This window comes from Paraburkholderia ribeironis (assembly GCF_900019265.1).
GTDB lineage: Bacteria > Pseudomonadota > Gammaproteobacteria > Burkholderiales > Burkholderiaceae > Paraburkholderia > Paraburkholderia ribeironis.
The window spans coordinates 115,344-170,922 of sequence record NZ_CYGX02000009.1 but is presented as its reverse complement, the minus strand read 5'-3'; the positions used below and the strand labels follow the sequence as shown (position 1 = coordinate 170,922).

Here is a 55,579-nt window from a genome sequence, read left to right as displayed (position 1 = left end):
TGCCGATGCGTTGCGCGATCTCGTCCACGGTCCGGTGTTCGACTGCACGCTGGTGAGCGGCGAAGTCGATCTGCTCGACGGCGTGGGCTTCTCGCTTGCGGATATCGCGGACGTATTGGGCTGCACGGTGTTGCCGTTCGAATGCGCCGCGCTGGGCGGCCTCGTGCGACCGTTGAGCGATGCGTTGTTGCATGAGCCGGCCGGCGCGGTCGCATTCGGACTTGCGTTGCGTGGGGTGTTCGAATGATGCGCGACCTTTCGCTCTTGCACGCGGCCGGTTCACGGCCGTCGGATGCCGGGCGCGATGCGCGCTTCGTCTTGCCATGGCTCGGCGGCTTCAATCTGCTGCCCTACCGGCAGCGCAATGCACGGCTTGCACGCCGGCGCTGTGTGCGCCAATGGGTCGGCGCGGCGGTCGCTGGTGGTGTCGCTGTCCTGGTGTTGGCAGGATGGCAGGCATTCGGGAAGGCACGGCTCGACGCGCAGCGCGCGTCGATCGAACACACCCTCACGCAACTGACCGCGCCACTTGCAGAGCACGCGAAATTGCAGCGGGCGCAGGACGAGTCGCACAAACGCGCGGCGCGTGCGGCGAGCTTGTCCGAGCCACTCACGCATCTGCTCGATCTGCTCGAAGCGCTGAGCTTCGAACCTGGCGACGGCGTGGTGTTGCGGCAATTGCGCCAGCGTGAGCACGAGACGGAGTTGCTCGCGACGTCGCGTGGACATCTCGCGTCGGCCGAGTGGCTCAAACGATTGAGCGCGATTCGCGGCGTGAAGGGCGCGGAGATGAACGACCTGCATCGCTCGACGGCACGCGGCAGCGCGCCCGTGGACGAAAGCGTGATGGGCCCCGTCGAGTTCGGCGCGCGCCTGCGCTGGGACGACCCGGTGCCGAAAGCCGCCCACTCGGGCGTCGCCGCGGCGGCGCGTCCTGTGAAGTCCGAACCATCAAGGGGTGCGAAATGAGTACGATCTTTGTCGATGCAGGTGGCGCGACAGGCGCCCAACTTTTTCTTTCCGATTGCATGAAGCGGCTGCGCGTGCCGCTTCATGCATGGAGCCGGCGCCGCCGCTGGCTGGTCGCGTTGCTGATTGCAGCGCTGGTGTTTGGCCTTGGCGCGCATGGCTGGATCGTCGCCGATCTCGGCGGAGTCGAGGCGAGCCGTGCGGCCCTGGCGGCCAGCGCCCAACGTCTCGCGCAAGCGCGGCGCGCGCTCGCGCAATTGCCTGCGCTGCGCCGCGCAACTTCCGCGAGCCCGACCGTGCCTTCGGCGGCGCCGTGGAGTTCCGCGGACGATGTGCGCATCGTCTCCGAACTGGCCGCGCAGAATCGCGTCGCGTTGCTTGCGCTCGAACCGGGTGCGGCCAGCGGCGAGGGCGTCGAAAGCGTGCGTCCGTTGCAGCTCACCGCGCACACGGATTTCGTGCACCTGATGGCGTTTATGCGTGGGCTGTCGGATCTGCCGGTGCTGATCGTTCCCGTCGACGTGACGCTCAAGCATGACGCCGCGGCGCTGTCAGTGAGCGCCACGCTGCGCGTGTTTCGCGCTCTGCGGCCGGCTCCTTCGAATGACGCTGCGCACGCGTTCGACGACGCCAGCCTCGGCGCGGACGACGACGAAGACATCGTGTTCTTCGATCCGTTCTCGCTGCCGCAGATGCAGGCAGGCGACGACTCGCCCGACGTGTCGCTGCTGCGTCTGACCGGATTGCTGCGCGATCGCACGCGTGCGCTGGCGTTGCTCGATACGCCGGATGGCGCGACGACCGCCGTGCCCGGGCAGCAGTTGGGCGATGAGCGCGTGACGCGGCTCGACGCGCTCGGCATTACGCTAGCCAGAGGCGGCACGACGCGCACGCTGACGCTGACGGAGGCTTCCTGATGATGCGGGTGAAAACATTGATCCCGGCGGCCTCGCGCGGCGGCGCTCGCGCTTCGCGCGGGATCCGTGGGGTGTGGATGAGCCGCGCGTGCGCCGGTCTTTTTGTCAGCGCGGCGCTATGCGCAGGCATTGCTCGGGCTTCAACGCCACCGCTGCCAACGCTGCCGCCGCTGCCAGGCTCGATGCCGCTCGACGATCAGGTTGCGCCTGTCGACTCCCCGTACGATGCGGCGCCACTGCCGCGTGCGGTTGGCGCTGAAGGTGCCAGGGAAGTTGCCACTGAAGTGCCGAACCCGTTTCGCGATGATTCATCGGCAGATGCGGCCGTATTGCGAACGGCAGCGCCAGCAAACAACGTGTACCCGAACGACTTTGCGGCCGCGGCCGCGGGTTCCATGCCGCTGCCCAGGCAAGCGGCCGCGCCACCTGGCGACGATGCCGCCGGCGTCGCTGCGCTCGAAGGTCCACCGGTGCCGTTACCGCCGCGGCTGCGCCTCGGCGACGCGCCGAAAAGCGCCGCCGACGCCAGGCTGGCCGCCGACGACAAAGCGATCTCGCTGAACTTCCAGCGCGCCGAACTCGGTGCCGTGCTCAAAGCATTCGCCGAGTTCACGGGGCTGAACATCGTCGCGAGCGAAAGAGTGCGAGGCGCCGTTTCGCTGCGGCTCGACAAGGTGCCATGGCGCACCGCGTTCGATACCCTGCTCGACGTCAATAACCTGGCGATGGAGCGCCACGGCAACGTGATCTGGGTCGCGCCGGTGGCCGAGCTGGCTGCGCGCGAGCGGCAGCGCTTCGAAGCGCACGCGCGGGCCGCCGATCTGGAACCGCTCGCGAGCCGCACGTTCGAGCTGCACTACGCGCATGCCGAAGATGTGCGGCGCCTGCTGACCGGCTCGGGCACCCAGCGTGTGCTGTCCAAACGCGGCGCGGTCACCGCCGATCCGCGCACCAATCTGCTGTTCGTGACCGATCTCGCCGCGCGGCTCGAGCAGATTGCTGCGCTGCTCGCCGCTGTCGACCGGCCGACCCGCCAGGTGTTGATCGAAGCGCGTATCGTCGAGGGCGATCATGGGTTTTCGCGCAATCTCGGCGTGCGGCTCTCGCTCGCAGCCACGAGCACGGACGGGACCGCGAAAGGCCTGAGCGGCGGCGCGGACGGCACGGTCTACGATCTGTCGGCCCGGCCGATCGCCGGTTTCGACGCCGCCACCGCCGGGCTGACCTTGTTCGCGGCCGGCGCGACGCGGCTGCTGAACCTCGAGCTGAGCGCGCTCGAGGCCGAGGGGCACGGCAGAATCGTCTCGAGTCCGCGAGTCGTGACCGCGGACCGGATGAAGGCGGTGGTCGAGCAGGGCACCGAGCTGCCGTATCAGGCCAAGGTGGCGCAGGGTGTGTCGGGCGTGCAGTTTCGCCGGGCCACGCTCAAACTGGAGGTCGAGCCGCAGATCATGCCGGACGGCCGGGTGGTGCTGGACCTCGACGTCGCCAAGGACAGCGTCGGCGAACAGACCGACGCCGGGCCCGCGATCAACACCAAACACGTGCAAACACGCGTCGAAGTCGAGGATGGTGGTACGGTGTCGATCGGCGGGATCTACGCGACCGACGACCGGGACGATGTGACTCGGGTACCTGTCCTGGGCAAAATACCGGTTTTGGGCGCACTTTTCCGCAATCGGGCGCATCGCGACCAGCGCAGCGAACTGGCAGTTTTCATCACGCCGCGCGTGGTTCAGACGAACTAGAGGCATGCCGCCGCCGCTCGCCAGCGGCGGCGCGCAGACTCGACAAGGCAGCCGCTTTGCCAGTAAGCTGCGGCACGAAACATACCGGATTAGCCAGAGGACACCGTTGCAAGCGCGGGACGCACACGCCAACGTATTTTTTGTAGGGCTCATGGGGGCAGGGAAAACCACCGTGGGCCGGGCCATTGCGCGCCGTCTCGATCGCCCGTTCTTCGATTCCGACCATGAAATCGAGGCGCGCACGGGCGCGCGCATCCCGGTGATCTTCGAGCTGGAGGGCGAAGCAGGCTTCCGCGAGCGCGAGGCGAGCGTGATTGCCGAGCTCACCGGGCGCGACAATATCGTGCTGGCGACCGGCGGCGGCGCGGTGCTGCGGCCGGAAAATCGCGAAGCGCTGAAGAGTCGCGGAGTGGTGATCTATCTGCGCGCCAATCCTCACGATCTGTGGCTGCGAACCCGGCGCGATAAAAATCGCCCGCTGCTGCAGACAGAAGACCCCAAAGCGCGCCTCGAAGCGCTTTACGAAGTGCGTGACCCGCTTTATCGCGAGTGCGCGCATTTCGTGATTGAAACCGGCCGGCCTTCGGTCAACGGACTCGTCAACATGGTTCTGATGCAGCTCGAGATGGCCGGCGTCGCCACACATCCTGCGTCATAATGGACCGTATGATTACCGTCAACGTCGAATTGGGCGCGCGCGCCTACCCCATCCATATCGGTGCCGAGCTGATCGGCCAGACCGCGTTGTTTGCGCCGCACATCGCCGGCAGTTCGGTCACGATCGTCACGAATACCACGGTCGACCCGCTCTACGGCGACACGTTGCGCGCCGCGCTGGCGCCGCTCGGCAAACAGGTGTCGACAGTCGTTTTGCCGGACGGCGAAGCGCACAAGAACCTCGACACCCTCAACCTGATTTTCGACGCGCTGCTGCGCTCGCGCGCCGACCGCAAGACCACGCTGATCGCGCTCGGCGGCGGCGTGATCGGCGATATGACCGGTTTCGCCGCGGCCTGCTACATGCGTGGCGTGCCGTTCATTCAGGTGCCGACCACGTTGCTGTCGCAGGTGGATTCGTCGGTGGGCGGCAAGACGGGCATCAATCATCCGCTCGGCAAGAACATGATCGGCGCGTTCTACCAGCCGCAAGCGGTGATCGCCGACATCGGCGCGCTGCGCACGCTGCCCGCGCGTGAACTGGCGGCAGGCATTGCCGAGGTGATCAAGACCGGCGCGATCGCGGATGCGAACTTCTTCAGCTGGATCGAAGCCAATATCGACGCGTTGAATCGCTGCGAACCCGCGGCACTCGCCGAAGCGGTCAAACGTTCGTGCGAGATCAAGGCGTCCGTGGTGGCGCAGGACGAGCGCGAAGGCGGACTGCGTGCGATCCTCAACTTCGGCCACACCTTCGGCCATGCGATCGAAGCTGGTCTCGGCTACGGCGAGTGGCTGCACGGCGAGGCAGTCGGTTGCGGGATGGTGATGGCAGCGGACCTGTCCGTGCGCATGGGCTATCTCGACGAAGCGGCGCGCCGGCGTCTGGTCGAGGTGATCGTGGCAGCGCATTTGCCGACCCGCGCGCCTGCGCTCGGCGAAGCGCGTTACGTCGAGCTCATGCAAGTCGACAAGAAGGCGGAAGCCGGCGCGATCAAATTCATTCTGCTGAAGCGTTTCGGTGAGACGCTGATCACCCAGGCGCCCGACGCCGAGGTGCACGCCACGCTGGCCGCCGCCGTCTAGACACGACGGAGCATGCCAGCCGGGCATCACGCACCAGCGCCGCGAGGCGTCGCCCATGTTTCGGAGAACCCGGTGACTGACAGGTGCAGCGACGATGTAAAGCAAGACCCGGCGGCAGGCATCGCGGCGATCGCGGTGCCGACGCAAGAGGCACTCGAAGCGCATCTCGCGCCGTACGCGGCGCATTCCGCCCAGTCACGCGGGCGCCGCTACCCTGAAGCCGCGCCGAGCGCGCGTACCGAATTCCAGCGCGATCGCGACCGCATCGTCCATTCGACGGCGTTCCGCCGGCTCGAGTACAAGACCCAGGTGTTCGTGAATCACGAGGGCGACCTGTTTCGCACGCGCTTGACCCATAGTCTCGAGGTTGCGCAGATCGCGCGTTCAGTTTCGCGCAATCTGCGAGTCAACGAAGACCTTGTCGAAGCGATTTCGCTCGCGCACGATCTCGGCCATACGCCGTTCGGCCATGCCGGCCAGGACGCGTTGAACGAATGCATGCGCGAGCACGGCGGCTTCGAGCACAACCTGCAGAGCCTCGCGGTAGTCGACGATCTGGAGGAGCACTATGGCGCGTTCAATGGCCTGAACCTGTGCTTCGAAACGCGCGAGGGCATCCTCAAGCATTGCTCACGCGACAACGCACGGCGGCTCGGCGCGCTGGGCGAGCGCTTTCTCGAAGGATGGCAGCCGTCCATCGAAGCGCAGATCGCCAACGTCGCCGACGAGATCGCGTACAACAATCACGACGTTGACGACGGTTTGCGCTCGGGCTTGCTCACGGTCGAGCAGCTCGCCGAAGTGGAGTTATGGCAGACCCATTACGAAGCGGCGCGGCGCGACTTCCCGCAGATCGAAGGCCGCAGGCTGATCCACGAGACGGTGCGCCGCATCATCAATACGCTGATCGTCGATCTGATCGAGACGACCCAGCTGAATCTGCTCCAGTACGCGCCGACATCGCTGGACGCCGTGCGCACGGCGCCCCCGCTCGTCGCGCACAGCGCAGCGATCGCCGCGCAGGCCGCGACGCTCAAGCGCTTTCTGTTCAAGAACCTGTACCGGCACTACCGCGTGATGCGCATGGCCAACAAGGCACGCCGCGTTGTGGTCGGCCTGTTCGACGCGTTCACGGAAGATCCGCGGCTGCTGCCGCCTGGGTATCAAGCGGCGGACGAGACACAGCAGCCGCGCCTGATCGCCCATTACATCGCCGGCATGACCGATCGCTACGCGGTGAAGGAATACCAGCGGCTCTTCGTCATCGACGACAACTAGGCGGCGCGATGCGAGCGCGCGCCGGCGTCCGACGACGCGAGGCGCGTCCGGTCAGCGCAACCTCGTGCAACTCCGCGGCAACGCTTCAGCAACTCAGCGCAACCGAGACGCCAACAACGCCCCCGCGATCAATGCGACGCCGGCGACAATCGTGATCGTCTGCCATGGGTTTTCATGCACGTAGTCGTCAGCGTCTGTCATCGCGACTTCAGCGCGTTCGCGCATGGCTTCGCGGGTATCGTTCAGGCGGGCGCGCGCAGCGTCCAGTTGCTTGCGCAGTTTTCCGCGCAGCGCCACGGCATCCGCGTGGGTGCCGTCCGCCAGCGTCGATTCGAGTTCGGACATCAGCGTGCGCAATTCGCCTGCGATGTCTTCGGCCGCATGGCGGCTATGGCGAGCGATGCGCCGCGCACGGCGGCTCGTGCTGGTCCACGATTCGCCGAGGGCGTCTCTCGTGTTCGGAAGTGTTGTCATGGTCGCTCCGTCGATGACGTGAAAGGATCCCACGCGCGCTCACGCGCGGTCACGATGAACAGCATCGCGCCATGACGCAACGCGGGAAACACCCTGCAAACGCAACTTCGGTGCCAAACTCTCGCACCGTTCACCACGTGGCGCGAGCGCGGACATGTCAGCACATATTGCACGAGAGCGCCCGATTGCGGGTCAAATTTACAAATGCCGATGGCCGGCCGCCGCGTTGCCTGCTGTGTGCGTTGCGAATCCGCACCGGACCGCCAGGCGCGAAAAAAAACGCCGCCATCTGCTCGATGCCGGCGTTGTCCAAGCCCCGAAAATTCGACTACCCTAACTCAAGGGCCCCTAATTTTTTCGAGGCGTTAGAAACGGTAACCGATGTTGACGTAAGTCACGATCGGGTTCAGCTTGATCTTGGTTTGCGACTGCACGGTCAGCGTGCCGACCGGCGTGGTTGCAGCGGTGTTCAGCTTGGCCGTCGTGCTGAGCGGCAGGTACGAGATCGAGAGACCGGCGAACCAGTGCTGGTTGAACGCATACGTGAAACCGGCATTAAACACGGGCTCCCACGAACTATCCGTTGTGACGGTGGTCGGACCATGCAGAACGTTAGCCTGGAATGCGCTGTTGGTGATGTGCTCGTCCGTGAACCAGATACGGCTCACGCCGACGCCGAGATACGGACGGAAGGTGGCGGTCGGGGCATTGAAGTAATACTTGAACAGCAGAGTCGGGCTCCACTGTTTGGCCTGGCCGATCTTGCCGAATTGGTCGAGGCTGCCCGAGCCGTTCAGGTCGAAAGACGGCGGGTAGCCGATCACGAATTCGGCTGCGATGTGATCTGTGACGAAGTAGCCGGCGGTTATACCGATCGTGTCGGCCGAGCTGAGTGTTGCGCCGGTGTTCGCTTCTGTGATGTTGGTCGGACTGCCGCCAATGCTTGTTACTGTCAACGGGTCGCTACTCGATTGAGGCGCAAGATGGAACCAGCCCGTCGTGACGAAAAAGGTGCCGGCCGATTGCGCGTGTGCTGCCGTTGTCATGCAGACTAGCGCCGCGATCCCCGTTACGGCCTGTTTTAATTTCATATGTGCTCCTCCAAAAAAGGCCCGCTCATTATGACGAGAACGTTTGAAACAAACCATACGCGGTGGTTAGAGCTTTCTCCCTAAGCGCCGCGCGGTTTCTGGCTTGGCCGCGCCGCGCCGAACCTCCGGCGCATGCGGCTCTTCGGACCTTCGGGTATGTACCAACGCGACTATCGGATACTTCAGCATGGCACGGCTTGCACGTCTTTATGTCCCTGACCAGCCGCAGCACGTCATCCTTCGCGGGCTCGATCAGCAGCCCGCCTTCGTCGACGACCAGGACTACGAACTCTTCATTGACTGCCTGAAGGCGGCTTCGCGCGATCATCACCTGTCGATTCACGCGTATGCGTTGATGCCGGGCGCCGTGCAACTGCTCGTCACGCCAACCGAGGAGTCGAGCCTGCCGAAAGCGATGCAGGCGGTGGGGCGTCGCTATGTGGCGCATTTCAATCGGCGCTACGCGCGCCGCGGCACGCTGTGGGAAGGCCGCTACCGGGCCACGGTGATCGAAGGCGAGCGCTACTTCCTGCTGGCGAGCCGCGTCGTCGAGATGTGTCCGGTGCGCGCGCAGCTGGTCAGCGCGCCGGAAGACTATCGCTGGTCGAGCTACCGTCATCACATCGGCCTGACGCTCGACAGCCTGATCACCGACCATCCGTTGTACTGGTCGCTCGGCAATACGCCGTTCGAGCGACAGCGGGCGTACCGTGAACTGTGCGAGCAGCCGCTCGACGAACGCGAAGCCAGCCAGCTTCAGCAAGCGACGCTGAAAGGCTGGGTTCTGGGCAGCGACACGTACCGGGAATGGGCGGCGCGGGCGGCCAACCGGCGTGTTTCGCCGCTGCCGCGCGGGCGGCCGCGCAAGGTGCGTGAGACGCCGCATACCCAATAAAGCGTTTTGCATCAAAGGGCTGCAAGGAAACGGCATCGTGTATGCCGTTTTCTTTTGCCCCATTATGATATGGCACCAATATAAATAGATCGCAATGCACCAATTTGATAATTGGGGATCGATCATCACGTTTTATTTGCTATTCCTTTGATTCGTCGCGTATATTCCGAATTCCGGCGCTTTTAGGCACGCATGCCGCCCTGCGTAAAGCGCGCCGTCGTGGTTGCACTGCAAACCGCGGCACTAGAAAAACGGTTTAACGGCCTGTCCGGCCCCTCACAGACGGTGTCCCCATGAACGACCACCAGCAACCGACTCACCCGGTTCCCGCCGCGCAAGGTCTGTACGACCCGCAAAACGAACATGACGCCTGCGGCGTCGGCTTCGTCGCCCACATCAAGGGCCAGAAAAGCCACGAGATCATCGAGCAAGGCCTGAAGATTCTCGAAAATCTCGACCACCGGGGCGCCGTCGGCGCCGATCCGCTGATGGGTGACGGTGCGGGCATCCTGATCCAGATCCCGGACGGTTTCTATCGTGAGGAAATGGCCAAACAGGGCGTAACGCTGCCGCCGCACGGCGAGTACGGCGTCGGCATGGTGTTCCTGCCGAAGGAGCATGCGTCGCGCCTCGCTTGCGAACAGGAGCTCGAGCGTACGGTGAAGGCCGAAGGCCAGGTCGTGCTGGGCTGGCGCGACGTGCCAGTCGACCACACCATGCCGATTTCGCCCACCGTCAAGGCGAGCGAGCCGCTGATCCGCCAGATTTTCATCGGCCGCGGCAAGGACATCATGGTGACCGACGCGCTCGAGCGGAAGCTGTACGTGATCCGCAAGACCGCGAGCCACCGCATCCAGGCGCTCAAGCTCAAGCACGGCAAGGAATACTTCGTGCCGTCCATGTCGGCGCGCACGGTTGTCTACAAGGGCCTGCTGCTGGCCGGCCAGGTCGGCGTGTATTACCGCGACCTGCAGGACGAGCGCACCGTCTCGGCGCTGGCGCTGGTGCACCAGCGCTTCTCGACCAACACGTTCCCGGCGTGGGAACTGGCTCACCCGTACCGGATGATCGCCCACAACGGCGAAATCAACACGGTGAAGGGCAACGTCAACTGGCTGAACGCCCGTACCGGCGCGATCGCGAGCCACGTGCTCGGCGACGATCTGCCGAAACTGTGGCCGCTGATCTATCCGGGCCAATCGGACACCGCGTCGTTCGACAACTGCCTCGAACTGCTGGTGATGGCCGGCTACCCGCTCGTCCACGCGATGATGATGATGATCCCGGAAGCCTGGGAACAGCACACGCTGATGGACGACAACCGCCGCGCGTTCTACGAGTACCACGCCGCGATGATGGAGCCGTGGGACGGCCCCGCTGCGATCGCCTTCACCGACGGCCGCCAGATCGGCGCGACGCTCGACCGTAACGGTCTGCGTCCGGCGCGCTACATCGTCACCGACGACGACCTGGTCATCATGGCGTCGGAAGCCGGCACGCTGCCGATTCCCGAGTCGAAGATCGTCAAGAAGTGGCGCCTGCAGCCGGGCAAGATGTTCCTGATCGACATGGAGCATGGCCGCATCATCGACGACAAGGAACTGAAGGACAACCTGGCGAACGCCAAGCCGTACAAGAGCTGGATCGACGCCGTGCGCATCAAGCTCGACGAAATCGAGGCGAAGGCCGAGGACGTCGCGACGGAACGCCGCGAAGCCGCTGCCTTGCTGGATCGCCAGCAGGCGTTCGGCTACACGCAGGAAGACCTCAAGTTCCTGATGGCGCCGATGGCGCAAGCCGGCGAAGAAGCCGTCGGCTCGATGGGCAACGACTCGCCGCTGGCGGTCATGTCCAACAAGAACAAGACGCTGTACCACTACTTCAAGCAGCTGTTCGCGCAGGTGACGAACCCGCCGATCGACCCGATCCGCGAAAACATGGTGATGTCGCTGGTGTCGTTCATCGGCCCGAAGCCGAACCTGCTGGACACCAACAACATCAACCCGCCGATGCGTCTCGAAGTGTCGCAGCCGGTGCTCGACTTCAAGGACATCGCGAAGATCCGCGCGATCGATCAGTACACCGGCGGCAAGTTCAGCTCGTACGAGCTGAACATCTGCTACCCGGTGGCCTGGGGCAAGGAAGGCATTGAAGCGCGTCTCGCGTCGCTGTGCGCGGAAGCCGTCGATGCGGTCAAGTCCGGCTACAACATGCTGATCGTGTCGGACCGCAAGACCGACCGCGACAACGTCGCGATTCCGGCGCTGCTCGCCACCGCCGCGATCCACACGCACCTCGTGCAGCAGGGCCTGCGCACGAGCACGGGTCTGGTCGTCGAAACCGGCTCGGCGCGTGAAACGCACCACTTCGCGCTGCTCGCGGGCTATGGCGCGGAAGCCGTGCACCCGTACCTCGCGATGGAAACGCTCGGCCAGCTCGCGGCCGGCCTGAAGGGCGACCTGTCGGCGGAGAAGGCGGTCTACAACTTCACCAAGGCAGTCGGCAAGGGCCTGCAGAAGGTCATGTCGAAGATGGGCATTTCGACCTATATGTCGTACACCGGCGCGCAGATTTTCGAAGCGGTCGGTCTGGCTGAAAGTCTCGTGGCGAAGTACTTCCACGGCACCTCGTCGAAGGTCGGCGGCATTGGTCTGTTCGACGTCGCGGAAGAAGCGATCCGTCTGCATCGCGACGCGTTCGGCGAGAACCCGGTCCTCGCGAACATGCTCGACGCGGGCGGCGAGTACGCGTATCGCGTGCGCGGCGAAGAACACATGTGGACGCCGGATGCGATCGCCAAGCTGCAACACTCGGCGCGCAGCAACTCGTATCAGACGTACAAGGAATACGCGCATCTGATCAACGATCAGACCAAGCGTCACATGACGTTCCGCGGCCTGTTCGAATTCAAGTTCGATCCGACCAAGGCGATCCCGCTCGACGAAGTCGAATCGGCGAAGGAAATCGTCAAGCGTTTCGCCACCGGCGCGATGTCGTTGGGCTCGATCAGCACGGAAGCGCACGCCACACTGGCGGTCGCGATGAACCGCATCGGCGGCAAGTCGAACACCGGCGAAGGCGGCGAGGACGCAAACCGTTACCGCAACGAACTGCGCGGCATTCCGATCAGGAACGGCGACACGATGAAGAGCGTGATCGGCGACGAAGTGATCGTCGACATTCCGCTGAAGGACGGCGATTCGCTGCGTTCGCGCATCAAGCAGGTGGCGTCGGGCCGTTTCGGCGTGACGGCGGAATACCTCGCGTCCGCTGATCAGATCCAGATCAAGATGGCGCAGGGCGCGAAGCCGGGCGAAGGCGGTCAGTTGCCTGGGCACAAGGTGTCGGACTACATCGGCAAGCTGCGTTACTCGGTGCCGGGCGTCGGTCTGATCTCGCCGCCGCCGCACCATGACATCTACTCGATCGAAGATCTGGCGCAGCTGATTCACGACCTGAAGAACGTCAACGCGTCGTCGAGCATCTCGGTGAAGCTGGTGTCGGAGTCGGGCGTCGGCACGGTGGCCGCGGGCGTCGCGAAGGCGAAGGCCGATCACGTCGTGATCGCCGGCCATGACGGCGGCACGGGCGCGTCGCCGCTGTCGTCGATCAAGCATGCGGGCACGCCGTGGGAGTTGGGTCTCGCGGAAACGCAGCAAACCCTGGTGCTGAACCAGTTGCGCGGTCGCATCCGCGTGCAGGCCGACGGTCAGATGAAGACCGGCCGCGACGTCGTGATCGGCGCGCTGCTCGGCGCGGATGAGTTCGGCTTCGCGACGGCGCCGCTCGTCGTCGAAGGCTGCATCATGATGCGCAAGTGCCATCTGAACACCTGCCCGGTCGGCGTCGCGACGCAAGATCCGGTGCTGCGTGCGAAGTTCCAGGGGCAGCCGGAGCACGTCGTGAACTTCTTCTTCTTCGTTGCGGAAGAAGCGCGCGAGATCATGGCGCAACTGGGTATCCGCAAGTTCGACGAGCTGATCGGCCACGCCGAACTGCTCGACATGAAGAAGGGCATCGAGCACTGGAAGGCGAAGGGTCTGGACTTCTCGCGCGTGTTCTATCAGCCGCAAGTGCCGGCTGAAGTGGCGCGCAAGCACGTCGACGTGCAGGACCACGGTCTGGACCGCGCACTCGACCACACGTTGATCGAGAAGGCGAAGGCCGCGATCGAGAAGGGCGAGCACGTCTCGTTCATCCAGCCGGTGCGCAACGTGAACCGTACGGTCGGCGCCATGCTGTCCGGCACGATCGCGAAGAAGTACGGCCACGACGGCCTGGCCGACGACGCGGTGCACATCCAGTTGAAGGGCACCGCGGGTCAGAGCTTCGGCGCGTTCCTCGCGAAGGGTGTCACGCTGGATCTGGTCGGCGACGGCAACGACTACGTCGGCAAGGGCCTGTCGGGCGGGCGCATCATCATCCGTCCGACCAACGATTTCCGTGGCAAGTCGGAAGAGAACATCATCTGCGGCAACACGGTGATGTACGGCGCGATCGAAGGCGAAGCATTCTTCCGCGGCGTCGCGGGCGAGCGTTTCTGCGTGCGTAACTCGGGCGCGACGGCGGTCGTCGAAGGCACGGGCGATCACGGTTGCGAATATATGACGGGCGGCACGGTGGTCGTGCTCGGCGAAACGGGCCGCAACTTCGCGGCCGGCATGTCGGGGGGCGTCGCGTATTTGTTCGATCCGGACGGCACGTTCGCGAGCAAGTGCAACAAGTCGATGGTCGCGCTCGAACCGGTCTTGCAACAGGCCGAGCAGGAGCGCACGGTCGACAAGGGCCTGTGGCATACCGCAACGACTGACGAAGCGCTGCTCAAGGGACTCATCGAGCGTCACTTCCAGTTCACCGGTTCGCCGCGCGCCAAGGCGCTGCTCGAAAACTGGGATGCATCGCGCCGTCAATTCGTGAAGGTGTTCCCGACCGAATACAAGCGCGCGCTCGGCGAACTGGCCGCGAAGAAGGCGAACAAGGAAGTGCTCGCCGCCTGACGGACCGGGTCGCGCAACCTGCAGACGCCACATTTAGCCGTACCCGCCGCTCTTCGATGATTCGACCCGCGGCGGGTGTAGATCACCCCACCTGAAACAGATAGAGAAGAGAACCACATGGGCAAGGCAACCGGTTTTCTCGAGTTCGAGCGCCGCCACGAGGCGTATGAAGCTCCGCTCACGCGTGTGAAGCACTACAAGGAATTCGTCGCCGCGCTGACCGACGACGAAGCGAAGATTCAAGGCGCACGCTGCATGGACTGCGGCATTCCGTTTTGCAACAACGGCTGCCCGGTCAACAACATCATCCCGGACTTCAACGACCTGGTGTTCCATCAGGACTGGAAGAATGCGATCGAAGTGCTGCACTCGACCAACAACTTCCCCGAATTCACTGGCCGTATTTGTCCGGCACCGTGCGAAGCGGCGTGCACGCTCGGCATCAACGACGACCCGGTCGGCATCAAGTCGATCGAGCACGCGATCATCGACAAAGCCTGGGCCGAAGGCTGGGTTGCGCCGCAGCTGCCGAAGCACAAGACCGGCAAGAAGATTGCCGTGGTCGGCTCCGGCCCTGCCGGTCTGGCCGTCGCGCAGCAGCTCGCGCGTGCGGGGCACGACGTCACTGTGTTCGAGAAGAATGACCGCATCGGCGGCTTGTTGCGTTATGGCATCCCTGACTTCAAGCTGGAAAAGTGGCTGATCGATCGCCGCATGCGCCAGATGGAAGCCGAAGGCGTGACGTTCCGTGCCAACGTGTTCATCGGCAAGCCGGACTCGTTGCCGGAGCACATCGGCAACACGGCGAAGGAAACCATCACGCCGGCCGAACTGAAAGAACAGTTCGACGCGATCGTGATTGCCGGCGGTTCCGAAATGCCGCGCGATCTGCCGGTGCCGGGCCGTGAGCTGCAGGGCGTGCACTACGCGATGGAATTTCTGCCGCAACAGAACAAGGTCAACGCTGGCGACAAGGTCACGAACCAGTTGCTCGCCAAGGGCAAACACGTGGTCGTGATCGGCGGCGGCGATACGGGTTCGGACTGTGTCGGTACGTCGAATCGTCACGGCGCGAAGAGCGTCACGCAGTTCGAACTGTTGCCGCAACCGCCGGAAGAAGAGAACAAGCCGCTCGTGTGGCCGTACTGGCCGATCAAGCTGCGCACGTCGTCGTCGCATGACGAAGGCTGCGAGCGTGATTGGGCGGTCGCTACCAAGCGCCTCGAAGGCAAGAATGGCAAGGTCGAAAAGCTGATCGCTGCGCGCGTCGAATGGAAGGACGGCAAGATGCATGAAGTGCCGAACTCCGAATTTGAAATGAAGGCCGATCTGGTGCTGCTCGCGATGGGCTTCACGCAGCCGGTGTCGCCGGTGCTCGAAGCATTCGGCGTCGACAAGGATGCGCGCGGCAACGTGCGGGCGTCGACCGAAGGTGACAAGGCGTACTACACGTCGGTGGACAAGGTGTTCACCGCGGGCGACATGCGTCGCGGCCAGTCGCTGGTGGTGTGGGCGATTCGTGAAGGCCGTCAGTGCGCGCGTTCGGTCGATGCGTTCCTGATGGGGCATTCGGACCTGCCGCGCTAAACGTCTTTGGGTCGGTTTCGTCGCTGTGAAGCGGAGGCCGGCCACTGCTTGCAGGAAGAGGTGGAGACGACAATGTGCCGTTCAACGGCATATCAAGCGGTACATCAAAGCGGTAAAAAACGGAAGCCGGGCCACCTGAGAGGGTGGACCCGGCTTTTTAACGTCGGCGGCGTGATGAACGCGACGCGCCAAGCGCTGGCGACGCCGATGACGCCGCCATCAGGAACGATCGTTTTCATGTGGGTGGCGGCGAATCAGGCGACACAGCGGGCTGCGCCGAGCACCTTGCCTTTGGTTTCGGGCAGCCCCAACGCGGCGACGATCACGAGCAGATGGTCCGAGCCGGCGTAAATCGTCCGGTGCTTGCGCCCGGTCAGCCCGTTGAACCATTGGGGAGAAGACATGTTTTGTTGTGATCTCCAGGTCTTTCTGCCTGCCGGGGCTCGATGGAAGGTGTTTGTACTCTACAGGGATGCGGCGTTGTGTGGCCAGTTGTGGTTAAAAATGGCAGATGTCAGTAATAGTCGATAAGAGACGCCAGCCACTGGAAATCTGACCGGAAACAAGCCGGCGCGGCGGCGTTGAACGATAATCCCGCCGTCAGTACGCGAGCGCGGACCATGTGTTGCCTTACGAACTACTACTGCGTAATGCAAAAGTTATTTGTCACCGTTAAACTGCGCGCGCAGCCCCTTTGCTGCGAACAACCTTCTCACGCCCGCGCCAGCCACGCCGAATGCTTGCAACCGCGAAAAACTGCCCGCCATCCCGCCGCTTTGCGAGCACGACAGTGCGGGAAGGTCAGCGCGCGCTCAACCCATCGTCCGCGTCGCGGCGCAGCTTTCTGAAGGGCTCGGCGAGCGCCGTGCTGGTCTCCGGACTGGGCAGCGGGCTGCTCTCCGCATGCGGCGGCGGTCTCGACGGCACAGACCTGCCTGACACTCCGCGCCTCGCGTCGGTCAGCAATTTCCGCGATCTGGCGGGCGTCGGCGCCGGCTACCTGACCGTCGACGCGAAACGGGTCCGCCGCGGTGTCTTCTATCGCGCGAATGCGCTGACGCTCAGCACCGCTGACGAAGCAACGCTCGGTCAACTGGGCATTGCGTCGGTCTACGATCTGCGCACCCCCGGCGAGATTGAACGTAGCGCCGACGTACTGGCGGGCGGCGCGAGTGTGCAGACGCTCAACGTGCTTGGCACCAGCGATTTCGTCACGCCCGCGCTGGATACGGCCGCCGCCGCCGTCGCATTCATGGAATCGCAGGCGCGCGCTTATGTGAACGGCGGCGCGCAGCGTGCCGCGTACGGCGAGCTGCTGACGGATCTGGCCAATAGCACCGGTGTGCAACTGTTTCACTCGAACGCGGGCAAGGATCGCGCAGGCTGGGTCGCGGCACTGTTGCTCAGCATCGCCAACGTTCCGCTCGACGTGATCATGCAGGACTATCTGTTGAGTAACACCTACCTGATCCAGTCGATCAACGCGCAAATCGAAACGCTGCGCGCGCAGGACGGCGACGCGGTGGTCACCATCGAGACGCCGTTGCTGGAGGTTCAGGAAAGTTATCTGCAAGCCGGCTTCGACCAGGTGCAGGCGAGCTACGGCACGATGGAGCGGTATCTGACGCGCGGCCTCGGCATGTCGCAAACGACGATCGACACATTGCGCAGCCGGCTCGTGAGCTGAGCCGCGCCGAAGCATTGGGCAAAAAAAAGTCCGCCCCAGGTGACCGGGCGGACAGAGAAGGGCGGCATCGAGGTTGCCGGGTGTGACTATACGGCAGCTGCCAGCGCGGCAATCCATCCAGTAAGGGCGCGTAAGTGCGCACGCCGCCGGCCGATTCGCCCGCCGTTTTGCGCTCCGATTTGTGCTCTGTTATGTCGATGCCGCGACAACCGGCAATTCGATCAGCACTTCCAACCCGCCTTGCGCATGATTGCGCACATGACAGCGTCCGCCGCGATCGTGCGCGAGCCGCGCGACGATCGCGAGGCCGAGGCCGCAATGGCCTTCGCCGCCGCGGGCGGCATCGAGCCGGACGAACGGTTTCATCGCGGCGGCGATGCGGTCGTCGGGAATCCCGGGACCGCGGTCGCGCACGCTGATGACCCAGTGCCGGTCATTGCGCGCGGTGCGGATGTCCACCGGCGGCGCACCGTGTTCGAGCGCGTTGTCGACGAGGTTCGTCACGAGCCGGTCGAGCAGCGTGCGCGGCAGCGTGAACGACGGGCCGGCGCACAGATCGAGCGTGAACAGGGGCGCGTCGGCGCTGTCGCCGGCGGAAAACTGTTCCTGCAGAAATTCGTCGACTTCGACGGGCGGTCCAGCGTCGGCGGAGCGGCCCGCGAATTCGAGGAACTGCTGGACGATGTTGGTGAGCGAGTCGACGTCGCGGATCAGGCCGGCGCGCTCGCTCTCGGCCACCAGCACGCTGGCGCGCAGCTTGAGCCGCGTGAGCGGCGCTTTCAGATCGTGCGCGACGCCGGCGAGCATCACGGCCTGGTCGTCGCCCGCTTCGTTCAGGCGCCGCATCATGTCGTTGAACGAACCAATCAGATCGCGCAGCTCGCGCGGACCTTGCACGGTGACGGGTTCCGGCCGGCCGCCTGAACCAAACTCGCGGGCGGCGTCGGCGACGCGCGACAGGGGCCGCTGCATCTGCCAGACCGCGAATAGCGACAGGATCAGCGCAGCGAGCAGCATCGATACGGTTTCGACGAGAAAGCGCGGGCGCGGCGGTACGTCGACCGGCACGACCACCCAGTTCGATTTGCCGGGGAACAGTACCCACAGCTGCGGCGGCCGCACGTCGTCGACGGCGATCTGCGTGCCGGGCGGTAGATTTTGCTGCAATTGTCGGCTCAGGTCGGCCAGCGGACCACGCATGGGCGGACGCAGATGTACGCTTGCCGGCATGTTCCAGGTGGGCACCAGATGCACGCGCAGCGCGGGCGCAAGCGCGGCGCCCTTCATCGGCTCGCCGTTGATGGCCTGCAGCACCAGCAGAATGCCGCGTGCGAAGCCGTCGATTTCATGGCGCGGCGGTTGCATCACCACCAGCACGTACCAGCCGGCCTGTATCGCGAACAACACCGCCGCCGACAGCAACGCCATTCTGCCGAACAGCGTGTTCAGCGGATTTTTCATGCGCTTGGGGCGGCCTCGTCGTCGAAGGGCGCACCGTCGGCGTCGGGCACGAACACGTAGCCTTTGCCGCGCACCGTCTGCACGTAGCACGGATTGGACGGATCTTCTTCGATCACGCGGCGCAGTCGCCAGATCGGCACGTCGAGACTGCGGTCGCGGAAGGCGAGGTTGTCGCGATGCACGAGGTCGTGAATCAGCACGCGCGACAGCACCTTGTACGGATTGTTGACGAAGATTTTCAGGAGAGCGAATTCGCTGTCGCGCAACGGCAGCTTCGTATCGTCGCGCGATAGCGAACGGGTTGCGAAGTCGAGTTCGAACGGACCGAAGCGATACCGCTTGCGCGCTTCCGGCGCGCTGGTGGTGGGCGGCCCGCGACGGCGCAACACGGTATGGATGCGCGCGAGCAATTCGCGCGGATCGAACGGCTTGGTCAGATAGTCGTCTGCGCCGAGCGAGAGCCCGACGATGCGGTCGGCCACCGTGCCGCGTGCGGTCACGAAGATCACGGGAATGTCGTCGCCGGCGGCGCGCAGCGCGGTGAGCGCGCGCAGGCCGTCGGTGTTCGGCATCATGATGTCGAGCACGACGACCGACGGCCGTTCACGTTCGAGCCGGCGCTGGAGGTGGGTGCCGTCGTGCAGCACGGACGCGTCAAAGCCGTTCGATTGCAGAAACTTGCAAAGCAGATCGCGTACGACCGGATCGTCGTCGACGATAAGGACCTGTGGATTCATGGCGAAATTCTAGACTGGCGCGTGCAACGCGCGGCCGACTCTTTTCTTACCAATGCTTACGATGCGCCGCGCCGTCGTGGCCGACCTGCGTGGCAGGCCCGCCACCAAGGCTTGGCAGCATATCCCGGCACGGCGGCCTCGGGCAACGCGCGCCATCGCACCGGGTAAGTTTAGCCTTGCCGACATTGCGCCGGTGAAAGAATTCTCACGCAATCGCAACCGGACGCAACGCCTCGGAACGGCTCGTAAGAACCGCCGGAAAGCGCGCTTTTCTTCGTGCATCGCGAGGCCAGGCGCGGCGGGATGATTCGTCGTGCAGTACGTTGCGCCGGCTGCCGGGACCGCCTCGATGAATTGGCTCACGGCACGCGGCGTGAATTTGAAAACCTGGCACCCTGCGAGGCTCACGATGACCATCCACAGCAACCTCAGTTCGACCCGCTTTCCGCTGGCATCCGCGCCGGCGACGGAAAAACCCGCTGCCGCAAACAGCTCGGACGCGCTTGCACGGTTACAGCAGGCCACGACGCACACACAGCCGTCGCCGCCTGCCGGGCTCGTCGGGCATAACGTCAACACGACGGCTTGAGCCAACGAGGCGCGTGTGTCGATTCCGAGCATTCCTGATTGTTTCCTGCGTATCGTTGCGCGTTTGACGCTGGGCGCGGCGCTGCTGCCGCTCGGCGGCTGTGCCGTCGCTCGGCGGCTGTGCCGTCGCTCGGCGGCTGTGCCGTCGCCGCGCTGCCGTGCCGGCTGACTTCGGCCACGCTGAAAATCATCCCGGTCGTCGGCCATGCCGCGGCCACGCCGTTCGATATGTGCGCCTCTGCCATCGACTGAACCATGACTCTCAAACGGATTGTCTGTGCATTGGCGCTGCTGGGCAGCATCTTTTCGCTGGCTGCCGGGGCGCAGCCCGTCGCACGCGAAGCGAAGCCGGCCAGCGCCGCGTCGAACAACACATCGGCCGATGCGCGGCGGCGCTCGCCGGACGCGCCATTCGCGTTTCGCGGCGTGGCACTCGGCATCACGCTCGACGAATTCCGCTCGGGCTCGGCCGTGCGGGCGACGCCAATCGGCAGCGTACCCGTCTGCGAAACCGACGTGCAGGCGGGCGCGCTCGGCATGCGGCTGAAATCGCACCAGAGCCTGACCGTGGCATGCCGCTGGGCGCACCGCGAGGATGACCGCTGGGCGGTTTCGCAAGCGGTCGTCGACGGCACGCCCGCGCTGGAGCACGTGCTGCGCTTCGCGCGGACCGACGCGCAAAGCGCGTTGTGTCTGTACGAGATGTCTTTCGTGATCGACGAGGTCACCGCCGAGGACTTGCGCGACGCGCTCGAAGAGCGCTACGGCGCGCCGCGTCTCGCGACGAAAAACGTCTCGTCGTCGGGTGCGATGCCGATGTATGTGTGGGAAAACGCGGTGAGCTCGATCACGTTGTGCTTTCTGCCCGGCACCCGCAATGGCACGCTCACGTACCTGCTGAAGGGCTCGGACGCCTGGGTGAAGTCGGTCGTGCGGCAATGGCAGGCGAGTGAAGCCGAGGCGGGATGATGAGTACTCCTGACATCAAATCATCCCGCGAGGGACTACCGATGAGCGCGCTACGTTTCACCACTGCGCTCGGTACCGCGGCGTGTCTCGCGGCTTGCGCGAGTCATCAGCAGCCGCCGCTCGCGTCGGCGCCGCTGAACGTCAATACGCAGGGCGCCATCTATCAGGCGGGCACGCTGTTGCTGCTTTATGAAACGCCGCGTGCCCAACATATCGGCGACGTTTTGACCATCCGCCTCGCGGAATCGTATAGCGGCAACAATAGCTCGACCGCGTCGGCGAGCCGCGCGAGCAGCATCACCGCCGACGCCGCCGACAAGTCGACCAACGCCGCCGCGCGGCTCGCGCGACTGTTCAATATCGGCTCGGCGAGTACCGACTACAAAGGCCAGGGCAATCTTACCGACGTCAGCGGCATGACGGGCACGCTCGCCGTCACCGTGATCGGCACCATGTCGACCGGCAACCTCGTAGTGTCGGGCGAGAAGGTGATCGCGATGAGCGGCAACCGCGACCGCTTGCGCCTGTCGGGCATCGTCAATCCTAAGGATATCGAAGCAGGCAATTATGTGGCGTCCAGCAAGGTCGCGAACGCGCGTATCGAACAGGCCGGTGTGGGCATGGTGTCCGACGCCACCACGATGGGCTGGCTGCAGCGAATGTTCCTGAGCGTGCTGACCTTCTGAAGCCGGCGTGCAAGTTGGGCGATGCTTGTCGCCGGTTGCGCTGCCAGTTGCGCTGCCAGTTGCGCTGCCAGTTGCGCTGCCAGTTGCGCCGCCAGTTGCGCCGCCGGTTGCGCCGTGCGATTGTGCGTCGTCCGCTGTGTTACGCGAGCGGCGGCACACTCCGTTCAGCGGCGCCGATCTCGCCGTCCGGCACGAACACATAGCCGCGGCCCCACACAGTTTGCACATAACGCGGCTCGGACGGATCGACTTCGATCAACCGGCGCAAGCGCCAGATCGATACGTCGAGGCTGCGATTGCGATGCGCCTCGCTATTGCCGTGCAGTTTCTCCAGCAACTGCGTGCGTGTGAGCACGGTCATCGCGTGGGTGACGAACACCTTGAGCATGGCGAATTCGCTCGAACGCAGCGTGATGCGCTCGCCATCGCGACGTAACTCGCGTGCCGGGAAATTCACTTCGAAACGACCGAAGTGGTACGGCGCACGTTGCTCCGGCGCACTCGGCGCAATCGCGCCGCGACGGCGCAGCACAGTGCGAACCCGCGCGACCAGTTCGCTCGGTTCGAATGGCTTGCCGAGGTAGTCGTCGGCGCCGAGTTCGAGGCCGATCACGCGATCGATCGGATCGGCACGCGCGGTCAGCAGGATCACGGGAATGTCGTCGCCGGCGACGCGCAACGCGCGTAGCGCACTGATGCCGTCGAGCTCGGGCATCATGATGTCGAGCACGACCAGCGCAGGACGTTCTTCCTGCAACTTGCGCTGCAGCGCCATGCCGTGTTCGAGCGTGGCGACCTTGAAGCCGCGCCCCTGCAGATATTCGCTGACGAGCTGACGTACGACGGGGTCGTCGTCGACGACCAGAATGGTTTGGTTCATTCAGATCATCTTAGTGATCCGCACGTGCGGAGCAAAGCGCGCCACACTTTCGAATCCTTTCCCGGGTAAGACTAAGCAAGCAGCGCGCGTACTCAGTTCGCCTGCGACGTTTGAATGGTCTGCATCGGTTGCCGTGCGAAGTCGGTCTGATCGACCACCATCCGGTCGATCAAACCGCTGAGCTTGGTCGACGCCGACGAGAAGCGGTCGGTGTTGAGTCCGCCGGTTTGATAGCGGGCCGTGACGAGAATGCGGCCGTTCTGGATCAGCGTCAGATCGATGATCGACAGGTACTGGATCGATTCCTCGCTGAACGAGCGGCGCCCGTAATCGATCGCCGCGTTGTAGACGAGACGCGCCTCGCATCCGGCGGGCGAGGTGCCCGGATTGTAGACATCCGAACGAATACCGCGCCGGTTGAGCGCGATTTGCAGGGCCGGCACGAAATCGCCGACCGACACCGTCTGGTTCACTTCGATGCAGACGTGGTGCAGGTCGGCTGGCTGGCCGTTGACGAAGGTCGGCGACGAGTAGTTCGCCGCGATCGCATAGCCCGCCTGAATCACCGAGCCGGTGGCGTCGGCCGCCTGGATCAGTGTCCATGCGCAGCCGTTCAGCCCGAGCGCGAGCGTAGCGGCGACGGCCAGCCACGCGCAAGGGCGCCGCAATCTTGCCCGTGCGGCGCGTGGGGCGCGCATCAAAGCGTCGGCGCGCATGCTCCGCGTGAGGCTCATGAGGCGGTGCCGGGTGGCGGTCAGGGAAGGCAGCGGATCACTGCGGACAAGGCGACCGGACCCACGCTCAGCGCGTCACGCGCAGGCGCAATTCGTTTTGCCCTTGCACGCTCGCCGTGATGCTGACGCGCCGGTCGGCAGTGGTCACGACGAAATGCTGACGGGTCGGCGTGTTGACGTCGTGCACGACGTTCGGGAAGCACGCAGCAATGTCCGCGCCGAATTCTTCGAGCGGATCGTTGATCACGCCGTCTGCTTGCCAGTGCGCCCGCCAGTGGCAATCGTACGCGTGCTGGTTGGCGCGACAGTCTTGCGCGCCCGACATGCCCGGCAGTTGCGCGGTGGGTTGATCGTGCAGCTGCTTGAAATCGGTTGCTTCGACGATGTGCCTGAGCGCGGGACACGCGTCCGCGGGCTCGTTCGGTGCGGTGGCTTGCGCTGCGTGCGCCGCGCTCGCGAGCAGCAGGGCTGCGCCGAGTGCGAGCGCGACGCGCTGGGTCAAAGGATGGGAGCGGCGATCGAATGACATGGGCGGAGAGTCCGGTAGCAGTGAATGACGTGGGGGGCAGCACGACGTACGGCCCGCACGACTATCGTCGCTGCCCGCAGGCATTTTCAAAGGGCGGAACAGCTTGCCCGCTTCGCAAATGCTTTCGAACTCTTCTCGGGTGTTTCTGGATGTTGCATCGGGTGATGCCCTTCGGGCGCAGGGTGGTGGTGCGTCTTGCCGTGGGGTGAGGGCAGTGGGGGGTGGCCGAAGTGCCGAAGTTTCTCTAGTGCCGAATCGCCGCTCAGCCGAGCGTCAGACCGACGTCGACGTGGATCACCTGGCCGGTAACGCGGCGCGCTTCGTCGGAGGGCAGGAATGCGATCAGCACGGCGACAGCCGCGGGCTCGGCGGCACGACCTAGCAGTGTCGCTTCGGCGGCGTGAGTCCACATCGATGCATGGTCGGCATCAGGGCCGCGATCTTTAGGGATGCAAAACGGGCCCCACGCAGTCGACAGTCACGCAGTGCGGCACGAGTTCCGCGGCCGCGGCATTAGCCAGCGATTCGAGCGCCGCTGTCGCCGCCGCCGTCACGGCAAACGGCGCGTCTGCGCGAAAGCGGTGCGCGTCGAAAGAACTCAGCGCGATCACGCGGCCGCGCCGCGACGTTTCCAATGCAGGCGTCGCGCGTTTGACGCGCCACGTCGCTTACGCTGCGACGGCTTCGGGCGTGCGCTCGACGTCGAGCGTTTCGTCGTGGAACGCCGCCAGCGATTCGCGATGCGCGACGCTGACGATCGCCGCCTTCGGCAGCCGCTCCGTGAACAGGCGATATAGACGTGCTTCGTTTTCCGCGTCGAGCGCGCTGGTCGCTTCATCGAGGAACAGGTAGTCAGGCTTGTGCAGCAGCACGCGGGCGGCGGCGAAGCGCTGCTGTTCGCCCGGCGACAGCGTACGAGTCCAGTGCGCCGATTCCTGCAGGCGGTCTGCATACTCCGACAGATGGCAGGTCACGAGCGCGTCGCGGCATTCGTCGTCGGTGTAGGTGTCGGCCGCAGACGGATAGGCGAGCGCCGCCTTGAGCGTGCCGATCGGCATGTAGCTGATCTGCGGGATGAACATCATGCGCGCGTTGACGGGCGCGTCGATCGAGCCGTCGCCGAACGGCCACAAGCCGGCGAGCGCGCGCATCAGCGTGCTCTTGCCCGAACCGGACGGGCCACGCACCAGCCAGCGCGAGCCGGGGTGAATGGCGACATCGCGGATGCGCGACAGCGGGTTGCCGTTCGGCAAGGCGAGCGTGAGGTTGTCGGTGGAAAGCTGGTTCGCATCGATGAAGTGCAGGTTGATGCCGCCATGCTCGGTGGCCGGCGAGACCGATTCCTTCAGGTGCGGCGCGTGCACGACGCGCTTGAATTCGCGCAACCGGTTCACGGTGGCGCGCCATTCGACCAGGCTCGCGTAACTATTGATGAACCACGAGAACGAATCGCTGACGGTGCCGAACGCGCTCGAAATCTGCATCAGCACACCGAAGGTAAAAGCGCCTGCGAAGTAGCGGGGTGCGGCGACCACCAGCGGAAAGATGATCGCGATCTGGCCGTAGAAGCTCAGCACGAAGGTGAGCCGCTTGGTGTACTTCATCACCTGCCACCAGTTGCCGCGGATACGACCGAACAGCGTGTGCGCGTTCGTCTTCTCGGTTTCCATGCCGTTGTAGAAGGCGATCTGCTCGGCGTTCTCACGCAGACGGATCAGGCCGAAACGGAAATCCGCCTCGACTTTCTGCGCCTGATAGTTGATCGACACGAGCGGATGGCCGACCTTCTGGATGACCAGCGAACCGACCACGGCATAGAGCGCCGCGGCCCACACCATGTAGCCGGGAATGTGCAGCGGCATGCCGCCGAGCGAGATGGTCAGCGCGCCGGCCAGCGACCACAGGATCGTGATGAACGACACCAGCGTGACGACCGTCGATAGCAGGTCGAGCGTCAGCGACAGCGTCGTGGTGGCGAACGATTGCAGGTCGTCACTGATCCGCTGGTCGGGGTTGTCGGCGAGCCGGTCGCGTTCGATCCGGTAGAAGGCGCTGTCTTTCAGCCATTCGTCCAGATAGCGCGTGGTTAGCCACTGGCGCCAGCGAAAGCCGAGCATCTGGCGCAGATAGCGCCCGTACACCGCAAGAATGATGAAGCCGAACGCGAGCCCCGAGAAAATCATCAGCAGGTGCGGGAAATCGCGCACGTTCTTGGTCTGCAGCGCGTTGTAGAAGTCGGCGCTCCAGCGGTTCAGGCGCACGTTGATCCACACGACGAGCAGGTTCATCGCGATGATCGCGATGAGCAGGCCCCACGCCGTCTTGCGTTCTCCGGAGATCCAGTAGGGCTTGATCAGGCTCCATGCGGAGACCCTTTCGTCGGGCGGCAGTGCGGGACTGGCAGAAGTAGTAGGTGTCATGTGCGTCCTGATGAAGTGCTGGCCCGAAGTGCCGATCCGAAGTGTTGCCCCATACCGGGGTGACCCATCTCGGGTTGATCCACTCCGGGTCGACCTGCGTCGGGCTATCCGCCGGGCGGCCCACCGTCTGGGCCGCCCGGCGGCGGGCGTGCCGTACGTCCCCGGGCGTCGTGCTCGACGAACGCGCGTCCGGGCGAGCGTCAGATTCTGGCGCGAAGCCCTTAAGCGAAAATTAATAATCGCGGCCGGATCCGGCCGCGATGTTGCCGGCGCGGGCGCTAATGCGTGCCGTCCGCGCCGCGTTTTTTCGGCATCCGGTGCTGGCATTGTGCCAGAGCGCCGCCCCCGAACCTATCGGCGCGGTAAACATGCCGCCGGATCAAACTCCTGCCGAACGCGCCGGCCGCTGGTTTGCGGGCGTCGCGCCTTTTATGGTCTAATGACCTTCGACGAAACAGGGGTGCTTCGCCCACAGGCGGCGTGATTTTCACACCGCGGCGGCGAGGCTGAGAGAGACCCTTTGCACCCGATCCGGGTAATACCGGCGCGGGAAGTTTCCGGAAGCAGCCAGTCTTCCACTCCCCGCCGGGCGGCGTCCGTACATCGGTACGCGCGGATTGCCCGGCCGGCTTCACCCGCCGGTTTCGTCCTGGGTACGTGCGTTTTTGGGCCGTACGGAAAGGACTCGATGACCGCCTATTCTTCACCTATGTGTTTTGCTCTTCGTCGCGTCGCGGTTGGCGCGCCGTGCCGCCTGGGTCTTGCGCGCCGCCGCGCAACGGAGCGCGCACGATGAACCGTTCAGCGCAACCTGATTTCGCCGTGCTCGGCGGCGGCCTGTGCGGTCGGTTGGTCGCGTGGCGACTCGCCGGGCAAGGGCATCGCGTGGCGCTTTACGAGCGCGGCGACGCGGCCGGTACGCAGGCCGCCGCGTGGGTCGCCGCAGCGATGCTGGCGCCGCTCGCCGAAGCCGCCAGCGCCGAGTTGCTGATTACACGACTGGGCGCGAGTTCGCTCGACAGCTGGCCGCAACTGCTGGCCGAACTGCCGGAGCCGGTGTTCTTTCAGCGCAACGGCACGCTGGTCGTCTGGCATCACGCCGATCGCACCGAAGCGCCGTTGTTCGAGCGCCGCGTGCGCTCGAACGCGCCGGCCGACTTGCTCGACGGCGGTTTCGTGACGCTGGCGGGCGCACAGCTCGGCGCCGCCGAGCCCGCGTTGGCGGGGCGCTTCAACCAGGGCTGGCTGCTGCCGCGCGAAGGCCAGCTGGATAACCGCCAGGTGCTGGCCGCGCTGGCCGCGGGTCTCGCACAGCGCGGCGTCGAAACCCACTGGAATACCCCGGTCGACGATCACGCGCTACCTCGCGCGCGCGTCACGATCGATTGCCGGGGGCTCGGTGCGAAGGCGGTGTTGCCCACGTTGCGCGGCATTCGCGGCGAAGTCGCGCGTGTGCATGCGCCCGGTATCAACCTGACGCGCCCGGTGCGGCTGCTGCATCCCCGTTATCCGCTCTATATCGCGCCGAAGCAGAAAGACCTCTATGTGATCGGCGCCACCGAAGTGGAGGGCGAGGACATGTCGCCGGTCAGCGTGCGCTCTGCGCTCGAACTGCTGAGCGCGGCGTTTTCCGTGCATCCCGGCTTCGGCGAGGCGCGCATTCTCGAACTGAATTCGCAGTGCCGCCCGACGCTGCCGGACCACCGTCCCGCGCTGCTGTGGGACGGTGCGCGCACGCTGCGCGTGAACGGCCTGTACCGGCACGGCTACATGATCGCGCCCGAGGTCGCCGACGAAGCCGTGCGCTTCGCCGCGGCGCTGCTCGACGGCCGTATCGGCGATGCCGACGCGTTTGCCGACTGGCGGCGCGACGCCCGCTGGAGTGAGCTTTTCCAACCAGACTGCGCACGGGAGCCGGCTTGAGCGTCGCGCGTGTCGACGCCGCGTGCCATGTCGCTATCGTCCTCGATTGAACCGTATTCGAACACCATGGACATTCATATCAATCAGAAGCCGTTGTCGCTGCCCGAAGGCGCGACTGTCGCGGATGCGCTCGCCGTGTACGGTGCGCGTCCGCCGTTCGCGGTAGCGCTGAACGGCGATTTCGTGGCGCGCACCCAGCATGCGGCGCGCGCGCTGCAGCCGGGCGACCGGCTCGATGTCGTGCAACCGGTGGCTGGCGGTTAAGCGCCTCGCCACGATTTGCCGCCAACCAGGATGATGCAGATGACTTCCCCCCAGACCGCCGACGCGCTGACGCTGTACGGCGAGACTTTCGCGAGCCGCGTGCTGCTCGGCACGTCGCGCTATCCGTCGTTGCAGTCGCTGTCCGATTCGATCGACGCGGCGCGCCCCGGCATGGTGACCGTCGCACTGCGCCGGCAGATGAACGAAGCCGGCGCCGAAGCCGGCTTCTTCGATCTGCTCAAGCGCCATGGCGTGCCGCTGCTGCCCAATACGGCGGGTTGCCTGACCGTCGGCGAGGCGGTCACGACTGCGCAGATGGCACGCGAAATTTTCGAAACCGACTGGATCAAGCTCGAACTGATCGGCGACGACTACACGCTGCAACCCGACCCGGTCGGCTTGATCGAAGCGGCCGCGCAGCTGATCAAGGACGGCTTCAAGGTGTTGCCGTACTGCACCGAAGATCTGGTGATCGGCCGCCGTCTGCTTGATGCCGGCTGCGAAGCGCTGATGCCGTGGGGCGCGCCGATCGGCACCGGCAAGGGCGTGATCAATCCCTACGCGCTGCGGGTGCTGCGCGAGCGGCTGCCGGACGTGCCGCTGATCGTCGACGCCGGGCTCGGCGTGCCGTCGCATGCGGCGCAGGTGATGGAGTGGGGTTTCGACGGCGTGCTGCTGAACACGGCGGTGTCGCAGGCGACGCACCCCGAGGCGATGGCGCGCGCATTCGCGCTGGGCGTCGAAGCGGGGCGCGAGGCGTTTCTGGCGGGGCCGATGGCCGAGCGCGAAAGCGCGCACGCGAGCACGCCGGTGATCGGCATGCCGTTCTGGCACCAGGACGGGAGCGCCGCATGACGCAGAGACTGGCATTGAAGGATCGCGACCTGTTCTGGCCGCCCGCCGACGAACTCACCGAAGCCACCGAGCGCATCCGCGCCCGCCTTGGCGACTGGCCGCCGACGCATGCGCCGTGGCGCATCTGCCTGACCGCGCCGGACGCGCCGAACGGCGGCGACCTGATCGTGATCGCGGACGCGCAGCAGCATCGCGAGCAGGTGGCGCGCTGGCTGGTGCAAGGCGCCGGCGTGATCGAAGCCGCGCAGAACACGGCCACGTTGCATCTGGGCGGCGAAACGTATCGTCTCGAGGGCCATCTGGCCGACGACTGGATTGCGGCGCTGGCGGCTTTCCTCGACTGCGGGTTCGACCCGCATGACGCGCTGGTGCTGGCGCTCGCCTGGCGTGACGGCGACGAAACCCGCGCGGACGACGCCTTCCCGGCCGATCTCGCCCGTTTTCCGCGCCTCGCCGGCTTACCGGCCGCGCCGGCGCAAGCGTTCGCGCGCTGCCCGGATCGGCTGGGCCTGTATCCGGTGCTGCCGACCGCCGAGTGGGTCGAACGGGTGTTGAGCTTTGGCGTGAAGACGGTGCAGTTGCGCCGCAAATCGGCCGAACCCGCCGCCGAGCTGAAACGCGAAATCGCCCGCTGCGTGGCGGTCGGCCGCGCGCACGACGCCCAGGTGTTCATCAACGACCACTGGCAGGCCGCGCTCGATGCGGGCGCGTACGGCGTCCATCTCGGTCAGGAAGACGTGCACACCGCCGACCTGTCCGCGTTGGCGGCTGCCGGCATGCGGCTGGGACTGTCGACGCATGGATACTACGAGATTCTGAGGGCGCTGCATTTCCGGCCCAGCTATATTGCGTTGGGCGCGGTGTTTCCGACCACCACCAAGGTCATGCCGACCGCGCCGCAGGGTCTGAGGCGTCTCGCGCGCTACGTGCGGCTGCTCGATGGCGTCGTGCCGCTGGTGGCGATCGGCGGCATCGACCTGCAGGTGCTGCCCGACGTGCTGGCGACGGGTGTCGGCTGCGCGGCCGTAGTGCGCGCGGTCACGCAAGCGGCGGATCCGGCTGCCGCCGTTTCTGCATTGCAGCTAGGGTTTACGCGATAATCGTCAGGCTTCGTTAGCGGAGAGGGCACCTCAAGGCAGCTTTTGCATGATGGCCCTATAATTCGGCCTTCCGTTTAAAGGACTGTCAGTTTGGTGTCTTCCTCTACCGAGACCTTACTCGAGCTGCGCGACGTCGACTTCGGTTACGGCGACCGGCTCGTCCTGTCGAACCTGAACCTGCGTTTCAAGCGCGGCCAGGTCGTTGCAGTCATGGGCGGCTCGGGATGCGGCAAGACCACGGTGCTGCGCTTGATCGGCGGCCTGGTGCGAGCGCAGCGCGGCCAGATCCTGTTTCAGGGTCAGAACGTCGGCCAGCAGACACGCGAGGCCCTTTACGCGCTGCGCCGCAAGATGGGCATGCTGTTCCAGTTCGGCGCGCTGTTCACCGATATGTCGGTGTTCGAAAACGTCGCCTTCGCGCTGCGCGAGCACACCGATCTCCCCGAAGAATTGCTGCGCGACCTCGTGTTGATGAAGCTCAACGCGGTCGGCTTGCGCGGTGCGCGCGAGCTGATGCCGTCGGAAATTTCGGGCGGCATGGCGCGGCGCGTGGCGCTGGCGCGCGCAATCGCGCTCGACCCCGAGCTGATGATGTACGACGAGCCGTTCGCCGGTCTCGATCCAATCTCGCTCGGTATCACCGCGAACCTGATTCGCGCGCTGAATCAGGCACTTGGCGCGACGTCGATCCTGGTCACGCACGATGTGCCCGAATCGTTCGCGATCGCCGATTACGTCTATTTCCTCGCCAACGGCGGGGTTCACGCCGAGGGCACGCCGGCCGAGCTGCGCGCATCGACCGATCCGACGGTGCGGCAGTTCATCGATGGCGCGCCGGACGGCCCGTTCAAATTCCACTATCCGAGCAAGGCGCCGCTGGCGGCGGACTTCGGTTTCGGCGGAGGTCGCTCATGATCAGCACGATCGGTCGCTCGGTGCTCGACGGGCTGGGCACGGCGGGCTATGCCACGCGCTTTTTCTTCCGGCTGGTGTTCGAGTTTTTTCCGCTGTTGCGCCGCCCGCGCCTTGTCACGAAGCAGATCCACTTCGTGGGTAATTATTCGCTGGTGATCATCGCCGTGTCGGGGCTGTTCGTCGGCTTCGTGCTCGGCCTGCAGGGGTATTACACGCTCAATCGCTATGGCTCCGAACAGGCGCTGGGGCTGCTGGTCGCGCTGTCGCTCGTGCGCGAGCTCGGGCCGGTGGTGACGGCATTGCTGTTCGCCGGCCGCGCCGGCACGTCGCTGACGGCCGAGATCGGTTTGATGAAGGCGGGTGAGCAACTGACCGCGATGGAAATGATGGCCGTCGATCCGGTCAAGGTCGTGGTTGCGCCGCGCCTGTGGGCCGGCATTATCTCCATGCCGGTCCTCGCCGCGATTTTCAGCGCGGTCGGCGTGTTGGGCGGTTACGTGGTGGGCGTGCTGCTGATCGGCGTCGACGCCGGCGCATTCTGGTCGCAGATGCAGGGTGGCGTGGACGTCTGGCGCGATGTCGGCGCCGGGGTCGTCAAGAGCGTGGTGTTCGGCTTTGCGGTGACGTTCGTCGCGCTCTTTCAGGGCTATGAAGCCAAGCCGACGCCGGAAGGCGTGTCACGCGCGACTACCAAAACTGTCGTGTACGCGTCGCTCGCGGTGCTCGGGCTCGATTTTCTGCTGACCGCATTGATGTTCAGCTAAGGCTGCGCCGCACGTTTCTTCGCCGCCGGCGCGTCGCTGGCCGCGACGCACGGCGCGACTGCTGGCGGCGTGGCGGATTCACTTTGGGATAACGATGAAAAAGACTGCTCTCGACTTCTGGGTCGGCCTGTTCGTGGTGCTGGGTTTCGTGGCATTGCTGTTTCTCGCGCTGAAGGCCGGCAACATGAGCTCGTTGTCTTTCCAGGCAACCTATCCGGTCAAGCTCAAGTTCGACAATATCGGCGGGCTGAAGGTGCGCGCGCCCGTGAAAAGCGCCGGTGTGACGGTTGGCCGGGTCGCGTCGATCGACTTCGACAGCAACGCGTATCAGGCCCTCGTCACGATCGATATCGACAAGCAGTATCAGTTTCCGAAAGACACCTCGGCGAAGATCCTGACCTCGGGTCTGCTCGGCGAGCAGTACATCGGACTCGAACCCGGCGGCGACACCGAGATGCTCAAGGCGGGCGACACGATTTCGATGACGCAGTCGGCGATCGTGCTGGAAAACCTGATCGGCCAGTTCCTTTATAGCAAGGCCGCCGACTCGGGGGCGTCGAAGCCTGCCGGGCCGGCTCCGGCTCCGGCTCCGGCTCCGGCTCCGGCTCCGGCTCCGGCGCCAGCGCCAGCGCCGGGTCAGGCCGCTGCGGGCGCTGCCAGCCAATAAGGAGAATGACCATGCAGACCACCCGCGGCGGGCGCGCGCCCGTTTTCCAGATTGGCAAGGTGGCCGTGGCGACTGTGCTACTCGCCGGCTGTACCACCGTGCAGACGCCGACCAAGGGCGATCCGTTCGAAGGCTTGAACCGCACGATCTTCACCTTCAACGACAAGGTCGATCAGTACGCGCTGAAGCCGGTCGCCAGGGGCTACGTGTGGGCGACCCCGCAGCCGGTGCGCGACAGCGTGACGAACTTCTTCTCGAACATCGGCGACGTCTACATCGCGGCAAACAACCTGGTGCAGTTGCGGATCGCCGATGGCGTGCAGGACATCATGCGGATCGTGATCAACACGGTGTTCGGCGTCGGCGGCCTGTTCGACGTGGCGACGCTCGCGAAGCTGCCCAAGCACGAGAACGATTTCGGTCTGACGCTCGGCCACTATGGCGTTCCACCGGGGCCGTTTCTGGTGCTGCCGCTGTTTGGGCCGAGCACCGTGCGCGATGCGGTCGGCTCGATCGGCAACTACTATGTGAACCCGATCAGCTACATTAATCCGTCGGGTCTGAGCTGGGCGCTGTACGGCCTGAACATCGTCAACACGCGCGCCAATCTGCTGGGCGCGAGCGACGTGCTGGAAGGCGCGGCGCTCGACAAATACTCGTTCGTGCGCAACGCGTATCTGCAGCGCCGCCAGTATCTGTTGTCGGCCGGCCGGCGTACGCAGACGCTGCCGAACTACGACGAGGAAGCGCCGCTGCCGAAGTACGAAGACGAGAGTGGCGCGGCTGGCGCGGTCACGGGCACGGCCGGCGCCGCGAGCACGCAGGGCGCAGCTGCGAAGGCGGCCGGGGCACCTGGCACCAATGAAGCGACCCCGCCGCAGACCCCGCCGGCGACCGCACCCGAAGCCGCTTCCGGCAGCGCTGAATCGCCGCCGATCGATCTGAACGGCGGTCCCGAAACGACGCAGATTCCGGCCGGCCAGCTGGTCCCGCCCACGCGTTTCAATTTTCCGTCATTCAAATTGCGTTGAACGTGCCGCCGTAACAGATCGATACGACTCTCGCAGTTTGCGCATGGATTGCCGTCGAACTCGCGTGGTAATGTCGCCTCAAACGGTTGGACTATTTTTAAGGCAAAGCTTGATATGAAAAAATTCTTCCTGATTTCGCTGTTCGCCGCGTTGTTCTCGTTCGTCAGTGCTGGTGTATCGGCACAAACTGTCGATACCAGTTCGCCCGAGGGCATGATCAAGACAGTCACCCAGCAAGTGATGGATGCAATTCGCGGTGACAAGACGATCCAGCAAGGCGACATCTCGCAGATCACCAGGCTCGTCAACGAAAAGATCTTGCCGTACACGGATTTCCGCCGCACCACGCAACTGGCGATGGGCCGTAACTGGCGCACCGCCACGCCCGAGCAGCAAAACCAGGTGGTCGAGCAGTTCAAGATGCTGCTGATCCGCACGTATTCGGGCGCGCTGGCTCAGGTACGCGACCAGCAGATCCAGTACAAGCCGTTTCGCATGAACCCGGACGACACCGACGCGGTGGTGCGCTCGGTCGTGATGAACAACGGTCAGCCGATCGAACTCGACTACCGTCTGTACAAGACGCCGCAAGGCTGGCGCGTGTATGACATCAATGTGCTCGGCGCATGGCTGATCCAGGCGTATCAGCAGCAGTTCAGCGAGCAGATCCAGCAGAAGGGCGTGGACGGACTGATCCAGTTCCTCACGCAGCGCAACCAGCAGCTCGCCGCGGGCAAGCAATCGTGAGCGAGGTGCTGAACTCCGTCGCCAACCGCTTCGACAGCGGCGCGACGCTGACCCACGCGAGTGCCAGGGCCGCGCTCGCGGCGGGTTTGCAGCGCATCGAGGCAGGCGCGACCGGTGTGGATTGCGCGCCGCTTGCGCAATTCGATTCGTCCGCGCTGGCGGTGCTGCTCGCGTGGCGGCGTGCTGGCGACGCACGTGGCATCAATTTCGAGATCGTCAATTTACCGGCTGGTCTCGCCAGTCTTGCGCGAGCTTACGGCGTCGATAACTTTGTCGACCGCAGTTAGCGCTTACTGCGGTCCCACGCACAGCGGTCGACGCGAGTTAGCGATCCCATCCAACAAGCTCGTACCAACGCGACGCTGACGCTCCAATCGCGTCACTTCCAATCCCCCCGGCCGAGTCGGGGCGGCTGCTTTTTGCCCTATAATCAAACGTTTTTTGGGGCAGCTAACCGGCCCCAATTGCCTTGTTCCCAGCATTTGTGCGCCCTTCCAGGGCTCCTTTAGGCGCCGCGGCGTACGCGGCCCACAGTCATGCCAGCCATAGAAATTCGTAACGTCAAAAAGCGCTACAAGGACTTGCAGGCGCTCAAGGGCGTCAGCCTCACGGTCGAAGAAGGCGAGTTCTTCGGACTGCTCGGTCCGAACGGCGCGGGCAAGACGACGCTCATCAGCATCCTCGCCGGTCTCGCTCGCGCCGATGAAGGCAGCATCGCGGTGCGCGGCCACGACGTCGTCGGCGATTTCCGCGATGCGCGGCGCGCGCTCGGCGTGGTGCCGCAGGAACTCGTGTTCGATCCTTTCTTCACCGTTCGCGAAACCTTGCGCATCCAGTCCGGCTACTACGGGCTGCGCAACAACGACGCGTGGATCGACGAGATCATGGCCAATCTCGACCTCACCGACAAAGCCGACGCGAACATGCGCGCGCTGTCCGGTGGCATGAAGCGCCGCGTGCTGGTCGCGCAGGCGTTGGTGCACCGGCCGCCTGTGATCGTGCTCGACGAGCCGACCGCGGGCGTCGATGTCGAGCTGCGTCAAACGCTGTGGAAGTTCATTGCGCGCCTGAATCGCGAAGGTCACACCATCGTGCTGACCACGCACTATCTGGAAGAAGCCGAGTCGCTGTGCGACCGCATTGCCATGCTGCGGCGTGGCGAGGTGGTCGCGCTCGAGCGCACCAGCGCGCTGCTGCAGCGCTTTGCCGGCATGCAGCTATTCGTGCGCTTCGCGCAGGGCGTGCTGCCCGCCGAACTGCGCTCGCTCGAAGCGGAAAGCGGCGCGGGCAACGGCAATGGCCGCCAGCATCTGCTGCGTCTCACGAGCTACGACGACGTCGAGCGGATCCTCGCGCAGTGCCGCGCAGCGGGCTGTACATTCGAAGAGATCGAGGTTCGCAAGGCCGACCTCGAAGATGTGTTCGTTCAGGTGATGAACGGTCCGGAAGTGATCGAGGGGCTTGCATGAGCGGCTACAGTGGATTCAGCACACTGTTTTACAAGGAACTCCTGCGTTTCTGGAAGGTGGCGTTCCAGACCGTGCTGGCACCGGTCATCACCGCGCTTCTCTATCTGACCATTTTCGGTCATGCGTTGCGCGGCCACGTCCAGGTCTATCCCGGCGTCGAATACACGAGCTTCCTGATTCCGGGTCTCGTGATGATGAGCGTGCTGCAGAACGCGTTCGCGAACAGTTCGTCGTCGCTGATCCAGTCGAAGATCACCGGCAACCTGGTGTTCGTGCTGCTGCCGCCGCTGTCGCACTACGAGATGTTCGGCGCCTATGTGCTGGCCGCGGTCGCGCGTGGGCTCGCGGTCGGCTTTGGCGTGTTCATCGTGACAATCTGGTTCGTGCCGGTCAGCTTCACCGCGCCGCTCTACATCATTCTGTTCGCGCTTTTCGGCGCGGCGATTCTCGGCACGCTCGGTTTGATCGCCGGCATCTGGGCCGAAAAATTCGATCAGCTTGCAGCGTTTCAAAACTTTTTGATCATGCCGCTCACGTTCCTCTCGGGCGTGTTCTACTCGACGCATACGCTGCCGCCGGTGTGGCGCGAAGTGTCGCGGCTCAATCCTTTTTTCTACATGATCGACGGCTTTCGCTATGGTTTCTTCGGGATGTCGGATATCAATCCGCTCGCGAGCCTTGCGATCGTCGCCGGTTTCTTCGCGGTGCTGGCCGTGGTGGCGATGCGCATGCTCGCTTCCGGCTACAAACTGCGCCACTGATCAGGAGCTTCTCTCATGTTGCCGACTCCCGAACAGGTCAAGCAATACATCGCGGCTGGGCTCGCTTGCCAGCATCTCGAAGTCGAAGGCGACGGCCAGCATTTCTTTGCGACCATCGTCTCGCCGAGCTTCGAAGGCAAGCGTCTGATCCAGCGCCATCAACTCGTGTATGCGGCGCTCGGCGATCGCATGCGCGCAGAAATTCACGCGCTCAGCATGAAGACGCTGACGCCCGCCGAATGGCAGAACGCGTAATCTGGAAATTTAGTGCGAATTACTCACGAAGAGCGCGACGCAGGTAGCGGCGCGCCGAACACAGTCAATGCAGGCCCGGCCCAGACCCGGGCAGATCAGGAACCGACAGGCATGGATAAACTCATCATTGAAGGTGGCTACCCGCTCTCCGGTGAAGTCGTCGTCTCGGGTGCGAAGAACGCGGCATTGCCGATTCTGTGCGCCGGTCTGCTCAGCGCGGAGCCGGTCCATCTGGACAACGTGCCCGACCTGCAGGACGTGCGCACGATGCTCAAGCTGCTCGGTCAGATGGGTGTGCGTATCGAGAGCGGCGACGGGCGCGTGGCGCTCGATGCGTCGAAGGTCGACAACGTGGTCGCGCCGTACGAACTGGTCAAGACCATGCGCGCGTCGATCCTCGTGCTCGGTCCGCTAGTTGCCCGCTTCGGTCACGCGCGGGTGTCGTTGCCGGGCGGCTGCGCGATCGGCGCGCGGCCGGTCGATCAGCACATCAAGGGTCTGCAGGCGATGGGCGCCGAGATCACGATCGAGCACGGCTTCATCGAAGCACGCGCGAAGCGCCTGAAGGGCGCGCGTATCGTCACCGACATGATTACGGTGACCGGTACTGAAAACCTGCTGATGGCGGCGGTGCTCGCCGAAGGCGAGACGGTGATCGAGAACGCGGCGCGCGAACCCGAAGTCGGCGACCTCGCGAATCTGCTGGTCGCGATGGGCGCGCAGATCGAAGGCATCGGCACGGACCGTCTGGTGATCCAGGGCGTCGACAAGCTGCATGGCGCAAAGCACACGGTGGTTCCGGATCGCATCGAAGCCGGCACGTTCCTGTGCGCGGTGGCGGCCGCTGGCGGCGACGTCACGTTGCGCCAAGTGCGTCCGCTGATTCTCGAAGCCGTGACCGAAAAGCTGCGCGAAGCGGGCGTCACGATCGAAGAAGGCGACGACTGGATGCGCGTGCGCATGCACCAGCGTCCGACCGCGGTCACGTTTCGCACGTCCGAATACCCTGCGTTTCCGACCGACATGCAGGCGCAGTTCATGGCGCTGAACGCGATTGCGGAAGGCACCTCGCAGGTCGTCGAGACGATCTTCGAGAACCGCTTCATGCACGTACAGGAACTGAACCGCCTCGGCGCGAGCATCACGATCGACGGCAACACCGCGCTCGTGAGCGGGGTCGACAAGCTGTCCGGCGCGAAGGTGATGGCCACCGATCTGCGCGCGTCGGCGAGTCTCGTGATCGCCGCGTTGCGCGCCGAAGGCGAAACGCTGATCGACCGGATCTACCATCTGGATCGCGGATACGACCGGATGGAAACCAAGCTCAACGCAATCGGCGCGAAGGTGCGCCGCGTTTCCGGGAGCCAGGCATGAGTTCGATGCCGCAAACGTCGTCGTCGCCGGCGGTCAGCGCGCCGCTCACGCTCGCGCTGTCGAAAGGGCGTATCTTCGAGGAGACGCTGCCGCTGCTCGCCGCAGCCGGCATCGAAGTGACCGAGGATCCGGAGACTTCGCGCAAGCTGATCCTGCCCACCACCGACGCGAACCTGCGCGTGATCATCGTGCGCGCCACCGACGTGCCAACCTACGTCGAATACGGCGCAGCCGATTTCGGCGTGGCGGGCAAGGACGTGCTGCTCGAGCACGGCGGCAGCGGTCTGTATCAGCCGGTCGATCTGGATATTGCGCGTTGCCGCATGTCCGTTGCGGTCGCAGCGGGTTTTGATTATGCGAACGCGGTGCGCCAGGGCGCCCGCTTGCGCGTGGCGACCAAGTACGTCGAAACCGCGCGTGAGCATTTTGCTGCCAAGGGCGTACACGTCGACCTGATCAAGCTGTACGGTTCGATGGAACTGGCGCCGCTCGTCGGGCTGGCCGATGCGATCGTCGACCTGGTGAGTTCGGGCAATACCTTGCGCGCCAACAATCTTGTCGAGGTGGAGGAGATCATGCAGATTTCGTCGCGCCTCGTTGTGAACCAGGCGGCGCTGAAGCTCAAGCGCGCCGCGTTGCGGCCGATCCTCGACGCGTTCGAACGCGCATCGAAAGCTGACGCCGCGGCGGCCTGAACGGGTCATGTGATCCTGCTGTAAAGCGCGCCTTACCGAAACGGATACCCGTATGTCTATCAAGATTCGCAAACTCGATTCCACCGCTTCCGACTTCCAACAGTCGCTGCACGCGGTGCTCGCGTTCGAGGCGAGCGAAGACGAAGCAATCGAGCGCTCGGTCGTGCAGATTCTGAACGACGTGAAGGCGCGCGGCGACGCGGCGGTGCTCGAGTACACGAACCGCTTCGACCGGCTCGACGCGTCGAGTGTCGCCGCGCTCGAGCTGCCGATGGCGGAACTCGAAGCCGCGCTCGAAAGCCTCGAGCCGAAACGCCGCGCGTCGCTCGAAGCGGCGGCAGCGCGTGTGCGCGGCTACCACGAGAAGCAGAAGATCGAGTGCGGCAGCCATAGCTGGCAGTACACGGAGGCCGACGGCACCGTGCTCGGCCAGAAGGTCACGCCGCTCGATCGCGCGGGCATCTACGTGCCGGGCGGCAAGGCGGCGTATCCGTCGTCGGTGCTGATGAACGCGATTCCGGCGCGCGTGGCCGGCGTGCGCGAGATCGTCATGGTCGTGCCCACGCCGGACGGCGTGAAGAACCCGCTGGTGCTGGCGGCTGCGCTGCTGGGCGGCGTGGATCGCGTGTTCACGATCGGCGGCGCGCAGGCGGTGGGCGCACTGGCCTACGGCACGCAGAGCGTGCCCGCGGTCGACAAGATCTGCGGTCCCGGCAACGCATATGTCGCGTCGGCCAAGCGCCGCGTGTTCGGCACCGTCGGTATCGACATGATTGCCGGGCCGTCGGAAATCCTCGTGCTGTGCGACGGCACCACCGACCCGCGCTGGGTTGCGATGGACCTGTTCTCGCAAGCCGAGCACGACGAACTCGCGCAATCCATCCTGCTGTGCCCGGACGACGCGTTTATCGCCCGCGTGCAGGACGCGATCGACGAATTGCTGCCGGCCATGCCGCGTCAGGACGTGATCCGCGCGTCGCTCGAAGGCCGCGGCGCGCTCATCAAGGTGCGCGACATGGCAGAAGCCTGCGCGATCGCCAACGACATCGCCCCGGAGCACCTCGAAATCTCCGCGCTGGAGCCGCATCAGTGGGGCCAGCTGATCCGCCATGCAGGCGCGATCTTCCTCGGCCGCTATACCAGCGAGAGCCTGGGCGACTACTGCGCGGGACCGAATCACGTGCTGCCTACATCACGTACCGCACGGTTCTCGTCGCCGCTGGGCGTCTATGATTTTTTCAAGCGCTCCAGCGTGATCGAGGTCAGCGCGGAAGGCGCGCAGACGCTCGGCGAGATTGCAGCGGAACTCGCGTACGGCGAAGGTCTGCAGGCGCACGCCCGCAGCGCCGAATACCGGATGCGGCAGAACAACGGCTAATGCAACTGAGCGGTAACTGAGCGGCAACTGAGCGGTAACTTAGCGCCGCGAGGCGCCACGAACCCGATACGGACGCGCGGCAACGCAGGCATCGAACCGATGATCTGCGAAGCGCCGCGGTTCCGGCGACGGATCGCGCGAGCCTGCCCGCGAGCTTGCCCGTTCAATAACGACAACACAGACGAACCAGAGCGGCCCGTGTGCCGCCGATGCCAGGCCGGCATCTTTCCCCACGGCCCGGTCCCCAGACGCTATGACGACACCTCAAGACATCATCCGCCGCGACGTCCTCGCAATGACGAGCTATCCGGTTCCGGACGCCACGGGCTTCATCAAGCTCGATGCGATGGAAAACCCATTTCCGCTGCCCCCGACACTGGCCGCGCAGCTCGGCGAGCACCTGGCCGGAGTCGCGCTGAACCGCTACCCGGCGCCGCGCCCGGAGGCGTTGATCGAAAAGATCAAGCGTGTGATGGGTGTGCCGGCTGGCTGCGACGTGCTGCTCGGCAACGGCTCGGATGAAATCATCAGCCTGATGTCGGTCGCGTGCGCGAAGCCGGGCGCCAAGGTACTCGCGCCGGTGCCGGGCTTCGTCATGTATCAGATGTCGGCGCAGCTTGCAAATCTCGAATTCGTCGGCGTGCCGTTGAAGGCCGATTTCACGCTCGACACCGAAGCGATGCTGGCGGCGATTGCCGAGCATGAGCCGGCGATCGTCTATCTCGCGTATCCGAACAACCCGACCGGCACGCTGTTCGACGCCGCCGACATGGAGCGCATCATCGCTGCGGCGACCAAAAGCCTCGTGGTGATCGACGAGGCGTACCAGCCGTTCGCGCAGCAAAGCTGGCTGCCACGCGCCGATGCGTTCGACAACGTCGTCGTGATGCGTACGGTATCCAAGCTCGGCCTGGCCGGTATCCGCCTCGGCTATCTGGTCGGCAAGCCCGCGTGGCTGACCGAATTTGACAAAGTGCGGCCGCCATACAACACCAACGTGCTCACGCAGGCCGCTGCCGATTTCCTGCTCGACCACGTCGACGTGCTTGACGCCCAAGCCGCCCAACTGCGCGAAGAGCGCACGAAACTCGCGCAGGCGGTGGCCTCGTTGCCGGGCGCCGAAGTGTTCCCAAGCGCGGGCAACTTCCTGCTGGTGCGAGTGCCCGATGCGTCCGTCATGTTCGAAACGCTGCTTGCGGCTCGGGTTCTGATCAAAAACGTGAGTAAAATGCATCCATTGCTGGCCAATTGCGTGCGTTTGACCATCGGTTCGCCGGAAGAAAACGCTCAATTGCTCGCCGCACTGAAACTCGTGCTGATCTGAACGGCCTGCCGTTTCCCCATCCCACACTACTATCGCTTTCTAGCTAGATTCGAGGAATTACCATGCGCCTTGCGGAAGTCGTTCGCAACACCAGCGAAACGCAGATCCGTGTGAAGATCAATCTGGACGGCACCGGCCAGCAGAAACTGGCCACCGGTGTGCCGTTTCTGGACCACATGCTCGACCAGATCGCACGACACGGCCTGTTCGACCTCGAGATCGAAGCGCATGGCGACCTGCATATCGACGACCACCACACGGTCGAAGACACCGGTATCACGCTGGGTCAGGCCGTCGCGAAGGCGATCGGCGATCGCAAGGGGATTCGCCGTTACGGTCATTCCTATGTGCCGCTCGACGAAGCGCTGTCGCGTGTCGTGATCGATTTCTCCGGCCGTCCGGGCCTCGAATTTCATGTGCCGTTCACGCGCGCGCGCATCGGCACCTTCGACGTCGATCTGTCGATCGAGTTTTTCCGCGGCTTCGTGAATCACGCCGGCGTCACGCTGCACGTCGACAACCTGCGCGGTCTGAACGCTCACCATCAGATGGAAACGGTGTTCAAGGCATTCGGGCGTGCGTTGCGCATGGCCACTGAAATGGACGAACGCGCAGCAGGGCAGATTCCGTCGACCAAGGGCAGCCTCTAAGCCGTTCGTCCGTGCCAGGCAACTGATTGACCGGATAGAAGACCATCTCGCGCGTGTGCTGTCGGCGCTGGAACCCAGCGTCGATGGACTGAAGGCATTGCTGCCAAACTTGAAATGAAAACTTCGATAGCGATTGTGGATTATGGAATGGGCAACCTGCGCTCGGTTGCCCAGGCATTGCGCAAGGCTGCGCCAGAAGCGGACGTGGCGATCGTCGACCGGCCGGAAGCGATCCGCGCGGCCGACCGCGTGGTGCTGCCCGGCCAGGGCGCGATGCCCGACTGCATGCGCAGCCTCGCCGAGTCCGGCCTGCAGGAAGCGGTCATCGAGGCGTCGCGCAGCAAGCCGCTGATGGGCGTGTGCGTCGGCGAGCAGATGCTGTTCGATTGGAGCGCCGAGGGCGGCACGCCGGGTCTTGGTCTGTTGCCCGGCAAGGTGCTGCGCTTTGACCTCGAAGGCCAGCTGCAGGACGACGGCTCGCGCTTCAAGGTCCCGCAAATGGGCTGGAATCGCGTACGTCAGGCGCAGCCGCATCCGCTGTGGGACGACGTGGCCGACAACGCATTCTTTTATTTCGTGCACAGTTATTACGTGGTGCCGGACAATGCCGCGCATACGGCGGGTGAAACGGTGTATGGCGTGCCCTTTACCTCAGCGGTGGCGCGGGATAACATCTTTGCCACCCAATTCCACCCGGAAAAGAGCGCCGAGGCGGGTCTGCGCGTGTATCGCAACTTCGTGCACTGGAACCCGTGAGCGCCTTGCTTCATCCCGTTGCAGTGCGCGGTCTCGCCATCAGCGGGAGGTTCGCCGCGCGCCACCACCGCGACACCGTGATTTCGCTTCCATACGGCGCTCGGCAAGGACGTCGAAAGACTTGTACTAAACTAGCGAAACGGCGTCCGGGCGGGCTGGCCCACCAGCCGTTGCCGCCGACCTTCAACCCACTCCCAGACAACACCCGATTGCTATGCTGCTGATTCCCGCCATCGACCTGAAAGACGGTCAGTGTGTACGCCTCAAACAAGGCGATATGGACCAGGCGACGATATTTTCCGAGGAACCGGCGGCGATGGCCCGACATTGGGTCGAGCGCGGAGCCCGCCGTCTGCATCTCGTCGACCTGAATGGCGCGTTCGCCGGCAAGCCGAAAAACGGCGACGCGATTCGGGCGATCATCGACGAAGTGGGCGGCCAGATTCCGGTGCAACTGGGCGGCGGCATTCGCGACCTGAACACGATCGAGCGCTATCTGGACGACGGCCTGTCCTTCGTGATCATCGGCACGGCGGCGGTGAAGAATCCGGGCTTTTTGCAGGATGCGTGCACGGCGTTCGGCGGCCATATCATCGTCGGGCTGGATGCGAAAGACGGCAAGGTCGCCACCGACGGCTGGAGCAAGCTGACCGGCCATGAAGTGGCCGATCTGGCGCGCAAGTTCGAGGACTACGGCTGCGAATCGATCATCTACACCGACATCGGTCGCGACGGCATGCTGCAGGGCATCAACATCGAAGCGACGGTGCGCCTCGCGCGTGCGGTGAAGATTCCGGTGATCGCAAGCGGCGGTCTGTCGAACCTCGCGGATATCGAATCGCTGTGCGAAGTCGAAGACGAGGGCATCGAAGGCGTGATTTGCGGCCGGGCGATTTACTCGGGCGACCTGGACTTCGCGGCCGCGCAGACGCTCGCCGACCGGCTGCGCGAATCGGACGACGCTTAAAGCTTGTTTTCGGGCCCGCACGTGGGGCGTCGCGGCGGACGGATCGCTGCTGCGTCCAAAGCCGGCGCGGCGCTTTCGCTCCGACAACGTATCGAGCCGCCTCGCCGCGACTTCACTCGCGGCGCGACGCGGCCGGCGGTTGTGCAGGCACTGTGCCGCGAGCCTCAGGCGAGCGGCCTCATCAGCGGTATTGGCAGAATTGCAAGATCATGGCTCTAGCTAAACGCATCATCCCCTGTCTCGACGTCACGGCTGGCCGCGTGGTCAAGGGCGTCAACTTCGTCGAACTGCGCGATGCCGGCGACCCGGTCGAAATCGCGCGCCGTTACGACGACCAGGGCGCCGACGAACTCACCTTCCTCGACATCACCGCCACCTCCGACCAGCGCGACCTGATCCTGCCGATCATCGAGGCGGTCGCCTCCCAGGTGTTCATTCCGCTGACGGTCGGCGGCGGCGTGCGCGCCGTCGAAGACGTGCGGCGCCTGCTGAATGCGGGCGCGGACAAGATCAGCATGAACTCGTCGGCGGTGGCGAATCCGCAGCTCGTGAAAGACGCAACCGACAAATACGGCTCACAGTGCATCGTCGTCGCGATCGACGCGAAACGGGTTTCGGCGGACGGCGAAACGCCGCGCTGGGAAGTGTTCACACACGGCGGGCGCAAGGGCACCGGCCTCGATGCGGTCGAGTGGGCGCGCAAGATGGCCGAACTCGGCGCGGGCGAAATCCTGCTGACCAGCATGGACCGCGACGGCACCAAGAGCGGTTTCGACATCGCGCTCACGCGTGCGGTGTCGGACGCGGTGCCGGTGCCGGTGATCGCATCGGGCGGCGTGGGCAACCTGCAGCATCTGGCCGACGGCATCAAGAACGGTCACGCGGACGCGGTGCTCGCCGCGAGCATCTTCCACTATGGCGAACACACGGTCGGCGAGGCCAAGCGCTTCATGGCCGATCAGGGCATTTCGGTGAGGTTGTGACGTGGTGAATCCCTCGGCAGTGAATTGGCTCGACAAGGTCAAGTGGGACGCGAACGGCCTCGTGCCAGTGATCGCGCAGGAAGCGTCGACCAACGACGTGCTGATGTTCGCATGGATGAACCGCGAGGCGTTGGCAAAGACCGTCGAGACCGGCCGGGCGGTGTATTTTTCGCGCTCGCGTCAGCGTCTGTGGTTCAAGGGCGAGGAGTCGGGCCACGTGCAGCATGTGCATGAAGTGCGGCTCGATTGCGACGAAGACGTCGTGCTGCTGAAAGTGGAGCAGGTGTCGGGTATCGCCTGCCACACGGGCCGCCATTCCTGCTTCTTCCAGAAATTCGAAGGCTCGGCGGAAGATGGCGACTGGCAAGCCGTCGATCCCGTGCTGAAAGACCCCGAACATATCTACAAATGACGCAATCCACGCAAATCACGTCGTCCACTGTCACGTCCACGACCGACACGCTAATGCGCCTCGCCGCGATCATCGACAGCCGCAAGGGCGGTGATCCGGACATCTCCTATGTGTCGCGCCTGTTCAACAAGGGCGATGACGCGGTGCTGAAGAAAATCGGCGAAGAAGCCACCGAAGTCGTGCTAGCCGCCAAGGATGCGCGCCACGGCGGCGCGCCGAAGGCGCTGGTCGGCGAGGTGGCGGACCTGTGGTTTCACTGCCTTGTGATGCTGTCGCACTTCGATCTGAACCCGGCGGATGTGCTCGCTGAACTCGAGCGCCGCGAAGGCTTGTCGGGCATCGAGGAAAAGGCGCTGCGCAAGAGCCGCGAGCGCGAGCAGAACGGCGATTGATCGGCCCGGCTTGAAGTAGCCGGCTCCGGCGCCAATGTTGCACCGAGCGCATCTCAGCGCATTTCAGGGCATCTTCGGGAGGACGCAAGCATGGAACAGTCGCAAGGAAGCTATCCGCCGCCGGTTTATCGCAATGCCATGGAGCCTGAGCGCGAGCGCAGCCTGCGCACGCTGACACACGTGCTGTACGGACTGTATGCGGTCCACTGGCTGACCGGCGGGCTGACGATTGTGATCGCGATCATCATCAACTACATCAAGCGGCCGGATGTGGCTGGCACGCCGTACGAAGCCCATTTCGAGTGGCAGATCCGCACGTTCTGGCTAGGCCTGCTCGGTTATGCGATCGGCGCCCTGCTGCTGCTCGTGGTGATCGGCATTCCGGTGCTCTGGGCCGTCAGTATCTGGATGTTGTACCGTATTATCAAAGGTTGGCTGTATCTGTACGATAACAAGCCGCTTGCGAATCCGCGTGGCTGGGTCTGAATGCCGGCGGCCCATTTATCGGGTCCAGTTCGAATTTCGGCACGCCAGCCTTCGCGCTCCAGTCATATCGCGTCAGGAATACGATGAGTCACGATCCGAACTGCCTTTTCTGCAAGATCGCCGCCGGCGAAATCCCGTCGACCAAAGTCCATGAAGACGAAGAGTTTGTCGCGTTTCGCGATATCCGTCCGGCGGCGCAAACGCACATTCTGGTGATTCCGCGCAAGCACATCGCCACGCTGTCGAATTGCACTGAAAGCGATGCGCCGCTGCTTGGTAGAATGATTGTCTTGGTGGCGCGTCTGGCGGATCAGTTGGGGGTCGCATACACCGGCGGCGACACCGGCTTTCGCACGGTATTCAATACCGGTCCGGGCGGCGGCCAGGAGGTGTATCACCTGCATGCGCACATTCTCGCCGGACCGCGCCCCTGGCTGCGGATGGGCTGACGAAAAAAAGAGCGAGCGGTGAGGCCCATTGCAAGTTTTGGTCGGAGACAATAGCGCGCGGATGTTGATTGCGCAGCAGTGTAATAACGCCGACGCGGTCATGCGGCCACAATGATATTCGTCGTGTCGCCGGTTGAATCGAAGGGCCTGCGGTAATGTATGGATCAAGCGCCGGCGTTTCAGATCACGCCGCAAGGCGCACGAATTTTTACCGCATCGCGGTGCGGTGTCGGGGTTAAGGAGAGTAGTCATGGGTTCGTTGAGCATTTGGCATTGGCTGATCGTGTTGCTGATCGTTGCGCTCGTGTTTGGCACGAAGAAGCTGCGCAACATCGGTACCGATCTGGGTGGCGCCGTGAAGGGCTTCAAGGAAGGCATGAAGGAAGCCGAAACACCAGCCGCGGACGCGCAGCAGCGCGAACTGCCGCGTAACGGTGCGGTGGATGTGGAAGCAAAGGAAAAGGCGCCGCGTTCCGGCGATTACCGCTAAGCCGCGGCTTACCCGCGCTACTGACGGACATTCCACTCCATGCTGGACCTCGGTCTAACCAAGATGGCGCTGATCGGCGTCGTCGCGCTGGTCGTACTCGGGCCGGAGCGGCTGCCACGCGTCGCCCGCACGGCCGGCGCGCTGTTCGGCCGTGCGCAGCGGTATATCAACGACGTGAAGGCCGAAGTCACGCGCGAAATCGAACTCGACGAACTGCGTCGCATGAAGACCGAGTTCGAAACGGCGGCGAGCAATGTCGAAACCGCCGTGCACGACAATCTGCGCAAGCACGAGAGCGAACTGAACGACGCGTGGAACAGCGGCACGTCGGTATCGCCGAGCATTGCCGGCGGTGCGCTCGAAGATGTCGGCACGTCGTCATGGCAGGGCCGCACGCCGGCCGCGGCGCCCAGGCGCAAGAACTGGCGCGTCAAGCAGACGGCCATGCCCACCTGGTACAAGCGTGCAACCACGCGTCGCACCCGCGTGCAGTCGGGCGCGGCACGCGTCGCGCGGCATACGCCCGCCACCATGCGTCGTCCGACGCGGTTCTTCTGATGATCAGAACGACAATCTCTTACCGAGGGCCGGTGTGAGCGACCCGCAGCAAAGCCAGGACGAAGGCACTGAAGAGACCTTCATTTCCCACCTCGTTGAATTACGCGACCGCATCATTCGCGCGGGGCTTGCCGTCATCGTGGTGTTCATCGGGCTCGTGTATTGGGCGCCGGACATTTTCCGTCTGCTGGCGCGCCCGCTGATGCAGAACCTGCCGAAGGACGGCAAGATGATCGTCACCGACGTCACCGGCTCGTTCTTCGTGCCGATGAAGGTGACCATGCTGGTCGCCTTCGTGATCGCGTTGCCCATCGTGCTGTACCAGATCTGGGCGTTCGTCGCGCCGGGACTTTACCAGCACGAGAAGAAGCTGGTCGCGCCGCTGGTGGCCAGCAGCTACACGCTGTTCCTGTGCGGCATGGCGTTCGCGTACTTCGTGGTGTTCCCGACCATCTTCCGTGTGATGGCGCACTACAACGCGCCGCTCGGCGCGGAAATGACCACCGACATCAACAATTACCTGAGCTTCGTGCTGACGATGTTCATCGCGTTCGGCGTGACGTTCGAAGTGCCGATCGTCGTCGTGCTGCTGGTCCGCATGAACGTGCTGACCATCAAGAAGCTCAAGGAGATCCGTCCGTATGTGATCGTCGGCGCGTTCGTGATTTCGGCCGTGGTGACGCCGCCGGACGTGTTTTCGCAGCTGATCCTGGCGATTCCGTTGATCGTGCTGTACGAGGCGGGGATCATTGCGGCGCGGCTGTTTGTCGGCAAGCAGCCGGTCGCGATCGAAGAGGCGAGCCCACCGAACTGACATGGAGCGTCGAGTCTTTGGGCGCGAAGAAGGCAGACGGGTAAAAGCAGAAAGGGCGGTCCATCGCGGACTGCCCTTTCTGTTTTCGCTCTGGTTGTTTGCCTCGGCGCTGGCATCGACGCTCGCACTGACTTCCGCACCAACGCCGGCCGCGATCGCCCGCTTGGCAACTCGAAGTGCCTTAACCGCCTTCTTCGTCCGGCTGATCGCCGCCGTTGTCCTCGGCCGGTTGCTTCGGCGGAGGCGGGCGCTTGCCGATGGTCACGGCCAGATCGATCTCGCGGCCCTTGCGCACCAGATGCACTTTCGCGGCGGTGCCCGGCTTGATCTGCGCGATCACATTCAACAGCCGTGTGGTGTCGGTGATCTCCTGGCCGTTCACGCTGACCAGGATGTCGCCAGGCTTGATGCCGGCACGATCGGCGGGACCGCTCTTCAGCACCCCCGCGACGATCGCGCCCGATTTCTGCTCGAGCCCGAACGACTCGGCGATCTCCGGCGTCACGTCTTGCGGCTCGACGCCGATCCAGCCGCGCGTGACCGTACCGGTGGTGATGATGCTCTCCAGCACGCTGCGCGCGGTCGATACGGGGATCGCGAAGCCGATGCCAAGCGAGCCCCCCGAGCGCGAATAGATCGCGGTATTGATGCCGATCAGGTTGCCGTTCACGTCGACCAGCGCACCGCCCGAATTGCCCGGATTGATCGGCGCGTCGGTCTGGATGAAGTTTTCGAACGTGTTGATGCCGAGATGGTTGCGGCCCAGCGCACTGACGATGCCCATGGTCACCGTCTGACCGACGCCGAACGGGTTGCCGATCGCCAGCACGATGTCGCCCACGCGCGTCTGGTCCATGCGGCCGAGCGTGATGGTGGGCAGATTGGTCATGTTGACCTTGAGCACGGCCAGATCCGTTTCCGGATCGATGCCGATTACTTTTGCGTTGGCGGTGCGACCATCGGCCAGCGCGATTTCGATCTGATCGGCGCCGTCCACGACGTGCTGGTTCGTTAGAATGTAACCTTCCGAACTCACTATCACCCCGGAGCCGAGGTTGGACGCGGGTTGCTCCTGCTGCTTGCGTTTGTTCTTGTCGCCAAAAAAGTAGCGGAACAGAGGATCTTTCGCGCGGGGGTCCGGTGGCAGTGAGCCATCCTTGCTGGAAAACACGTTGACGACCGCGGGCATGGCCTTCTGCGCCGCATCTGCATAGGACGCCTGGGCTGGCCCGCTACCGATGCCTGGCGCCACTTCCCGTAGCGCGACGATCGGTTCGGCGAGTTGCTTGCCGAATTGCCCTTGATGCTGGAGCCACTGCGGTTTGAGGGTCGCAATGATGAACATCAGCGCCAACAGCACAGTCACCGCTTGGGCAAAGAACAGCCAAAAGCGTCTAAGCATCTGAAGACTAGAGGTTTATATGGATCGGATTGAACTTGAATTGTACTTGAACAATCTCCTTGAAACCGCGTGCTTCAAGGACTATTGCCCCAATGGACTGCAGGTCGAAGGACGCCGCCGGGTCAACAAGCTCGCGACCGGCGTGACCGCTTCGTTGGCCTTCCTGGAGGCCGCGCTCGACTGGGGCGCGGATGCGGTGCTGGTCCATCACGGCTACTTCTGGCGCAACGAAGCACCGCAGATCACTGGCCGCAAATACGCGCGCCTCAAGCTGCTGCTCAGCAACGATCTGAATCTGTTCGCCTATCACCTGCCGCTCGACGATCACCCGGAGTTCGGCAACAACGCGCAGATCGGTGCGAAGATGGGCTGGATCAGCGACGCACGTTTCGGCGAGAACGACCTCGGCTGGCTCGCCACCTTTCCGATGCCGATCACGCTCGCGCACTTCACCGCGCAGGTGGAGCAGACCCTCGGCCGCGAGCCGCTGGTGTTCGGCGACGCCGATCGCGAGCTGCGCCGCGTGGGCTGGTGCACCGGCGCCGCGCAAGGCATGTTCGACGCGGCGATCAGCGCGGGCGCCGACGTCTACCTGACGGGCGAAGTGTCGGAGTCGGTGATGCATACGTCGGCGGAGAGCGGCGTCGCGTTTCTCGCGGCCGGCCATCACGCGACGGAGCGCTTCGGCGTGCAGGCGGTGGGCAAGCATCTGTCCGAGTCGTTCGATATCGAGCACCTGTTTATCGATATCCCCAACCCTGTCTGAATTACGAATTGCATTAAAGAAGTAAAACGCACGGATAACGTAGAGGCTACTTAAAAGGAGGTACGAAAAGGTTTGCGATTCGTACGGAGAAACCCTGAGTTATCAAGGGCTTCGCGCGGTTTTTGGCGATCGGCCCTTGTAAATGACGACTCCATTCGAGCAAACTAGCGGCGGTAGAAAGCGACTGAAGGAAAATCCAACTCAGAAGTGGGGCGTGTAATGCGAGACAAGGAAGATGAACGCGTCGACGGCAGCCGCCGTAACTGGCTGGTAGCGACGACGGTAGCAGGTGGCATAGGAGGTGTTGCCATTGTCGTACCCTTTGTTAGTTCGTTTGCACCATCTGAAAAGGCCAAGGCAGCAGGCGCCCCGGTCGAAGTGGATATCAGTAATCTGAAGCCCGGCGAGATGATGACCGTCGCCTGGCGCGGCAAGCCGGTGTGGATCATCAACCGCACCGACCGGATGCTCGCCGATATCCAGAAGGCGGACAGCATGGTAGCGGACCCCCACACCGAGAATCCGTTCTCGATGCCGCTGCCGGACTACGCCAACAACGAATTTCGCTCACGCGCGGAGAACAAGCACCTACTCGTCGCCGTCGCAGTCTGTACCCATCTGGGCTGCACGCCGACGCCACGCTTCCAGGAGGGAGCGCAGCCCAACCTTCCGGACGACTGGCCCGGCGGCTTTCTGTGCCCCTGCCACGGCTCGACCTACGACATGGCCGGCCGCGTCTTCAAGAACAAACCTGCGCCGCAAAACCTCGACATCCCGCGCTTCATGTTCACGTCGGCCACGGGCCTCGTGATCGGGAAGGACGAGAAAGGAGAAGCGTAATGGCGATGGATCACGAAGTAGAGACGACCGGGCTGGTCGGCTGGTTCGACCGGCGCTTTCCTCTGACGGCCACCTGGAAGAAGCACGTTTCCGAGTACTACGCGCCGAAGAACTTCAACTTCTGGTACTTCTTTGGTTCGCTCGCGTTGCTGGTGCTGGTCAATCAGATCGTCACCGGCATTTTTCTCACGATGAACTACAAGCCCGACGCGACGCTCGCGTTCGCGTCGGTCGAGTACATCATGCGCGAGGTGCCGTGGGGCTGGCTGATCCGGTATATGCATTCCACAGGCGCGTCGATGTTTTTCATCGTCGTCTACCTGCATATGTTCCGCGGGCTGCTGTACGGCTCGTATCGCAAGCCGCGCGAACTCGTGTGGATCTTCGGCTGCCTGATTTTCCTGAGCCTGATGGCCGAGGCGTTTTTCGGCTACCTGTTGCCGTGGGGGCAGATGTCGTTCTGGGGCGCACAGGTGATCGTGAACCTGTTCTCGGCGATTCCGTTCATCGGCCCCGATCTGTCGCTGTGGATTCGCGGCGACTATGTCGTCTCGGACGTCACGCTCAATCGCTTCTTCGCGTTTCACGTGATCGCGATTCCGCTGGTGCTCATCGCCCTCGTGATCGCTCACCTGGTCGCGCTGCACGAGGTGGGGTCGAACAACCCGGACGGCATCGAGATCAAGGCGAAGAAGGGGCCGGACGGCGTGCCGCTCGACGGCATTCCGTTCCACCCGTACTACTCGGTGCACGATTTCATGGGCACCGCGGTGTTTCTGGTGATCTTCGCCGCGATCATTTTCTTCGCGCCGGAAGTGGGCGGGTACTTCCTTGAAGCGAACAACTTCATTCCCGCCAATCCGCTGCAAACGCCGCCGGAAATCGCGCCAGTGTGGTACTTCACCGCCTTCTACGCGATGCTGCGCGCCACCACCGATCCATTCAAGATCGTGCTGATGATCGTGATCGCGCTGCTCGGCCTGCTCGCGCTGGTGCGCGCGCGTGGCACGTGGAAGGTCGGCTTGCCGGTCCTCGCGGCGCTGGTAATTCTGGCGATGGCGTTCACTGAGTCGAAGTTCTGGGGCGTGGTGGTGATGGGCGGCGCGGTGATCTCGCTGTTCTTCCTGCCGTGGCTCGACCGCTCGCCGGTGAAGTCGATCCGTTACCGGCCGTTTTTTCACAAGGCGTTCTTCGCGATCTTCGTGCTCGCTTTCCTGACCTTGGGCTTCCTCGGCACCAGACCGCCGTCGCCCGCGTCGACGCTGATCGCCCAGGTGTGCGCGTTGATCTACTTCGCGTTTTTCCTCGGTATGCCGTTCTGGACGCGGCTTGGCAAGTTCAAGCAGCCACCCGAACGGGTGCGGTTCAAGCCTCACTAATCGCGAGCCAGGAGAACACGAAGATGAAAAAGCTGCTTTCGACGTGCGCGCTGATCGGCGCGACACTGCTCGCGGTGCTGGCCGCTCCGGCATACGCGGACGAGAATTTCCCTCTCGACCGCGCGCCCGATAACGCGGAGAATTTCGCTTCTTTGCAGCGCGGCGCGCAATTGTTTGTAAACTACTGTCTGAATTGCCACAGCGCGAACCTGATGCGCTACAACCGGCTGACCGACCTCGGCATCACGCCGGGCGAAATTCAGTCGAACCTGCTGTTCACCACCGACAAGGTCGGCAACACGATGACCGTGGCAATGCGCCCGGACGACGCGAAGACGTGGTTCGGCGCGGCGCCACCGGATCTGTCGGTGGAAGCGCGGGCGCGCGGCAAGGACTGGCTGTACACGTATCTGCGCAGTTTCTATCGCGACAATACGCGGCCCACTGGCTGGAACAATCTGGTGTACGAGAACGTGAGCATGCCTCACGTGCTGTGGCAGCTTCAGGGGCAACGTGCGGCGAAATTCGGCGACGAAATCGACGAAAAAACTGGCGAGACGGTACACAAATTTGTCGGCTTCCAGCAGCTCACTCCGGGGACGATGTCGCCGGTAGATTATGATTCTGCTGTGGCCGACCTCGTGTCGTACCTGTCATGGATGTCCGAACCGACGCAGCAAACCCGCAAACAGCTTGGCGTGTGGGTATTGTTGTTCCTCGGGATCCTGAGCTTTTTCGCCTGGCGACTGAACGCCGCGTACTGGAAACATATCAAATAATCACGCCGCCACACGGTGTGGGGCCGGCGCCAGGAAAAACCTGCTAAACGGTTTTTCCGCGCGCTGGCCCTTCAGCTTTTTGAGGAAACGTAAACATGATGGTTCTGTATTCCGGCACAACTTGCCCGTTCTCCCAGCGTTGCCGGCTGGTGTTGTTCGAAAAGGGCATGGACTTCGAAATCCGCGATGTCGACCTGTTTAACAAGCCGGAAGACATCGCCGTGATGAATCCGTATGGTCAAGTGCCGATTCTCGTCGAACGGGACCTGATTCTGTACGAGTCGAACATCATCAACGAGTACATCGACGAGCGCTTCCCGCATCCGCAACTGATGCCGGCCGATCCGGTCCAGCGCGCCCGCGCCCGCCTGTTCCTGCTGAACTTCGAAAAAGAACTGTTCGTGCACGTCGGCACGCTCGAAAACGAGAAGGGCAAGGCCGCCGAGAAGAATCACGAGAAGGCGCGCCTCGCGATCCGCGATCGCCTGACGCAGCTCGCGCCGATCTTCCTGAAGAACAAGTACATGCTCGGCGAAGAGTTCTCGATGCTCGACGTCGCGATCGCGCCGTTGCTGTGGCGTCTGGATCACTACGGCATCGAGCTGTCGAAGAACGCGGCACCGCTGATGAAGTACGCTGAGCGCATTTTCAGCCGCCCGGCTTATATCGAAGCGCTGACGCCTTCGGAAAAGGTGATGCGTCGTTGAGTTTGGCTTTGGGGTGAGGGCGCCGCACGATAGATCAAGTGCGAGCCCGCGCCCAGCAAGAGGACTGTTGATGCAAGAGATTTCCACCAAGCCGTACCTGCTGCGCGCGCTTTACGAGTGGTGCACGGATAACGGCTACACGCCGCACATCGCGGTCCGGGTCGACAATCAGACGCGCGTACCGCGTCAGTTTGTGCGAGACAACGAAATCGTGTTGAACATCAGCTTCGAGGCGACCAGCCAGTTGCAGATGGGCAATGAGTGGATCGAGTTCAGCGCGCGTTTCTCCGGCAAGTCGCACAAGATCGAGGTGCCCGTCGCCAATATTCTCGCGATCTATGCGCGCGAAAACGGCCAAGGCATGGCGTTCCCGGTCGAGTCGGCGGGCGGCGAAGCGCAGGATTCCGGCGCCGATGCGGAACTGGCGGACGAGACGGCCGCGCCGGCTGCGCCACGCGCGGTCGAGACGTCGTCGGCCGATACGGCTGCTGCGAAGGCCGATACCGCGACGGAGGGCCCTCAGCCTGACGACGACGGATCGAAAGGTGGCGGAAGGGCTCGCCTCAAGATCGTAAAATGAAGTAGAATCACGGCCTCATGCCGGCTTAGCTCATCAGGTAGAGCGCTTGACTTGTAATCATGAGGTGGCGGGTTCGAGTCCTGCAGCCGGCACCAAGTAAATCAAGGGGTTACGAGATTTTCCCTCGTGGCCCCTTTTCTTTGCCTCCGTGGCGTAGTCACTGCGTAGACACGACGCCGACGGATTTCTGGCCTGACTCGCTCCTGCTGACGCACGCCGCCATCTCAAGCGTGGCCTGCCCCGCAGATGTCTGCTAC

Annotated in this window: 58 protein-coding genes, 1 tRNA gene, 1 pseudogene and 1 riboswitch (1 of these 61 running past the window's edge); of the genes and pseudogenes, 49 read left to right on the top strand and 11 right to left on the bottom strand. The window is 64.0% G+C overall.

The genetic code is table 11. The features are described 5' to 3' along the window. The 7 genes from pilM to BN2475_RS04445 form a co-directional block, all read left to right on the top strand. Window positions 1-247 carry the 3' portion of a type IV pilus biogenesis protein PilM gene (pilM, locus tag BN2475_RS04475; protein ID WP_094778407.1) on the top strand. Its footprint begins 746 nt before the window's first position, so the window shows 247 of its 993 coding nt (coding positions 747-993); its start codon lies off the left edge, out of view; the stop codon is at window positions 245-247. Beyond that, window positions 244-969, top strand: a complete 726-nt coding sequence (locus BN2475_RS04470; RefSeq protein WP_425435469.1) for a fimbrial assembly protein — start codon at window positions 244-246, stop codon at window positions 967-969. The genes pilM and BN2475_RS04470 overlap by 4 nt, the downstream gene beginning before the upstream one ends. Then, window positions 966-1,886 (top strand): hypothetical protein, encoded by a 921-nt coding sequence (locus BN2475_RS04465; RefSeq protein ID WP_094778370.1) that lies wholly within the window; start codon window positions 966-968, stop codon window positions 1,884-1,886. The genes BN2475_RS04470 and BN2475_RS04465 overlap by 4 nt, the downstream gene beginning before the upstream one ends. Continuing rightward, entirely contained in the window at window positions 1,886-3,634 is a 1,749-nt protein-coding gene (locus tag BN2475_RS04460) for a type IV pilus secretin PilQ (RefSeq protein WP_425435468.1), read from the top strand. Before BN2475_RS04465 ends, BN2475_RS04460 begins: the two co-directional genes overlap by 1 nt. A gap of 106 nt (window positions 3,635-3,740) precedes the next feature. Continuing rightward, entirely contained in the window at window positions 3,741-4,292 is a 552-nt protein-coding gene (locus BN2475_RS04455; protein ID WP_094778404.1) for a shikimate kinase, read from the top strand. Between the two features lie 8 nt (window positions 4,293-4,300). Beyond that, entirely contained in the window at window positions 4,301-5,377 is a 1,077-nt protein-coding gene (aroB, locus tag BN2475_RS04450; protein WP_425435467.1) for a 3-dehydroquinate synthase, read from the top strand. 72 nt (window positions 5,378-5,449) lie between these two features. Continuing rightward, the gene (locus BN2475_RS04445) at window positions 5,450-6,655 is read left to right on the top strand and encodes a deoxyguanosinetriphosphate triphosphohydrolase (RefSeq protein WP_094778368.1); all 1,206 of its coding nucleotides are present in this window, start codon (window positions 5,450-5,452) and stop codon (window positions 6,653-6,655) included. A 93-nt stretch (window positions 6,656-6,748) separates the two neighbouring features. Here the strand turns inward: BN2475_RS04445 and BN2475_RS04440 are convergent, their stop codons facing one another. Then, on the bottom strand, window positions 6,749-7,129 hold the full coding sequence (locus tag BN2475_RS04440; protein ID WP_094778367.1) for an ElaB/YgaM/YqjD family protein: 381 nt from the start codon (window positions 7,127-7,129) through the stop codon (window positions 6,749-6,751). A 365-nt stretch (window positions 7,130-7,494) separates the two neighbouring features. Then, complete coding sequence (locus tag BN2475_RS04435; protein ID WP_094778366.1) at window positions 7,495-8,220, bottom strand: OmpW/AlkL family protein; 726 nt, start codon at window positions 8,218-8,220, stop codon at window positions 7,495-7,497. 187 nt (window positions 8,221-8,407) lie between these two features. Here BN2475_RS04435 and BN2475_RS04430 point away from each other — a divergent pair, with 187 nt between their 5' ends. The 3 genes from BN2475_RS04430 to BN2475_RS04420 all read left to right on the top strand — a co-directional run bounded on the left by BN2475_RS04430 (window position 8,408) and on the right by BN2475_RS04420 (window position 15,699). Continuing rightward, the gene (locus BN2475_RS04430; protein WP_042329221.1) at window positions 8,408-9,115 is read left to right on the top strand and encodes a transposase; all 708 of its coding nucleotides are present in this window, start codon (window positions 8,408-8,410) and stop codon (window positions 9,113-9,115) included. Window positions 9,116-9,408: 293 nt separating this feature from the next. Further along, window positions 9,409-14,112: a glutamate synthase-related protein gene (locus BN2475_RS04425; protein WP_094778365.1), complete on the top strand. Its 4,704-nt coding sequence runs from the start codon at window positions 9,409-9,411 to the stop codon at window positions 14,110-14,112. A gap of 117 nt (window positions 14,113-14,229) precedes the next feature. Beyond that, window positions 14,230-15,699: a glutamate synthase subunit beta gene (locus BN2475_RS04420; RefSeq protein ID WP_094778364.1), complete on the top strand. Its 1,470-nt coding sequence runs from the start codon at window positions 14,230-14,232 to the stop codon at window positions 15,697-15,699. Window positions 15,700-15,953: 254 nt separating this feature from the next. Here the strand turns inward: BN2475_RS04420 and BN2475_RS34170 are convergent, their stop codons facing one another. Further along, entirely contained in the window at window positions 15,954-16,103 is a 150-nt protein-coding gene (locus tag BN2475_RS34170) for a hypothetical protein (RefSeq protein WP_159444521.1), read from the bottom strand. Window positions 16,104-16,435: 332 nt separating this feature from the next. Here BN2475_RS34170 and BN2475_RS04415 point away from each other — a divergent pair, with 332 nt between their 5' ends. Then, window positions 16,436-17,386 (top strand): tyrosine-protein phosphatase, encoded by a 951-nt coding sequence (locus tag BN2475_RS04415; protein ID WP_094778363.1) that lies wholly within the window; start codon window positions 16,436-16,438, stop codon window positions 17,384-17,386. A 189-nt stretch (window positions 17,387-17,575) separates the two neighbouring features. Here the strand turns inward: BN2475_RS04415 and BN2475_RS04410 are convergent, their stop codons facing one another. Both BN2475_RS04410 and BN2475_RS04405 read right to left on the bottom strand, forming a co-directional pair. Then, window positions 17,576-18,847, bottom strand: coding sequence for an ATP-binding protein (locus BN2475_RS04410; protein WP_094778362.1), 1,272 nt, complete (start codon window positions 18,845-18,847; stop codon window positions 17,576-17,578). After that, window positions 18,844-19,584: a response regulator gene (locus BN2475_RS04405; RefSeq protein WP_094778361.1), complete on the bottom strand. Its 741-nt coding sequence runs from the start codon at window positions 19,582-19,584 to the stop codon at window positions 18,844-18,846. Before BN2475_RS04405 ends, BN2475_RS04410 begins: the two co-directional genes overlap by 4 nt. 708 nt (window positions 19,585-20,292) lie before the next feature. Here BN2475_RS04405 and BN2475_RS36180 point away from each other — a divergent pair. The 3 genes from BN2475_RS36180 to BN2475_RS04385 are packed head-to-tail and all read left to right on the top strand — an operon-like array spanning window position 20,293 to window position 21,827. Next, window positions 20,293-20,424, top strand: a complete 132-nt coding sequence (locus BN2475_RS36180; RefSeq protein WP_281254179.1) for a DUF6726 family protein — start codon at window positions 20,293-20,295, stop codon at window positions 20,422-20,424. 3 nt (window positions 20,425-20,427) lie between these two features. After that, window positions 20,428-21,141: a hypothetical protein gene (locus BN2475_RS04390; protein ID WP_094778359.1), complete on the top strand. Its 714-nt coding sequence runs from the start codon at window positions 20,428-20,430 to the stop codon at window positions 21,139-21,141. A gap of 41 nt (window positions 21,142-21,182) precedes the next feature. Continuing rightward, complete coding sequence (locus tag BN2475_RS04385; RefSeq protein ID WP_094778358.1) at window positions 21,183-21,827, top strand: flagellar basal body L-ring protein FlgH; 645 nt, start codon at window positions 21,183-21,185, stop codon at window positions 21,825-21,827. A gap of 139 nt (window positions 21,828-21,966) precedes the next feature. Here BN2475_RS04385 and BN2475_RS04380 read toward each other — a convergent pair whose 3' ends face one another. The 5 genes and pseudogenes from BN2475_RS04380 to BN2475_RS04360 form a co-directional block, all read right to left on the bottom strand. Further along, window positions 21,967-22,707 (bottom strand): response regulator, encoded by a 741-nt coding sequence (locus BN2475_RS04380; RefSeq protein ID WP_094778357.1) that lies wholly within the window; start codon window positions 22,705-22,707, stop codon window positions 21,967-21,969. 92 nt (window positions 22,708-22,799) lie between these two features. Further along, window positions 22,800-23,405, bottom strand: a complete 606-nt coding sequence (locus BN2475_RS04375; RefSeq protein WP_162844458.1) for a hypothetical protein — start codon at window positions 23,403-23,405, stop codon at window positions 22,800-22,802. 103 nt (window positions 23,406-23,508) lie between these two features. Continuing rightward, window positions 23,509-23,970 carry a hypothetical protein gene (locus BN2475_RS04370; RefSeq protein ID WP_094778356.1) on the bottom strand — a complete coding sequence of 154 codons (462 nt, stop codon included), beginning with the start codon at window positions 23,968-23,970 and terminating at the stop codon, window positions 23,509-23,511. A gap of 262 nt (window positions 23,971-24,232) precedes the next feature. Beyond that, window positions 24,233-24,626: pseudogene (locus BN2475_RS04365) on the bottom strand (SDR family oxidoreductase); the annotation flags it as partial. A 12-nt stretch (window positions 24,627-24,638) separates the two neighbouring features. Next, window positions 24,639-26,390, bottom strand: a complete 1,752-nt coding sequence (locus BN2475_RS04360) for an ABC transporter ATP-binding protein/permease (protein WP_094778355.1) — start codon at window positions 26,388-26,390, stop codon at window positions 24,639-24,641. A 446-nt stretch (window positions 26,391-26,836) separates the two neighbouring features. Next, a riboswitch (TPP riboswitch) is annotated at window positions 26,837-26,960 on the top strand. A 222-nt stretch (window positions 26,961-27,182) separates the two neighbouring features. Here BN2475_RS04360 and BN2475_RS04350 point away from each other — a divergent pair. The 28 genes from BN2475_RS04350 to tatC all read left to right on the top strand — a co-directional run bounded on the left by BN2475_RS04350 (window position 27,183) and on the right by tatC (window position 48,869). Next, complete coding sequence (locus BN2475_RS04350) at window positions 27,183-28,313, top strand: FAD-dependent oxidoreductase (protein WP_094778353.1); 1,131 nt, start codon at window positions 27,183-27,185, stop codon at window positions 28,311-28,313. 66 nt (window positions 28,314-28,379) lie between these two features. Further along, entirely contained in the window at window positions 28,380-28,577 is a 198-nt protein-coding gene (gene thiS / locus BN2475_RS04345; protein ID WP_094778352.1) for a sulfur carrier protein ThiS, read from the top strand. A gap of 39 nt (window positions 28,578-28,616) precedes the next feature. Then, the gene (locus tag BN2475_RS04340) at window positions 28,617-29,432 is read left to right on the top strand and encodes a thiazole synthase (protein ID WP_094778401.1); all 816 of its coding nucleotides are present in this window, start codon (window positions 28,617-28,619) and stop codon (window positions 29,430-29,432) included. Beyond that, on the top strand, window positions 29,429-30,532 hold the full coding sequence (thiE, locus tag BN2475_RS04335; RefSeq protein WP_094778351.1) for a thiamine phosphate synthase: 1,104 nt from the start codon (window positions 29,429-29,431) through the stop codon (window positions 30,530-30,532). Before BN2475_RS04340 ends, thiE begins: the two co-directional genes overlap by 4 nt. Window positions 30,533-30,625: 93 nt before the next feature. Beyond that, window positions 30,626-31,447, top strand: a complete 822-nt coding sequence (locus BN2475_RS04330) for an ABC transporter ATP-binding protein (RefSeq protein ID WP_094778400.1) — start codon at window positions 30,626-30,628, stop codon at window positions 31,445-31,447. After that, the gene (mlaE, locus tag BN2475_RS04325) at window positions 31,444-32,211 is read left to right on the top strand and encodes a lipid asymmetry maintenance ABC transporter permease subunit MlaE (protein ID WP_094778350.1); all 768 of its coding nucleotides are present in this window, start codon (window positions 31,444-31,446) and stop codon (window positions 32,209-32,211) included. Before BN2475_RS04330 ends, mlaE begins: the two co-directional genes overlap by 4 nt. 94 nt (window positions 32,212-32,305) lie before the next feature. After that, on the top strand, window positions 32,306-32,878 hold the full coding sequence (gene mlaD / locus BN2475_RS04320) for an outer membrane lipid asymmetry maintenance protein MlaD (RefSeq protein ID WP_094778349.1): 573 nt from the start codon (window positions 32,306-32,308) through the stop codon (window positions 32,876-32,878). 11 nt (window positions 32,879-32,889) lie between these two features. Beyond that, window positions 32,890-33,909 (top strand): MlaA family lipoprotein, encoded by a 1,020-nt coding sequence (locus tag BN2475_RS04315; protein WP_094778399.1) that lies wholly within the window; start codon window positions 32,890-32,892, stop codon window positions 33,907-33,909. A gap of 114 nt (window positions 33,910-34,023) precedes the next feature. Beyond that, entirely contained in the window at window positions 34,024-34,656 is a 633-nt protein-coding gene (locus tag BN2475_RS04310; protein WP_094778348.1) for an MlaC/ttg2D family ABC transporter substrate-binding protein, read from the top strand. Beyond that, a complete protein-coding gene (locus BN2475_RS04305; RefSeq protein ID WP_094778347.1) occupies window positions 34,653-34,943 on the top strand; it encodes an STAS domain-containing protein in 291 nt (96 codons plus the stop codon). Before BN2475_RS04310 ends, BN2475_RS04305 begins: the two co-directional genes overlap by 4 nt. Window positions 34,944-35,192: 249 nt before the next feature. Then, a complete protein-coding gene (locus BN2475_RS04300) occupies window positions 35,193-36,125 on the top strand; it encodes an ABC transporter ATP-binding protein (protein WP_094778346.1) in 933 nt (310 codons plus the stop codon). After that, window positions 36,122-36,886 carry an ABC transporter permease gene (locus BN2475_RS04295; protein WP_094778345.1) on the top strand — a complete coding sequence of 255 codons (765 nt, stop codon included), beginning with the start codon at window positions 36,122-36,124 and terminating at the stop codon, window positions 36,884-36,886. The genes BN2475_RS04300 and BN2475_RS04295 overlap by 4 nt, the downstream gene beginning before the upstream one ends. Window positions 36,887-36,901: 15 nt before the next feature. Next, entirely contained in the window at window positions 36,902-37,141 is a 240-nt protein-coding gene (locus BN2475_RS04290; protein ID WP_094778344.1) for a BolA family protein, read from the top strand. Window positions 37,142-37,252: 111 nt separating this feature from the next. Then, window positions 37,253-38,515 (top strand): UDP-N-acetylglucosamine 1-carboxyvinyltransferase, encoded by a 1,263-nt coding sequence (gene murA, locus BN2475_RS04285; RefSeq protein ID WP_094778343.1) that lies wholly within the window; start codon window positions 37,253-37,255, stop codon window positions 38,513-38,515. Further along, complete coding sequence (gene hisG / locus BN2475_RS04280) at window positions 38,512-39,210, top strand: ATP phosphoribosyltransferase (RefSeq protein WP_094778342.1); 699 nt, start codon at window positions 38,512-38,514, stop codon at window positions 39,208-39,210. Before murA ends, hisG begins: the two co-directional genes overlap by 4 nt. A 52-nt stretch (window positions 39,211-39,262) precedes the next feature. Next, window positions 39,263-40,588: a histidinol dehydrogenase gene (gene hisD / locus BN2475_RS04275; RefSeq protein WP_094778341.1), complete on the top strand. Its 1,326-nt coding sequence runs from the start codon at window positions 39,263-39,265 to the stop codon at window positions 40,586-40,588. 253 nt (window positions 40,589-40,841) lie between these two features. Beyond that, complete coding sequence (hisC, locus tag BN2475_RS04270) at window positions 40,842-41,912, top strand: histidinol-phosphate transaminase (RefSeq protein ID WP_094778340.1); 1,071 nt, start codon at window positions 40,842-40,844, stop codon at window positions 41,910-41,912. Window positions 41,913-41,974: 62 nt separating this feature from the next. Next, window positions 41,975-42,562, top strand: a complete 588-nt coding sequence (gene hisB, locus BN2475_RS04265) for an imidazoleglycerol-phosphate dehydratase HisB (protein ID WP_094778339.1) — start codon at window positions 41,975-41,977, stop codon at window positions 42,560-42,562. Window positions 42,563-42,676: 114 nt separating this feature from the next. Further along, window positions 42,677-43,318 carry an imidazole glycerol phosphate synthase subunit HisH gene (gene hisH / locus BN2475_RS04260; protein WP_094778338.1) on the top strand — a complete coding sequence of 214 codons (642 nt, stop codon included), beginning with the start codon at window positions 42,677-42,679 and terminating at the stop codon, window positions 43,316-43,318. Window positions 43,319-43,532: 214 nt separating this feature from the next. Further along, window positions 43,533-44,285 carry a 1-(5-phosphoribosyl)-5-[(5-phosphoribosylamino)methylideneamino]imidazole-4-carboxamide isomerase gene (hisA, locus tag BN2475_RS04255; RefSeq protein ID WP_094778337.1) on the top strand — a complete coding sequence of 251 codons (753 nt, stop codon included), beginning with the start codon at window positions 43,533-43,535 and terminating at the stop codon, window positions 44,283-44,285. A gap of 209 nt (window positions 44,286-44,494) precedes the next feature. Next, complete coding sequence (hisF, locus tag BN2475_RS04250; RefSeq protein WP_094778336.1) at window positions 44,495-45,268, top strand: imidazole glycerol phosphate synthase subunit HisF; 774 nt, start codon at window positions 44,495-44,497, stop codon at window positions 45,266-45,268. Between the two features lies 1 nt (window position 45,269). After that, entirely contained in the window at window positions 45,270-45,680 is a 411-nt protein-coding gene (gene hisI, locus BN2475_RS04245; RefSeq protein ID WP_174641863.1) for a phosphoribosyl-AMP cyclohydrolase, read from the top strand. Beyond that, complete coding sequence (locus BN2475_RS04240; RefSeq protein ID WP_094778335.1) at window positions 45,677-46,072, top strand: phosphoribosyl-ATP diphosphatase; 396 nt, start codon at window positions 45,677-45,679, stop codon at window positions 46,070-46,072. Before hisI ends, BN2475_RS04240 begins: the two co-directional genes overlap by 4 nt. Window positions 46,073-46,162: 90 nt before the next feature. Further along, window positions 46,163-46,558 carry a DUF4870 family protein gene (locus BN2475_RS04235; RefSeq protein WP_094778334.1) on the top strand — a complete coding sequence of 132 codons (396 nt, stop codon included), beginning with the start codon at window positions 46,163-46,165 and terminating at the stop codon, window positions 46,556-46,558. A gap of 83 nt (window positions 46,559-46,641) precedes the next feature. Next, window positions 46,642-47,007 (top strand): histidine triad nucleotide-binding protein, encoded by a 366-nt coding sequence (locus BN2475_RS04230; protein ID WP_094778333.1) that lies wholly within the window; start codon window positions 46,642-46,644, stop codon window positions 47,005-47,007. Between the two features lie 250 nt (window positions 47,008-47,257). Further along, entirely contained in the window at window positions 47,258-47,497 is a 240-nt protein-coding gene (tatA, locus tag BN2475_RS04225) for a Sec-independent protein translocase subunit TatA (RefSeq protein WP_094778332.1), read from the top strand. A gap of 39 nt (window positions 47,498-47,536) precedes the next feature. Then, a complete protein-coding gene (gene tatB, locus BN2475_RS04220; RefSeq protein ID WP_094778331.1) occupies window positions 47,537-48,055 on the top strand; it encodes a Sec-independent protein translocase protein TatB in 519 nt (172 codons plus the stop codon). 34 nt (window positions 48,056-48,089) lie between these two features. After that, entirely contained in the window at window positions 48,090-48,869 is a 780-nt protein-coding gene (gene tatC, locus BN2475_RS04215) for a twin-arginine translocase subunit TatC (RefSeq protein ID WP_094778330.1), read from the top strand. 181 nt (window positions 48,870-49,050) lie between these two features. On the opposite strand, the gene BN2475_RS04210 is transcribed toward tatC, so the two are convergent. After that, on the bottom strand, window positions 49,051-50,271 hold the full coding sequence (locus BN2475_RS04210; protein WP_094778329.1) for a Do family serine endopeptidase: 1,221 nt from the start codon (window positions 50,269-50,271) through the stop codon (window positions 49,051-49,053). A gap of 19 nt (window positions 50,272-50,290) precedes the next feature. Here BN2475_RS04210 and BN2475_RS04205 point away from each other — a divergent pair, with 19 nt between their 5' ends. The 7 genes from BN2475_RS04205 (at window position 50,291) to BN2475_RS04175 (ending at window position 55,417) form a co-directional block, all read left to right on the top strand. Next, window positions 50,291-51,037, top strand: coding sequence for a Nif3-like dinuclear metal center hexameric protein (locus tag BN2475_RS04205; RefSeq protein ID WP_094778328.1), 747 nt, complete (start codon window positions 50,291-50,293; stop codon window positions 51,035-51,037). A 219-nt stretch (window positions 51,038-51,256) separates the two neighbouring features. Continuing rightward, window positions 51,257-51,877 carry a ubiquinol-cytochrome c reductase iron-sulfur subunit gene (petA, locus tag BN2475_RS04200; protein ID WP_094778327.1) on the top strand — a complete coding sequence of 207 codons (621 nt, stop codon included), beginning with the start codon at window positions 51,257-51,259 and terminating at the stop codon, window positions 51,875-51,877. Then, complete coding sequence (locus BN2475_RS04195; protein ID WP_094778326.1) at window positions 51,877-53,256, top strand: cytochrome b; 1,380 nt, start codon at window positions 51,877-51,879, stop codon at window positions 53,254-53,256. The genes petA and BN2475_RS04195 overlap by 1 nt, the downstream gene beginning before the upstream one ends. 23 nt (window positions 53,257-53,279) lie before the next feature. Further along, window positions 53,280-54,035, top strand: coding sequence for a cytochrome c1 (locus BN2475_RS04190; RefSeq protein ID WP_094778325.1), 756 nt, complete (start codon window positions 53,280-53,282; stop codon window positions 54,033-54,035). Window positions 54,036-54,130: 95 nt separating this feature from the next. Continuing rightward, window positions 54,131-54,742 (top strand): glutathione S-transferase N-terminal domain-containing protein, encoded by a 612-nt coding sequence (locus BN2475_RS04185; RefSeq protein WP_006052302.1) that lies wholly within the window; start codon window positions 54,131-54,133, stop codon window positions 54,740-54,742. Window positions 54,743-54,812: 70 nt separating this feature from the next. Next, window positions 54,813-55,322 carry a ClpXP protease specificity-enhancing factor gene (locus BN2475_RS04180; protein ID WP_094778324.1) on the top strand — a complete coding sequence of 170 codons (510 nt, stop codon included), beginning with the start codon at window positions 54,813-54,815 and terminating at the stop codon, window positions 55,320-55,322. Between the two features lie 19 nt (window positions 55,323-55,341). Beyond that, a tRNA-Thr gene (locus tag BN2475_RS04175) sits at window positions 55,342-55,417 on the top strand. Window positions 55,418-55,579 lie beyond the last annotated feature (162 nt).

Coding starts and splice junctions, on each gene's coding strand:
- BN2475_RS04470 (WP_425435469.1), top strand. CDS start 244: ATGATGCGCGACCTTTCGCTCTTGCACGCGGCCGGTTCACGGCCGTCG.
- BN2475_RS04465 (WP_094778370.1), top strand. CDS start 966: ATGAGTACGATCTTTGTCGATGCAGGTGGCGCGACAGGCGCCCAACTT.
- BN2475_RS04460 (WP_425435468.1), top strand. CDS start 1,886: ATGATGCGGGTGAAAACATTGATCCCGGCGGCCTCGCGCGGCGGCGCT.
- aroB (WP_425435467.1), top strand. CDS start 4,301: ATGATTACCGTCAACGTCGAATTGGGCGCGCGCGCCTACCCCATCCAT.
- BN2475_RS04440 (WP_094778367.1), bottom strand. CDS start 7,129: ATGACAACACTTCCGAACACGAGAGACGCCCTCGGCGAATCGTGGACC.
- BN2475_RS04435 (WP_094778366.1), bottom strand. CDS start 8,220: ATGAAATTAAAACAGGCCGTAACGGGGATCGCGGCGCTAGTCTGCATG.
- BN2475_RS04430 (WP_042329221.1), top strand. CDS start 8,408: ATGGCACGGCTTGCACGTCTTTATGTCCCTGACCAGCCGCAGCACGTC.
- BN2475_RS04425 (WP_094778365.1), top strand. CDS start 9,409: ATGAACGACCACCAGCAACCGACTCACCCGGTTCCCGCCGCGCAAGGT.
- BN2475_RS04420 (WP_094778364.1), top strand. CDS start 14,230: ATGGGCAAGGCAACCGGTTTTCTCGAGTTCGAGCGCCGCCACGAGGCG.
- BN2475_RS34170 (WP_159444521.1), bottom strand. CDS start 16,103: ATGTCTTCTCCCCAATGGTTCAACGGGCTGACCGGGCGCAAGCACCGG.
- BN2475_RS04415 (WP_094778363.1), top strand. CDS start 16,436: ATGCTTGCAACCGCGAAAAACTGCCCGCCATCCCGCCGCTTTGCGAGC.
- BN2475_RS04410 (WP_094778362.1), bottom strand. CDS start 18,847: ATGAAAAATCCGCTGAACACGCTGTTCGGCAGAATGGCGTTGCTGTCG.
- BN2475_RS04405 (WP_094778361.1), bottom strand. CDS start 19,584: ATGAATCCACAGGTCCTTATCGTCGACGACGATCCGGTCGTACGCGAT.
- BN2475_RS04390 (WP_094778359.1), top strand. CDS start 20,428: ATGACTCTCAAACGGATTGTCTGTGCATTGGCGCTGCTGGGCAGCATC.
- BN2475_RS04385 (WP_094778358.1), top strand. CDS start 21,183: ATGAGCGCGCTACGTTTCACCACTGCGCTCGGTACCGCGGCGTGTCTC.
- BN2475_RS04380 (WP_094778357.1), bottom strand. CDS start 22,707: ATGAACCAAACCATTCTGGTCGTCGACGACGACCCCGTCGTACGTCAG.
- BN2475_RS04375 (WP_162844458.1), bottom strand. CDS start 23,405: ATGCGCGCCCCACGCGCCGCACGGGCAAGATTGCGGCGCCCTTGCGCG.
- BN2475_RS04370 (WP_094778356.1), bottom strand. CDS start 23,970: ATGTCATTCGATCGCCGCTCCCATCCTTTGACCCAGCGCGTCGCGCTC.
- BN2475_RS04360 (WP_094778355.1), bottom strand. CDS start 26,390: ATGACACCTACTACTTCTGCCAGTCCCGCACTGCCGCCCGACGAAAGG.
- BN2475_RS04350 (WP_094778353.1), top strand. CDS start 27,183: ATGAACCGTTCAGCGCAACCTGATTTCGCCGTGCTCGGCGGCGGCCTG.
- thiS (WP_094778352.1), top strand. CDS start 28,380: ATGGACATTCATATCAATCAGAAGCCGTTGTCGCTGCCCGAAGGCGCG.
- BN2475_RS04340 (WP_094778401.1), top strand. CDS start 28,617: ATGACTTCCCCCCAGACCGCCGACGCGCTGACGCTGTACGGCGAGACT.
- thiE (WP_094778351.1), top strand. CDS start 29,429: ATGACGCAGAGACTGGCATTGAAGGATCGCGACCTGTTCTGGCCGCCC.
- mlaE (WP_094778350.1), top strand. CDS start 31,444: ATGATCAGCACGATCGGTCGCTCGGTGCTCGACGGGCTGGGCACGGCG.
- mlaD (WP_094778349.1), top strand. CDS start 32,306: ATGAAAAAGACTGCTCTCGACTTCTGGGTCGGCCTGTTCGTGGTGCTG.
- BN2475_RS04315 (WP_094778399.1), top strand. CDS start 32,890: ATGCAGACCACCCGCGGCGGGCGCGCGCCCGTTTTCCAGATTGGCAAG.
- BN2475_RS04310 (WP_094778348.1), top strand. CDS start 34,024: ATGAAAAAATTCTTCCTGATTTCGCTGTTCGCCGCGTTGTTCTCGTTC.
- BN2475_RS04300 (WP_094778346.1), top strand. CDS start 35,193: ATGCCAGCCATAGAAATTCGTAACGTCAAAAAGCGCTACAAGGACTTG.
- BN2475_RS04295 (WP_094778345.1), top strand. CDS start 36,122: ATGAGCGGCTACAGTGGATTCAGCACACTGTTTTACAAGGAACTCCTG.
- BN2475_RS04290 (WP_094778344.1), top strand. CDS start 36,902: ATGTTGCCGACTCCCGAACAGGTCAAGCAATACATCGCGGCTGGGCTC.
- murA (WP_094778343.1), top strand. CDS start 37,253: ATGGATAAACTCATCATTGAAGGTGGCTACCCGCTCTCCGGTGAAGTC.
- hisG (WP_094778342.1), top strand. CDS start 38,512: ATGAGTTCGATGCCGCAAACGTCGTCGTCGCCGGCGGTCAGCGCGCCG.
- hisD (WP_094778341.1), top strand. CDS start 39,263: ATGTCTATCAAGATTCGCAAACTCGATTCCACCGCTTCCGACTTCCAA.
- hisC (WP_094778340.1), top strand. CDS start 40,842: ATGACGACACCTCAAGACATCATCCGCCGCGACGTCCTCGCAATGACG.
- hisB (WP_094778339.1), top strand. CDS start 41,975: ATGCGCCTTGCGGAAGTCGTTCGCAACACCAGCGAAACGCAGATCCGT.
- hisH (WP_094778338.1), top strand. CDS start 42,677: ATGAAAACTTCGATAGCGATTGTGGATTATGGAATGGGCAACCTGCGC.
- hisA (WP_094778337.1), top strand. CDS start 43,533: ATGCTGCTGATTCCCGCCATCGACCTGAAAGACGGTCAGTGTGTACGC.
- hisF (WP_094778336.1), top strand. CDS start 44,495: ATGGCTCTAGCTAAACGCATCATCCCCTGTCTCGACGTCACGGCTGGC.
- BN2475_RS04240 (WP_094778335.1), top strand. CDS start 45,677: ATGACGCAATCCACGCAAATCACGTCGTCCACTGTCACGTCCACGACC.
- BN2475_RS04235 (WP_094778334.1), top strand. CDS start 46,163: ATGGAACAGTCGCAAGGAAGCTATCCGCCGCCGGTTTATCGCAATGCC.
- BN2475_RS04230 (WP_094778333.1), top strand. CDS start 46,642: ATGAGTCACGATCCGAACTGCCTTTTCTGCAAGATCGCCGCCGGCGAA.
- tatA (WP_094778332.1), top strand. CDS start 47,258: ATGGGTTCGTTGAGCATTTGGCATTGGCTGATCGTGTTGCTGATCGTT.
- tatB (WP_094778331.1), top strand. CDS start 47,537: ATGCTGGACCTCGGTCTAACCAAGATGGCGCTGATCGGCGTCGTCGCG.
- BN2475_RS04210 (WP_094778329.1), bottom strand. CDS start 50,271: ATGCTTAGACGCTTTTGGCTGTTCTTTGCCCAAGCGGTGACTGTGCTG.
- BN2475_RS04205 (WP_094778328.1), top strand. CDS start 50,291: ATGGATCGGATTGAACTTGAATTGTACTTGAACAATCTCCTTGAAACC.
- petA (WP_094778327.1), top strand. CDS start 51,257: ATGCGAGACAAGGAAGATGAACGCGTCGACGGCAGCCGCCGTAACTGG.
- BN2475_RS04195 (WP_094778326.1), top strand. CDS start 51,877: ATGGCGATGGATCACGAAGTAGAGACGACCGGGCTGGTCGGCTGGTTC.
- BN2475_RS04190 (WP_094778325.1), top strand. CDS start 53,280: ATGAAAAAGCTGCTTTCGACGTGCGCGCTGATCGGCGCGACACTGCTC.
- BN2475_RS04185 (WP_006052302.1), top strand. CDS start 54,131: ATGATGGTTCTGTATTCCGGCACAACTTGCCCGTTCTCCCAGCGTTGC.
- BN2475_RS04180 (WP_094778324.1), top strand. CDS start 54,813: ATGCAAGAGATTTCCACCAAGCCGTACCTGCTGCGCGCGCTTTACGAG.